Here is a 57,671-nt window from a genome sequence, read left to right as displayed (position 1 = left end):
CTGGTGCGCGGCAACCACGACAGCCGCGCCGGAGACCCGCCTCCATCGCTGCGCTTCGACGTCAACGACGAACCGTTCCGTATCGGTCCGTTTGCGGCTTGCCACCATCCCCAGGCGGTAGCGGGCGCATATGCGCTGGCAGGGCATCTCCATCCCGCCGTACAACTGCGTGGCCGCGCCCATGACCGCACGCGCCTGCCCTGTTTTTGCGAAGTGCAAGTGGGAGAGAACAGGCTGATGGTCTTGCCCGCGTTTGGAGCCTTCACAGGCACGACTCTGGACTTGCCGCCCGGGACACTTCGCTGCTATGCGGTGGGGGGCGGTCGGGTCACGGCGTTGCCTTGATTCTGCAGGGTCGGGTTCACCGGCAACGTCCAAAACCAGACCTACAGCTATACCCGCTTGTTGTCCATTCCCCACCTCACCCCTCCCGCGCATCGCAAAAACTGAACTGGTTGCGCCCTGCCTGCTTCGCCAAATACATGGCCGAATCTGCACTTTTGATCAAATCTCCTACCGTCTGGCCGTCCTGCGGGTACAAGGCCACGCCTATGCTGCCGGACACCAGGGGTGCTGTGTGGGCGATGTCGAAGGGGCGGGCCAGTTCGCGCTGGATCACGGTGGCCACGGTTTTGGCGTGTTCTAGGCTACCCAGGTCGGGCAGGATGACGGTGAATTCGTCGCCGCCCAGGCGCGCTACCGTGTCTTCTTTGCGTACGCACGACTGGATGCGCTGGGCGGCCTGGCGCAGCAATGCATCGCCTGCGTCGTGCCCCAGGCTGTCGTTGATGTCTTTAAAGTGGTCCAGGTCGATAAACAGCAATGCCAACAGGCATTGGGATCGGGCCGCATGCCGAAGCTGGATATCCAGACGGTCCATGAACAGCCGCCGGTTGGGTAGTCCGGTCAGGCTGTCGTAATTGGCGCTGCGCCAGTTGTGCTCTTCGGTGGCTTTGCGTTCGGTGACGTTGCGGGCCGTGCCTACCACCGCTTCGACTTCGCCCGCCACGTCCACCACGGGCGCAAAAATATAGTCGTACACATCGGTGACCACGTCGTCCGCGGTGTAGCGCATCTCGCCGCGCACCGGCTTTTTGGAATGGATGACGGCGGTGATGCTGTGTTGCAGCGCGGCGGCCCCCGGCAGGCCCACATCGGCGCACAGCTTGCCGGTGATGTCGCCCATGCCCCGGCCCAGCAGCGCCGTCATGGCCTGGTTGGCGTAGGCGAAACGCCCGTCCAGGTCAAAGGTGAAGCTCAGGTCGGGCGACGACGACAAAATGGTGTCAAACACCCGGGTGAGTTGTTCCTTTTCAAACGCATAGCTGGTTACCGATTCAGTGATGGCCTGGTCAATCGCCTCGTTGAACCGGATCAGGTCTCTAACAGCGGTGGCGGGAATGGTTTCATCCTTCAGCGACTTCTGCCACAGGCGGGTGACGCTGGCGCGCAGGGCGCGGTACTCTGCCACTGCCGCATCCAGGCCAAAACCAAAGGCCAGGCGCTCCTTACCGTGCTCGGTGGCGGCGGTGTCTTCTGGCTCCGGTTCGCTCAGGCCTTTTGACTTGTCGATGGCATCGCGCTCGGTCTGGGGCTGGTCCAGATCGGCGGCCACCGTCTCCAACACCAGTTTGATGTGGTCGCGCAGCGCCACCTTGTTCATGGTTTGTCCTGGGGGTACCAGGGTGGCGGCGAAGTCTTGCCATTCCTGCAGGATGGCTTCCATGTTCGAGAGGATGAAAGCTGAGAGGCGCATTGCCGTTTATAGGGTGAATCCACCGCCGCGTATAGGCGCTAGGACACATAGCGAAATTCCGTCCCTATTCCGCATGGTGCGGTGCCATGGGGTCCGATGGAGCGCTTTGGCTCTAACATGGCTGCCTTGCACAACCAAAGGCTAATCCATGATTTTTGTGACCGGTGGCGCTGGCTACATTGGCTCCCATACCTGCGTTGAACTGCTGAATGCAGGCCTGGACGTAACGGTGTTCGACAACTTTTGCAACAGCCAGCCCGAGTCGCTGGCGCGGGTGGAGCGCATCACAGGCAAAAAGCTCCGGTTGATCGAAGGCGACATCCGCGATGTGGCGGCCCTGGCGGCGGCGCTGCAGTCCAGCGGGGCCACGGCGGTGATCCACTGCGCGGGGCTCAAGGCGGTGGGCGAATCGGTGGAGCAGCCGCTGCGCTACTACGACAACAACGTGGTGGGCACGCTGCGCCTGCTGGAGGCCATGGGCGCTTGCGGCGTGAAGACGCTGGTGTTCAGCTCGTCGGCCACGGTGTACGGCGATCCGCAGCGCCTGCCGCTTTCTGAGGACCACCCGCTCTCCGCCACCAACCCCTATGGCCGCAGCAAGCTGATGGTGGAAGACCTGCTGCGCGACCTGCACCGCAGCGACGCGTCGTGGCGCATTGGCATCCTGCGCTACTTCAACCCGGTGGGCGCACACGAAAGCGGACTGATTGGCGAAGACCCGCGCGGCACGCCCAACAACCTGCTGCCGTTTGTGGCCCAGGTGGCCGTGGGGCAGCGCGCATTTTTGAATGTGTGGGGCGACGACTACGCCACTGCCGACGGCACCGGCGTGCGCGACTACATCCACGTGGTCGATCTGGCCGTGGGCCACCTCAAGGCGCTGGAGCGCCTGCAGGCCGTACCCGACTTTTTGACCGTCAACCTGGGCACCGGCATTGGCTACAGCGTGCTGGACATGGTGCACGCATTTGAAAAAGCCAGTGGCCGGCCCGTTCCCTACCAGGTCGCCCCCCGGCGGCCCGGCGACATTGCCGCCTGCTATGCCGAACCCACTGCCGCCCTGGAACTGCTGGGCTGGCGCGCCGAGCGCGGGCTGGATGCGATGTGTGCCGATGCCTGGCGCTGGCAGAGTGCCAATCCGACCGGATTCAGCGCTGTCGGTTAACCAAGGTATGCGTATTTGGGATATCTACTCGGTATCTCTGTGAGCATATTTTAGGCTTCTTGCGTAAATTTAATCTGCGCAGGCAGCTATCAATTTGATATGGATATCTGCTTAAAGATGTGAATTTTTCGCATGTGCTCTAAACCACCCGCCCGATTTCTGGCCAGCGGTGGTGCAGCCACATCCAGGCCAGCAAACCCACGCTGAGCATTGCCATGGAGGCCAACGCCAACGCGATGGTCGAATGCATCACCAGCGGGGCCAGCACCCCGGCCACCAGCCCGTTGGCGGTCGACCCCAAACAGGCCTGCAGGCTGGATGCCATGCCGCGCCGCTCGGGGTAGAGGTCTAGCACCAGCAAGGTCACTGCGGGCACCATCATGGCCCAGCCAAATGCGAAGATGGCCACCGGAAACAGTGCCCAGCTGACGTGCGCGGGGAACAACAGGTTGGCCAGCACATTCACCACCGACACCACCACCATGGTCACAAAGCCGTGGCGGATCTGCGTTTTGGCCGGTACTTTGCCCGCCATGCGGCCGCTGAACCAGGCCCCGGACATGATGCCGCTGATGGTCAGCACAAAGAACCAAAAAAACTGCGTCGGCCCCAGCCCCAGCAGGTGGCCCAGAAACTCGGGGGCCGACAGCACGTACAAAAACATGCCGTTGAAGGGCACGCCGCTGGCCAGCGCCAGCAGTACAAAGCGCGGGTTCGAGCACAGTTGCCAATAGCCGCGCAGCAGGTGCCGGGCGTTCAAGGGTTGGCGCTGGTCCCTATGCAGGGTTTCGGGCAAAAACCGAAAGTTGGCCACCCACAGCAGCACGCCCACACCAGTCAAGAACCAAAAGATGCTGTGCCAGTTGAGGTGCACAAACAGCCAGCCGCCGATGATGGGCGCAATCGCCGGGGCTACGCCGAAGTAGATGGTGATCTGGCTCATCACCTTTTGCGCATCGGCCGGAGGGAACATATCGCGCACCACCGCCCGCGACACCACGATGCCTGCGCCGGTTGACAGGCCCTGCAGCGCTCTAAAGAACACCAGTTGCCCAATGCTCTGCGACAGTGCACAGCCCGCGCTGGCCAGGGTAAAAATCGCTAAGCCTGTCAGCACCACCGGGCGGCGGCCAAAGCTGTCCGACAGCGCACCGTGGAACAGGTTCATGAACGCAAAGCCAAACAGGTAGGCCGATAGCGTTTGCTGCATCTGCGCCGGGGTAGCACCCGTTGACGCGGCAATCCCCGCAAACGCAGGGATGAAGGTGTCGATGGAGAACGGCCCCAGCATGCCAAGCAGGGCCAAGAGAATCGCGAGAGCCCAGCGTGGTGCTGGCCACAACTGGGCGGCGTTTGGGTTCACAGGCACACCCCCAGGCTGCAGTGCAGCGCATCTTTCGCCAACCCCTTTGCAGGGGGCGATGCCAGTGGCCCGGCAAAGCCGGTTCCACGGCATCCTTGGATGGCGTGCGTCATGTCTGTAACCATGGTGTGCTTCGTCACATCTGGCTTAACCTTTCAGGCCCGCAGCCGCGCGCAGGATCTGCGCCTTGTCCGTGCGCTCCCACGTAAATTCAGGCTCTTCACGGCCAAAGTGGCCGTAGGCCGCGGTCTTTTCGTAGATCGGTCGCAGCAGGTCCAGCATCTGGATGATGCCCTTGGGGCGCAGGTCGAAGTGGGCTTTGACCAGCTCGGCGATCTGCTCGTCGGGGATCACGCCCGTGCCTTCGGTGTAGATGGTCACGTTCATCGGGTGCGCCACGCCAATCGCGTAGGCCACCTGGATCTGGCACTGGCGCGCTAAGCCGGCGGCTACGATGTTCTTGGCCACGTAGCGGGCGGCGTAAGCGGCCGAGCGGTCCACCTTTGTCGGGTCTTTGCCGCTGAATGCGCCGCCACCGTGTGGGCAGGCACCGCCGTAGGTGTCCACAATGATCTTGCGGCCGGTCAAACCGCAGTCGCCTTGCGGGCCGCCAATGACGAAGCGGCCCGTGGGGTTGATCAAATACTTGGTGTCTTGCAGCCACTCTTTGGGCAGCACCGGCTTGATGATTTCTTCGATCACTGCTTCGATGAAGGATGCCTTCATCTTGGTGGGCGTTTCCGACTGGTCGGGGTGGTGCTGGGTGGACAGCACCACGGTGTCGATGCTGTGCGGCTTGCCGTCCACATAGCGCATGGTCACCTGGCTCTTGGCATCGGGGCGCAGGAACGGCAGGCGGCCATCTTTGCGCAGCTGGGCTTGGCGCTCGACCAGGCGGTGGGCGTAGTAGATGGGCGCGGGCATCAGCTCGGGCGTTTCATTGCAGGCGTAACCGAACATCAGGCCCTGGTCGCCCGCACCGGTGTTCAGGTGGTCGTCACTGGCGTGGTCTACGCCCTGGGCGATGTCGTTGCTCTGCTTGTCATAGCAGACCATGACCGCGCAGCCCTTGTGGTCAATGCCGTATTCGGTGTTGTCGTAGCCGATGCGCTTGATGGTGTCGCGCGCCACCTGGATGTAGTCCACATGCGCGTTGGTGGTGATTTCACCGGCCAGCACGACCAGGCCGGTGTTGGTTAGCGTCTCGGCGGCCACACGGCTCAGCGGGTCTTGCTGGAAGATGGCGTCCAGAATCGCGTCCGAAATCTGGTCGGCCACCTTGTCGGGGTGGCCCTCAGACACGGATTCGGAGGTGAAAAGAAAGTCGTTCGCCATTTTGTAAACTCCTGTGTTGGTGATGGCGCGTTGCCAGCCTGGGAAGCTTTGGCGAACGCTTTAGCAGATGTGTTTAACGTCGCCCTGCAAGTAGTTCATTTAACTCAGCGACCCTGTCATTTTACCGCCACAAATTATGTCCCTGCTGTTCCGATGGTCCGCCCACCTGCCGCTGGCGGTGCTGCACATGCTGGGTGCGCTACTGGGCTGGCTGGCTTACCTGGCATCGCCCACCTACCGCAAGCGTTTCAACGCGAACGTGGCCCAGGCCGGCATTGCCCCGCGCCAGGCCCGCCGCGCCATTGCCGAAGCGGGCAAGCTGGCCACTGAATTGCCCTGGCTGTGGCTGCGCCCGCGTGCCCAGAAGCTGCCCAAAATCCAATGGCAGGGCGTGGAGCACCTGGAGGCCGCGCTGGCCCTGGGCAAGGGCGTGGTCTTCATGACCCCGCACGTGGGCAGCTTCGAGGTGGTGCCCCAGGCCCACGCCGCCCGCTTCAGCGAAAAGTATGGCGCGATGACCATCCTCTACAAGCCGTCCAAGTTCGCCTGGCTCGATGACTTGCTCAAGGCCGCCCGCTCCGCGCCGGGGCTAGAGGCCGCGCCCACCACCACCGGCGGCGTGCGCATGATCCTCAAGTCGCTCAAGCAGGGCCGGGTGGTGGGCATGCTGCCCGACCAGGTACCGGGCGAAGGGCAGGGCGTGTGGGCTCCGTTTTTTGGCCGACCGGCCTACACCATGACCCTGGCCTTGCGCCTGGCCCGGCAAAGCGGTGCGCCGATGCTGGTAGCCTTGGGCGACCGTCTGCCCTGGGGGCGCGGCTACGTTATCCATGTGCACCCCCTGCATTTGCCGCTGGACCAGGGCGATGCGGTGGCCGCTGCGGCGCTGAACGCAGCCATGGAAGACCTGATCCGCCAACGCCCCGGCATGTACCTCTGGAGCTACGCGCGCTACAAGCAGCCGCGGCCAGAAGCGCGCCCCTGATTCCCGTTTTTGATTTGGATTTTTGATGCTGTCCCAAGGATTGATTGTGTTCATGCGCCTGCTGGCGCGCCTGCCGCTGGCCTGGGTGCGCGGCATGGGCTGGGTCCTGGGGATGCTGTTGTACGCGCTGCTTGGCGGTCGGCGGGCCATCGCCACCACCAACCTCACACTCTGCTTTCCAGAGCAGTCTGCGCAGGAACGGCGGGCGCTGGTGCGGCAAATCTTTGTGTATTTCACCCAGGCCTGGCTGGACCGGGGCTGGCTGTGGCACGGCGCGCCGGAGCGCACTTTGCAACGGCTCAAAATTGTGGGCGAGGTGGCGCAACTCAGCGGCGATGCGCCCACCGTGCTGTTTGTGCCGCACTTTGTGGGGCTGGACGCGGGGGCTACCGCCTTGTCGCAGCAGATTCCGCGCGACTTCAACACTATCTTTACCCCCCAAAGCAACCAGGTGATGGACGCGTGGATCGCCCAGGGCCGCCAGCGTTTTGGCAACGCCCGCCTGTTTGACCGCCGCCAAGGCGTGAAGGACATTGTCGCCTCGCTGCGCCAGGGCCAGCCGCTGTACCTGCTGCCCGACATGGACTTCGGGGCCAAGGACGCGTTTTTTGTGCTGTTTTACGGTGTGGCGGCCGCCACCGTGCCGTCCTTGTCGCGCTTCGCCCGGCTGGGCCGCGCCAAGGTGGTGCCGGTGCTGACCCGCATGACCGACTGGGGCTATGAAGTCGAAGTGCTGCCCGCCTGGGAAGACTTCCCCAGCGCGGATGCCGAAGCCGACACCGCCCTGATGAACCGCCGCCTGCAGGACTACATCGCCACCATGCCCGCGCAGTACTTCTGGGTCCATAAGCGATTCAAAACCCGGCCACCGGGCGCGCCCGAGGTGTATTGAGGTTTACTATGCTTTTAGGAGCATATGGCGCAGGTGGAATATGCGCTAGAGGCCTAAAAGGCCATTAATTTTCGTCGAGGTTCTCGGGCCCATCCAGATTCTCGGGCTCGTCGACCACCGGTGCGGTGTGCCTGGGAGCGGGGGCATCGGCGCCTTCGGGGTGCGCCCACTGCCACAGCAGCTGGCTGGCTTCGTCGATACCCTGCTTCTTTAACGCCGAGAACAGTTTGACCTCGCCGCCACCGGCCTGCAGGCGCGCGATTGACAAGGCCTTGGTGGCTTCTTCGCGGTTCAACTTGTCGGACTTGGTGAGCAAGATCAAAAACTTCAGGCCTTCGGCGACGCGGGGGCGCACGATGTCCAGCAAGATTTCGTCCAGCTCGGTCAGGCCGTGGCGCGGGTCGCACATCATCACGATGCCGACCAGGTTCTCGCGGGTTACCAAATAGTTGGCCATCACGCGCTGCCAGCGGATTTTGTCGGCCTTGGGCACGGCCGCGTAACCGTAGCCGGGCAAGTCGGCCAGCACTGCGTCGGTCACGCCCTGTTTGCCCAGGCTGAACAGGTTGATGTTCTGCGTGCGGCCGGGTTTTTTGGAGGCGTAGGCGAGCTGCTTTTGCTGCGTCAGGGTGTTGATGCAGGTGGATTTGCCCGCGTTGGAGCGGCCCACAAAGGCAATTTCAGGCACGGTCAGCGGGGGCAGATGGTGCAGTTGCGGCGCGGTGGTCAGGAACTTGGCCGTGTGCATCCAGCCCGAGGCGATGACCGCCGGGCTTTTGGCGGGCGGCAAGGACGTTCGGGGAAGCAAGGGCGCGCCGTCGGCTGCCGGGGGAGAGGTAGGAATCATGGAATCTTCGGAGGACAAAGCCCAGTGACTTGCTTCAGGGTCTGTAGCCCTGAGTGCAGGTGCTGCGCTCGTTGTGTTCAAGGGGTTCTCGTAAAGAGAACCGGGCCTGCATTGTAGAATCAACGGCTTGCGCGCCCCAGAATAGCCCCCAAAGTGCCCTAGAAGCGCCCCCGAAAAAGACAAATCGATAGGCCCCCTCGAATATGAAGCTACTTGTCTCTCTGTTGACCGCCGCCGCGCTGGTGAGCCCCTTTGTGTCGACTTTTGCCGCCGAGGAAAAGCCCGCTGCGCCTATGGCCGCCAAGCCCGATCTGGTCAAAGGCGAGGCCAGCTTTACCGCGGTGTGCGCAGCCTGCCACGGTGCCGACGGCAATTCGGGCATTGCCGCCAACCCCAAGTTGTCGCAGCAGCACCCCCAGTATTTGGTGAAGCAGCTGCAGGAATTCAAGTCCGGCAAGCGCAACAACGCCATCATGAAGGGTTTCGCCACCACCCTGAGCGATGACGACATGCGCAACATCGCCTACTGGGTCACGTCCAAGCCGATCAAACCCGGTTTTGCCAAAGACAAAGAGTTGGTGGCCTTGGGTGAACGCATTTACCGCGGTGGCATTGCCGACCGCCAAATCGCTGCCTGCGCAGGCTGCCACAGCCCCAACGGTGCTGGCATTCCGGCCCAGTACCCCCGCCTTGGCGGCCAGCATGCCGACTATGTGGCCGCGCAATTGACCACCTTCCGTGACGGTGGCCGTAAGAACAGCGTGCAAATGACCATGGTGGCTGCCAAGCTGAACGACCGCGAAATCAAGGCGGTGGCCGATTACATCGCTGGCCTGCATTGATCGCGGCCCGGCGCAGCGGTTTCTAGGGAACCAAGCGCCCTGTTGACACCCTAAAAAGGGCGGGCCATCCAGGATGGCCCGCCCTTTTTGATTCTTGTTATTGAAGTAGTGACTCCCCCATGTCTGTTAGCACCCACGGCGTTCGCGTCAAAACCCGCTCCCATGCCCTGCGCGCTGCAGTGGAGCTGTTTTCGTCGATGCGGTTTTCGATCTCGCTGCTGACCGTCATCTGCATCGCCTCGGTCATTGGCACGGTGCTCAAGCAGCAGGAGCCGCTGGTCAACTACGTCAACCAGTTCGGGCCGTTCTGGGCCCAGGTGTTTGCGGCGGCCAGTCTGACCACGGTGTACAGCGCCTGGTGGTTCATGCTGATTCTGGCGTTTTTGGTGCTCAGCACCTCGCTGTGCATTGCGCGCAGCACGCCCAAGATCTTGGCTGACTTCAAAATTTTTAAGGAAAACATCCGCGCCCAGAGCCTGAAAGCCTTTGCCCACCACGCCCAGGCCACGTTGGCCGAAGCACCCGAGGTGGCGGCCCGGCGCATCGGCCAGACCCTGGTCAGCGGCGGTTGGAAGGTCAAGCTGCAGCAGCGTGAAGGATCACAAGGTACGGGTTGGATGGTGGCCGCCAAGGCCGGTGCCGCCAACAAGCTCGGCTATATCGCCGCCCACAGCGCCATCGTGCTGATCTGCCTGGGCGGCCTGTTCGACGGCGACCTGGTGGTCAAGGCGCAGATGCTTCTCAACGGCAAGTCGGTCTACAAGGGCGGCGGGCTGATTGCCGATGTGCCCGCCGAATACCGCCTGGGCCCCAACAACCCGACCTTTCGCGGCAACATTTTGGTGGCCGAGGGGTCGCAGTCCAGCACCGCCATCCTGAACCAGGCCGAAGGCGTGGTGCTGCAAGACCTGCCGTTTGCCATCGAGCTGAAGAAATTCATCGTCGAGTACTACTCCACCGGCATGCCCAAGCTGTTTGCCAGCGAAATCGTCATCCACGACAAGGAAACCGGGGCTGCCATTCCGGCCCGGGTCGAGGTCAACCACCCTGCCAACTACAAGGGCGTGGAGATTTACCAGTCCAGTTTTGACGACGGCGGCTCCAAGGTGTCGTTACGGTCCATGCCCATGGGCGCGGCCACCAAACCGTTCGAGATCGAAGGCACCATTGGTGGCACGTCCCAGCTCACCCAGGGTGCCGGTGGCGACAAGCTCGCGTTGGAGTACACCGCCCTGCGTGTCATCAACGTAGAGAACTTCGGCTCCGACCCCACCGCCTCGGGCGCCGACGTGCGCGGTGTCGATCTGCGCCACGCCATCGACTCGCGCCTGGGCGCGGCCAACAAGACACAAACCCAGAAAGTGCTGCGCAACGTCGGCCCCAGCATCACCTACAAGCTGCGCGATGCCGCAGGTCAGGCCCGCGAATTCCACAATTACATGCTGCCGGTGGACACCGGAGACGGCGTGCCGGTCTACCTGCTGGGCATGCGCGAGAACCCGGCCGACACTTTCCGCTACCTGCGCATTCCCGTGGATGGCGAGGGCAGTATGGACAGCTTCACCCGCCTGCGCACCGCGCTGCTGGACCCGGCCCTGCGTGCCCAGGCGGTGCAGCGCTACGCCACCAAGGCGGTAGACCCGGCGCGGCCCGAGCTGGCGCAGCAACTCAGCGTGTCTGCCAACCGCGCCCTGACCCTGTTTGCCGGTGGCGAGCCTGGCAATAAGAGTGCCAAGGGCGGCTTGCAGGCGATTGCCGACTTCATCGAAGCCAATGTGCCCGAGGCCGAACGGGAAAAAGCCGGTTCGGTGCTGGTGCGCATCTTGAACGGCGTGCTGTTCGAGCTATTGCAAACCACCCAAACCCAGGCCGGGCTGCCGCCCCTGGAGCCTTCAGAAAAAACCCAGGGCTACATGACCCAGGCCGTGCTGGCCCTGAGCGATGTGCAGTTCTACCCCGCGCCCATGGCCTTTGGGCTGACCCATTTCACCCAGGTGCAGGCCAGCGTATTCCAGGTGGCCCGCGCACCCGGTAAGAAGGTGGTGTATCTTGGCTGTGCGTTCCTGATCCTGGGCGTGTTTGCGATGCTGTACATCCGCGAACGCCGTGTCTGGATCTGGCTCAGCCAGGGAAGTGGCGAGGGACAGGGCGGTACCGAAGCCAGCATGGCCTTGTCCACCAACCGCAAGACCATGGACGGCGACCGCGAATTTGACCACCTCAAAGACAAGTTGATTGGGGCGAAAGACTGATATGACCACCACTACCGTATCCACAAGTACCGCCACCACCATCCAGCTCAACGAGGCCTATTGGGGCCGCCGCAGCCCCTTCGACTGGCTGTTTGCCGCCCTGGTGGCGGCCGGCGGCCTGTTTGTGTTCAGCCGCTATATGGCCTACATGGACGTGTACGAAAAAGGCATCTTGGTGGCTGCTATGCCTGCAGCCATCTGGATCGGCTGGTTCTGGCGGCCTTTGCGGGTGCTGATGCTCACCGTGGCAGCGCTGTCGCTCTTGGCCATATGGTCCTACCAAAGCTACCAATGGGACGGCCAGGGCAGCCTGCCACGCTCGGAAACCGTGTTCTGGCTGAAGTACTTCTTGTCCAGCCAGTCGGCTATTTTGTGGATGAGTGTGCTGTTCTTCATGGCTACCATTTTTTACTGGCTGGGCATGGCCGCATCCGGCAGCAACAGCGCCAGCATGGAGTCCATCGGCTCGCGCATCACCTGGGCGGCAGTGACCATGGCCCTGGTGGGAACCATGGTGCGCTGGTACGAGAGCTACTTGATCGGGGCCGACGTAGGCCACATCCCGGTGAGCAATCTGTACGAAGTATTTGTGCTGTTTTGCTGGCTTACCTCTACCTTCTACCTGTATTTCGAAGCCCAGTACCGTACCCGTTCCATGGGCGCGATGGTGATGCTGGTGGTCAGCGCGGCGGTGGGCTTTTTGCTTTGGTACACCGTGGTGCGCGAGGCGCATGAAATTCAGCCGTTGGTACCGGCACTGAAGAGCTGGTGGATGAAGCTGCACGTGCCCGCCAACTTCATCGGCTACGGCACCTTTTCGCTGGCCGCCATGCTGGCCTTTGCCTACCTCATCAAGCAACAGGCCGCCGAGACCCGCTGGCACAAGCTCACCCCGCTGTGGCTGCTGGGCGTGGTGCTGTGTTTTATTCCGTTGGTGTTCCGTAAAACCACCTCGGACGCGGGCGGCAGCTACTGGGCCGGATACCTGCTGGTGTCAACCGCCATCATGGGCAGCATCCTGTGGGGCCGCAAGCGCATTGCCTCGCGCCTGCCGAGCCTGGAGGTGCTGGACGACGTGATGTACAAATCCATCGCCGTGGGCTTTGCTTTTTTCACCATCGCCACCGTGCTGGGTGCCCTGTGGGCGGCCGAGGCCTGGGGCGGCTACTGGAGCTGGGACCCGAAGGAAACCTGGGCGCTGATCGTTTGGCTGAACTACGCCGCCTGGTTGCACATGCGCCTGATGAAGGGCCTGCGCGGCACGGTAGCCGCCTGGTGGGCTCTGGCCGGGCTGGGCGTGACCAGCTTTGCCTTCCTCGGCGTGAACATGTTCCTGAGCGGCCTGCACAGCTACGGAACCTTGTAAGACTTTTGCTTCTCGGACGACTCATAGCTAAACCACAAGGATTTGCCCCATGTTGATCAAGACCCACTCCGACGGATTTCTCCACCCCATCCCTAGCGAGATCACGCCGCAGCGCGTGTACGCCGGGCGGCGCGATATGGTCAAGCTGATGGCCAGTGGCGTGGCCGGGGCGGCATTGGCCACCTGGGCGGGGCGCGAGGCGATGGCCGAAGGCTCTGGCAAGCTGGCCCCACTGGTGGGGGCCAAGTCGGCGGTGGCGGGGGCTACAGTGACGGAAAAAATCACGCCGTACAAAGATGCCAGCACCTACAACAATTTCTACGAATTTGGCACGGACAAGGCCGACCCGGCGCAAAACGCCCACACCCTGAAAACCACGCCATGGACGGTGGAGATCGAGGGCCTGGTCAAAAAGCCCGCCAAATACTCACTGGAAGACCTGCTCAAGCTCGCACCCATGGAAGAGCGCATCTACCGCCTGCGCTGCGTGGAGGGCTGGTCCATGGTGATTCCGTGGGTAGGCTATTCGCTCAGCGCGCTGATCAAGGCGGTGGAGCCCACCAGTGCGGCCAAGTTTGTCGAATTCGTCACCCTGGCCGACCCCAAGACCATGCCCTTTGTAGGCTCCCGCGTGCTGCAGTGGCCTTACGTGGAAGGCCTGCGCATGGACGAAGCCATGCACCCGCTGGCGCTGCTGACCTTCGGCATGTACGGCGAAGTGCTGCCCAACCAGAGCGGCGCGCCGGTGCGCATGGTGTTGCCCTGGAAGTACGGCTTCAAAAGCGGCAAGAGCATTGTCAAGATCCGCTTCACCGACAAGCAGCCCGCCACCGCCTGGAACAAGGCTGCCGCCAATGAGTACGGCTTTTATTCCAACGTCAACCCCGACGTGGACCACCCGCGCTGGAGCCAGGCCACCGAGCGCCGCATTGGCGAAGACGGCCTGTTCGCCAAGAAGCGTAAAACCCTGATGTTCAACGGCTACGAAGCCCAGGTCGGTCAGCTCTACGCCGGGCTGGACCTGCAGAAAAACTTCTAAAACGCTTGCGGGACAGACCGTAGCGAAGCGAAGCTCTGTCCCCAACCAATAAAAAGCCATGAAAAAGCTCTTGCTCCACCCCGCCGCCAAGCCGGTGGTCTTTCTGTTGTGCCTGCTGCCTTTTTTGTGGCTGGCTTGGAACGTCTTCCAGGCGCAGTTGGGCCATGCCAACACACTGGGGGCCAACCCCGCCGAGCACCTGATCCGCGCCACCGGCGACTGGACACTGCGCTTCATCTGCATCGTGCTGGCCGTCACGCCGCTGCGCACCATCACCAACACCCCCGGCCTGGCGCGCTTTCGGCGCATGTTTGGGCTGTACGTGTACTTCTACGTGGTGGTCCACCTGCTGAGTTACAGCGGCTTTGACATGGGTTTTGACGTGGGCGACATTGCCCACGACATCGCCAAGCGGCCCTTCATTCTGGTGGGTTTCCTGGCCTTTGTGCTGCTCACCCCACTGGCTGCCACCTCGTTCAACCGCGCCATCAAGGCCATGGGCGCCAAGCGCTGGCAGACCCTGCACAAGCTGGTGTACGGCATTGCCGGGCTGGGCATCCTGCACTTTTTCTGGATGCGGGCGGGCAAGAACAACTTCGCCGAGGTGGCGGTGTACGCCGCCGTCATCGCCGTGTTGCTGGGCTGGCGCGTCGCCCAGTATTTAAAGAAAAAAGGGCTGCAGCGCTCACCCACTCAGCGCATACAGCTATAAAAATCAGAGTGTGGGGGTGCCCCGCCGCACAAACCGCCCCGCCCGCACCCCGGTGGCCCGGTCCTGGGCGGTGTAGCTGAGGACCCCGTTCACCCACACCTGCTCAATCCCGGCGCTGTACTGCACGGGGTTTTCAAAGGTGGCCAGGTCGCGTACGGCTTGCGGATCGAACACCACCAGATCGGCGAAATGCCCCACTTGCAATGTTCCTCGCTCGGCCAGCCGGAACTGCCGCGCCGACAGGCCGGTCATCTTGTGGACCGCCTGCTCCAGTTCCAATACGCCTTTTTCCCGCCAGTAGCGGGCCAGCACGCGGGGAAAAGCGCCCCACAGCCGGGGGTGCGGGCGCTCATCGTGCGGCAGGCCGTCGGAGCCGATCATGGACAACGGGTGGGCAATGACCCGCTCCACATCGTCTTCGCGCATTTGAAAGTAGCAGGCCCCGCCCGGTTTTAGGCGAATGCAGGCTTCCTGCTGCGACACGCCCCAGTGTTGGGCGATGGCGGCCAGGTAGCGCCCGGCCATCTCGGGGTGTGGCTGGCTGCCGGTAATGAGGATGTCGATTACGCCGTCCACGAGGTCTTCGCGCAGCACGGTGGAGCCCGCGGTATAGGGGTACACGTCCATGGCAATCTCTTGTGCCTCGGCCAGCTGGGCGATCAGCGGCAGGGTCTCCCGCGTGCGGCCCCAGTTGGCCGGGCCGGCGCATTTGTGGTGCGACAGCACCAGCGGCAAACCGGCCTGACGCGCCGTCAGCGCGGCCTCTTGCAGAGCCGGCAAGATGCCCGCCAGCTCGTCGCGGATGTGGGTGGCGTAAATGCCGCCTGCACGTGCCGCCACGCTGGCCAAGGCGATCAGCTCGGCGGTATCGGCCGCAAAAGCCTCGCGGTAGAACACGCCGCTGGAGAGGCCCAGGCCGCCTGCGTCCATGGCCTCTTGCATGTCCTGCGCCATGGCGGCCAGCTCCTGCGGCAGGGCGGGGCGGTCGAGTTGCACCATGTGGCGCATGCGCAAGGCAGTGTGGCCCAGCAGCGCTGCCACGTTGACACCGGGCTGAGCGGCATCCACCGCAGCGGCGTAGGCCGCCATGCTGCCAAAACGAAACTGGTGCCGGCCCAGTAGCGACAAGGGCGCTTCGGGGGCCTGGGACACCACCGGCACCAGCGAGATGCCGCAGTTGCCGGTCACTACGGTGGTGATGCCTTGCGACAGCTTGCTCAGCATGTCCGGGTGGTCGAGGGCGGCGGCATCGTCGTGGGTGTGTACGTCGATAAAGCCCGGGGCGATGACTTTGCCGCTGCAATCTACCGCGACCGCGCCGACAGCATCCAGCGTGCCTGGTGGCCCCATGGCGGCGATGCGCTCGCCTTGCAGCAGCACGTCGCCGCGCCAGCCGGGAGTGTTGCGGCCATCGACGACCAGGCCGTTCTGGAGCAGGGTGGCGTGCATCTCAAAGCCCTTCTTCGGATGCGGCAGAGTCGGTGAAACCGGCGTATTCGGCGCTGTCAAAGCCATGTTTGTGCAGCAATTGCTTGAACTGTTGCAAGCCGTGGGCCACCTGGGGCCCGAGTTGCTGGGCCAGCCGCACCATCACGATTTCAATCAGCAGCAGGTGCGCCAGATAGGCCTCGGTGCCGACGCGCATCACCGCATCGGGTGGCACGGAGACGGCCAGCACCAGGTCAGCGATCTTCGCCAGGGGCGTGTCCGGCTGGGTCAGGGCCACCACCGTGGCCCCCTGGGCGCGGGCGAACTTGGCGGCTTCTAGCGTGTAGGGCATGCGGCCGACGTGCGAGATCACAAACGCCACGCCGTCCGGCCCCAGCGTGCTGGCGGATACCAGTTGCTGGTGGGCATCAAAAATTGCATTCGCCGTGCGGCCCAGGCGGAACAAACGGCTTTGCAGCTCGCTGGCCATGAAGCTGGATGCGGCCCCGACGGCATAGCAGTCGATGCGCCGGGCCTGGGCCAGGCGTGTGGCCACCCGCTCCACCATGTCGGTGTCCATGCGGCGGCCCAGGTCGGTCAGCGATGCCACGGCGGCCTGGATGATCTTGGCCGACACCTGCTGGGCCGAGTCGCCGGTCAGCACGCTGCGGTGCAGTGGCGAGCCCGACACCGCAAGGTCTTGCGCCAGGGCCAGCATGAATTCGCGCACCGTCTCAAAGCCAAAGCTGCGGCAGGTGCGCACCACCGTGGGCATGGACACCTGTGCGGTCTGCGCCAGCAGCTCGACGGTGGCTCCGGCAGCGCTACCCGGGTCTTGCAACATACATTCCACCACCTTGCGCTGGGCGGTGGCCAGACTGGGCAGGCGCTCACGTAGTTGCAGCAGCAGGCCTTGGGACAGGGCCTTGGTGGCGGTACCGTTGGGTAAGGATTCGTTCATAGGCGGGACTTCAAAACTGGGTGTGAATGGCACCGCTGACGGCACCGTCGTCTTCCACCACGGCCAGCCAGCGCCATTTGTCGAAGGTGGTGCAGGGGTGGGAAATACCCAGCACCACGCGGTCGCCCACCTGGGGCACCACACCGGCTGGATAAAAGCGCAGGTAGGCGTGCTGGTCGTTCAGTGCGCTGACGTGCCAATCCGCGGGGGTTACTATGGTTTTCGTAGCGCCTCGTGCAGCGTACATATGCGGTAGCGGCATTTCCAGGTCATAAGAAATGTCGCGGCGGCCGCAGGTTAGCAGGGCCAGGCCGGGTTCGGGCACGGACTGCACCAGCGTCCACACCGACAATGCGGCGCGCAAGGAGCTGTCCAGCCCCTCACGCTGCTCCAGCTGCTTCAAAAATCGGGCGTAGTTGCCGTGGTCGTGGGTGATGTAGCAGCCCGAGCGCAGCACGCCTTGCAGCGGACGTGACAGGCCTTGCGTGCGCAGCAGCGGCAGCACCAAGTCAAACACGGCCGAGCCCCCGGCGGTGACCAGCAGCTCGTCGCCTGCCAACAGGTTGTCGGCATCCACGGCCCGCACCACCTCGGTAACGCGACGCAATAGGGCCGTCACTTCCCGGGCATCGTGCGCGCTGTCGCAGCGGGCCACGCCGCCTTCGTAGCATTCGATGCCGCCCAGGCGCACCGCCGGGGACGCGGCCAGCGCCCGGGCCAGGGCCATCGCTTCCATCAGCGTGCGGCAGCCGGTGCGCTGGCCGGGAATGCCCATTTCCAGCAGCACATCGAAGGGTATGGTGGCGGTGCGCTTGTGCGCCCAGTCTTCGATCAATCCCAGCTGCGCCAGCGAATCCACCAGAAACCAGACTTTGAGATCCGCGTGCCGGGCCAACAATGCGGCCAGCGCATCAAAGTCGGCATCGCACACCACCTGGTTGCAGAGGATGATGCGGCGCGCTCCGGCGGCCACCCCTACGCGGGCCTGGTAGACCGTGGCGAAGCTCAGGCCCCAGGCACCAGCCGCCAGTTGCTGGGTAAACAGCTCGGGCGACATGGTGGTCTTGCCGTGCGGGGCCAGCGCCACGCCTTTGCGTTCGGCGTAGGCCTGCATCCAGGCGATGTTGTGCGCCAGCGCGGAGCGGTTGACCACGGCCAGCGGAAACGCCAAGTCGTTGGCGAACAGGTTCCATCCCTGCCGGGCCAGGGTATCACTCTGCAAAGGCGCAGCGGTGGGCGGGAAGCTCTTAAAGCTGCAGTCGAGGGTGAAGGTCATAGGGTGGATACAGGGGTTAGGTCGGTGCGCCAGCAGGCCGTCCAGTGGTCGGGTTGCACCTCGCGCAGCGGGGTGTCGTGGCTGGTGCAGGCCTCGATCGCCTGCGGGCAGCGGGTACGGAACACGCAGCCCGAGGGCGGGTTGGCCGGGCTGGGCAGGTCACCGGTTAGCAGCGGAATGGTACGGCGTTGGGTCGGGTCGGGAACCGGGGCGGCGGCTAGCAGGGCCTGGGTGTAGGGGTGCTGGGCGTTGGCGTACAGCGCGTGGGTGGGGGCGATTTCCATCACCCGGCCCAGGTAGAGCACCACCACGCGGTCGCACAGGTACTCCACCACGTCCAGATCGTGCGAGATGAACAGCAAGGTCAGGCCCAGTTGCGCTTTCAATTCGCCCAGCAGGTTCACCACCTGGGCCTGGATGGACACGTCCAGCGCCGACAGCGGCTCGTCGGCCACGACGAAGCGCGGCTCTACCGCCAGTGCGCGGGCAATGCCGATGCGCTGGCGCTGGCCACCTGAGAATTCGTGCGGAAAGCGCTCGGCGTGCTCAGGCCGCAGCCCCACCTGTTCCAGCAGGGCGTGGATGCGTGGCAGGTGTGCCGCGCCCTGGGCCAGGCCGTGCGTGTCCAGCGCCTCGGCCAGCACCTGGCGGATACGCATGCGCGGGTTCAGGCTGGCGTAGGGGTCCTGGAAAATGATCTGGATCTGGGAACGCAAGGGCCGGTATTGGGCTTGCGACAGACGGGCCAGATCGACGGGCTGGCTGCCATTTGCTGCATGGCCGCTGTACAGCATCTGGCCCGCCGTAGGTTCGACCAGGCGCGTCAGCAGGCGGCCAATGGTGCTTTTGCCCGAGCCGGATTCGCCCACCAGCCCGAGGGTTTCGCCTCGGCGGATGGCAAAGCTCACGCCGTCCACGGCCTTGACCGGGTGGCTGCCGCTGCCGAAATATTTGCTCAGGCCGGTGATTTCGACCAGGTTGTCGGCGGATGTCATGCGGCCTCCTGGAGGGGGGCGGTCACTGCGATGCAGCGCACCCTGCGGCGTTCACCGTGGGCTGTTAACGCGGGCATCTGGCTGTCACACCCGGCCATGCGCTGGGCGCAGCGGGGTGCAAACGCGCAGCCGGGCGGGGGCGCCAAGGGGCTTGACACCTGGCCCGGAATAGCGACCAGTTTGGGACGCTGCCCTGCCACCATGCCCCCGGCCCGCTGCCGCGCCACACCGGGCAGGCAGGCCAGCAGGCCCCGAGTGTAGGGGTGCTCGGGTTGCGCAAACAAGGCGTGGACGCTGGCGGCTTCGACGATGCGGCCCGCGTACATCACGGCCACGGTATCGGCGTACTGCGCCACCACGCCCAGGTTGTGGGTGATGAACAAAATGCTCATACCCGTCTCTTTTTGCAGCCGGCCCATCAGCGCCAGAATTTGCGCCTGGATGGTCACGTCCAGCGCGGTGGTGGGCTCGTCGGCGATCAGCAGCGTGGGGCTGCAGGCCATGGCCAGGGCGATCATCACGCGTTGGCGCATGCCGCCCGACAGCTGGTGCGGGTATTCAAACAGGCGGCGGGCGGCGGCGGGTATTTCCACCAGCTCCAGCATGCGCAGTGCGTGGGCCAGGGCCGCACGGCGGTCCAGCTGCAGGTGCAGGCGGGCCGATTCGGCGATCTGCTCGCCCACGGTCAGCACCGGGTTCAGGCTGGTCATGGGCTCCTGGAACACCATCGCCATCTCGTTGCCGCGCAGGGCGCGTTTGCCATCCTCGTCCAGCGCCAGCAGGTTGACGCGATGGCCGTCGCGGCGCACAAACCAAGCTTCGCCCTCCATGCGGGCTTGTGAAGTTTTGGCGTGCAAGCCCATCAGCGACAGGCTGGTGACCGATTTGCCGGAGCCGGATTCGCCCACCAGGGCCAGGGTTTCGCCGGGGGCGATGGTGAAAGAGACGTCGGCCACGCTTTGGATGCGCCCGGCATCGGTGGCAAACGAGGTGGACAGGCCTTTGACTTCGAGACGCGGCGCGAGCGCTGTCGCCGCGCCGGGCCGCGCAGTACCTGCGTTATCGGCTGCCGCCGATCCCGGGGCAGTGACAAGCGTGGGGGCGATATTCATCATGTTGTTTTCTTTAACTTCGGGTCGAGCAAATCCCGCACGCCATCGCCCAGCATTTGCAGCGAGAGAGCCGTCAACACAATCGCCAGGCCGGGGCACAGAATGGTCCAGAACGCGCGGTCGGCATGCTCCAGGCTACCCGCAATCATCGTGCCCCAGGTGGGGATGTCAGGCGGCACGCCCACGCCCAGAAAGGACAAGCCGGCCTCCGCCAGAATCGCATAGGCGAAGATGAAGGTGACCTGCACCAGGATGGGCGACATCAGATTGGGCAGGATGTGCGACCACAGAATGCGCGGCGTGCGCACGCCCAGGGCGCGGGCGGCATCCACGAACAGCAGCTCGCGCAGTACCAGGGTGGCGGCGCGCACCACCCGGGCCACCCGCGGGGTGTAGACGATGACTAGCGCCAGCATCACGTTCCACAGCGACACGCCCAGGATCGACACCAGGGCAATGCCCAGCAAGATGTCGGGGAAGGACATCATGGCGTCCACTAGGCGCATCAGCGGCGCGTCCAGCCGCTGGAAGAAGCCCGCCAGAATGCCCATCAACGTGCCCAGCGCCACCGCCCCGAAGGCGGTGACAAAACCAATCAGCAATGAGTAGCGTGCGCCATGGACGATGCGCAACAGCACGTCGCGGCCCAGCTCGTCAGTGCCCGCCCAATGCGCGCCACTCGGAGCCAGCAAGCGCTCGGTTACCGTAATCGCGTTCGGATCGGCATCCGACACCCAGGGGAAGACGGTGGCGATGAGCACGATAGCTGCCAGGGCAAGCGCCGCCAGCAACACCACTTTACGGGCAAAAAGACGGTGTAGCGTAGGCTGCATCTTCGTAAGTAGCTCTGAAAAAAATAGCATTAAGCGGCTCCCAAACGGATGCGGGGATCGACCAGGGTGTAGAGCAGGTCGATCACCAGATTGATCACCACATAAATGCCCGCAATCACCAGCAGCGTGCCCTGGATGACGGGATAATCGCGCCGCAACACCGCGCGCACCACCAGGTTGCCCACGCCGGGCAGGTTGAATACCGTCTCGGTGACGACCGTGCCGCCAATCATCAGCGCCACCGTCAGGCCCAGCACGGTGATGATGGGCACTAGCGCGTTGCGCAGCACGTGCTTGACCATGATGACCCGCTCGGGCAGGCCTTTGGCACGGGCGGTGCGTACAAAGTCTTCGCCCAGAATATCCAGCATCGAGGCGCGGGTGAAGCGGATGATGAGCGCCGAATTCAGCAGCCCCAGTACCATGGCGGGCAGTACCAGGTGGTACAGCCGCTGGGCTAGCGGCATGCCGGGGTCGCCATAGCCCGAGGCCGGAAACCAACCCAGGTGCACGGCAAAGAACTGGATCAGGATCAGCCCCATCCAGAAGCTGGGCACGCTGGCCCCCAGCATGGCGATGCCGCTCAAACCCTGGTCGGCCGCGCTACCGCGCCAGATGGCCGCCGCCATGCCGCAGGGCACGCCGATCAGCGCCGCAATGGCCACCGCAAACAGGGCCAGAAACAGCGTGGGCTCGGCCCGCTCCAGCAGCGCCTGCGCCACCGGCCGCTGCAAAAACAGCGACTGGCCGAGGTTGCCGTGCAGCAGCTCGCCCACCCACAGTACAAACTGCGTGGGCAGGGGCTTATCCAGCCCGTACTGGACCCGCGCCTGAGCGATGTCTTCCACCGTGGCCTGGTCGCCTAGCAGCAGTGCCACCGGGTCGCCCGAGGCCAGGCGGGTCAGCAGGAACACCAGTACGGCGACGATGGCCAGCACCACCATGGCACCGGCGAGACGTTGGAGCAAAAAGCGCATTATTTAAATCCTTTTACCCTGGTTGACTGGCGTGGACCATGTCTTCCCCGAGGCTAGCGCAGCGAAGCCCTTTCGCGAACACCGCAGAACCGGCTTTGCCGGGCTGCTGGTGTTGCCCCCTGCAAGGGGGTGGGCGCTGCCACACAAAGTGGGCAAGCCTGGGGGTGTTCATTTCGCCAGACCGGTGTTCCAGAAGAACGGCCAGATGGCGGGGGTGTAGCCCTCGAGCTTGGCCGACCTTGCCGACAGCGCATTGAACTTGCCGACCTCGATGAACGGCACTTCGTCGTATATGGTTTGCTGCACTACGCCCCACAGTGGGCCGCGCTTGGCGGGGTTGTTTTCCTGGTTGAAGGCCGAGAGCGTAGTCTTCTTGGCCGCGCTGTCCCACCAGCCGGGCGCGCCGTCACCCAGCTGCGGCGGCGACAGCATGGGTTCGGGGAACAGGCCGGAGTGGGTGAAGTACACGTCCCACAGCTTGCTGTCGCTGCGGCGCTGTACCAGCGTGGCCCAGTCCACCACTTGCAGGTCGGTTTTGAACCCGGCTTTTTTCAGCTGCTCGGACATCACCAGCGCCATGTTGTAGTGGAACTCGTACTGGCGGCTGGCCATGATGCGGATCGGCTGGCCGTTGTAGCCCGCTTTGGCGGCCTGGTCCTTGGCGGCCTGGGGATTGCGCTCGTTGTAGAGCTTGTCCCCGGCGGTGGAGAAGTAGGGCGTGCCCTTGGGGAAGAAGTTGGGCTCGACCACGAAGAAGCGGTTGTCGCCAAAGCCTGCTGCCAGCATTTCGCCTTCACCCACGGCGGTTTGCACGGCACGGCGCAGCGGCTGCGCGGCCAGCACGCCTTCCTTAGTATTGAACACGATGTAGGGGAAGCCGAAGTTTTTGGTGACGATGGGCACCACCACGTTGGCACCGGCCTTTTCAACCCGGCTGATGGCTTCGACCGGTAGCAGATCGGCGTACTGGAACTGGCCGGATAAAGCCCCTTCGACCCGGGTGTTGGCGTTCGGCACGGGCACAAAGCGCAACTCGTCCAGCAAGGCCTCGCGGCGACCCGCATAGCCGCTGGGGGCTTCTTTGCGGGCGGCGTAAGCGTCAAAGCGCGTCAGTACGGTGTACTGGTCGGGGCGGCGTTCCTTGAACTTGTAGGGGCCGGTGCCGATGAAGTCCTTAATCTGCGGCGCAATGCTTTCCTTGGCCATGATGGCCGCCATGCCGCTGGGCAGGGCCAGCTGGGCCAGCAGGGGGGCATAGGGGTTTTTCAGCTTCAGTTCTATGCTGTTGGGGTCTTTGGCTAGCAGCGACGCCACTTCCTTGCCGACCGATTTGCCGCGCGGCGACACGGCCATCCAGCGCTCCAGCGAGGCGATCACATCGTCGGCGGTCATGTCGCGCCCGTTGTGGAACTTGACGCCTTTGCGCAGCGCGATGGTGTAGGTCAGCCCGTCCTTGGACACGCTGGGCAGGCTCTCGGCCAGCATAGGTGCAATGGCCCAGTTGGCGTCAAAGGTGTAGAGCGGCTCGTACACGTGTTGCATGATGGTGCCCACCAGGTCGGCGGTGCTGGTCATCGGGTCCAGGCCCTGCGGTTCCCCCACCATGGCCAGGTTGGCTGCGCCACCTTTGGCGGGGGCTGCCAGAGCTTCGGCCATCGGCAACCCCCCCAGGCCGACGAGTGAACCGGTGACGGCCAGTGCGCTGAGCCAGCGTCGGCGGGAGGGTACAGCGACCGCTGAGGCCGATGGGACGGGGGAGGAAGGCGCAAGAGTCGTGGGTTGCATAGTGGCTCCGTAAGTAATAACATTACATTTTTTAATCGTAAAGTAATGATTTTTAAAAGTCAAACGGTATTATTCATTCTTTTTTGTAAATTAATTACATTTTTGGAGTTGCCATGTCTCAGGTAGAAATGTTGGGTCAACCCTTGCTAGCGTCGGACCGCCAGGTACGCCCGCTGTCCCCAGCAACGCGCTGTGGTGACTTTGTATTTGTCTCGGGCCAGGTGCCCACCGACGAGCAGGGCCAGGTCATCGTGGGGGGCATCGAGGCGCAAACCCGCCGGGTATTCCAGCGGCTGGAAGAGGCCTTGGCCTTGGCCGGTTGCACCCTGGCCGATGTGGCCAAGGTCAGCGTGTGGCTGGAGGATGCGCGCGATTTCGGCAGCTTTAACCGGGTCTATATGGAGTGTTTTGGCGCCCACCGCCCGGCCCGCTCCACCGTGGAGTCGCGCCTGATGATCGACGCGAAAGTCGAGATGGATGTCACGGCTTACAAACCTCGCTAGCCACCGCGATGACCCCTTTCGCCATGCAGCACCTGCCCCGATCTTTCGACGTGGTCGCCCTGGGCGAGGCCATGGTGGAGTTCAACCAGACCCAGCCCGGCCAGCCGCAGTACCTGCAAGGCTTTGGTGGCGACACCAGCAATGCCGCCATTGCCGCCGCACGGGCAGGGGCGCGCACCAGCTACCTCACCCGGCTGGGGTTGGACCTGTTTGGCGATGCACTGCTGGACCTGTGGCAACGCGAAGGTGTGGACGCCGCCGCGGTGGAGCGCGATGCCCAGGCCCTTACCGGTGTGTACTTTGTGAGCCACGGCGCGCGCGGCCACCAGTTCAGCTACCTGCGCGCCGGGTCGGCCGCCAGCCGCATGGGGCTGGACTGGGTGCAGAGCCCGTTGGTGCGCGAGCGGATTGCGCAGAGCCATATCTTGCATGTGTCGGGCATCTCGTTGGCCATCTCCACCACCGCTTGCGCGGCAGCGCTGGACGCCATGCGCTGGGCACGCGAGGCAGGCACCACCGTCTCATTCGACTCCAACCTGCGTCTGAGGCTGTGGCCGCTGGAGCGTGCCCGTGTGGCGATTGCGCAGGCCGTGGCGCTGTGTGATGTGTTCTTGCCCAGCCTGGAAGACGTGACGCAATTGACCGGCTTGACCGACCCGCAGGCCATCGTGGACTGGGGTCACAGCCTGGGTGCGCGATCGGTGGTGCTTAAGCTGGGGGCTAAGGGCGCGCTGGTCAGTGACGGCCAGCGGCGCGAAGCGGTGCAGGGCCGCCTTGTTGAAGCCGTGGATGCCACGGGCGCGGGTGACTGCTTTTGCGGCAACCTGCTGGCCCGGTTGGCCCTGGGCGACGGCGTGTTTGCCGCCACCCGCTATGCCAATGTGGCGGCTTCATTGGCGGTGCAGGGTTTTGGTGCGGTTGCGCCCTTGCCGACCCAGGCACAGGTGCGGGTGGCAATGGGCTAGCGTTGGATTTTGATGCCGAATTCAGGCATGAAAATGGCAGATAGTGCAAGTCCTATAAGCACAAGGTGCTATATAAAAAGGAGTTTTTAGCGAACCAGATTTTCAAAGCGCATCTGGTCCGCAATCGACTCGCGCGTGCGGATGAGATGGGCTGCGCTGCCATCCACCAGCACTTCGGCGGCGCGGCCCCGGCTGTTGTAGTTGCTGGACATGCTCATGCAGTAGGCACCTGCCGACAGTACCGCCAGCAGGTCGCCGGGCTGCACCGCCAGCGCGCGGTCGCGGCCAATCCAGTCGCCGCTTTCGCACACCGGGCCGACTACGTCCATCACCGTGGTGGCCTCCGCGCGCGGGGCCAGCGGTACGATGTGGTGGAAGGCCTGGTACATCGCTGGGCGGGGCAGGTCGTTCATGGCCGCGTCGATGATGGCGAAGTTCTTTTGCTCGCCGGGCTTGAGGTACAGCACCTCGGTGATGCACACGCCCGCGTTGCCCACCAGCGAGCGGCCGGGCTCGACCATCAGCTGGCGCTGGCCGTAGCCGCGTGCGTCCAGCTTGGTCAGCAGTTTGTGCCACAGCACGTCGGCTGCGGGCGGGGTGTCGTCCTGGTAGTGGATGCCCAGGCCGCCGCCAAAGTCGATGTGGTGCAGGGTGATGCCGGTGGCTTCGATGGCATCCACCAGGTCCAGCACGCGGTCCATCGCGTCCAGGTAGGGTGTTTCCTCGGTGATTTGTGAGCCGATGTGGCAGTCGATGCCCACCACGCGCAGACCGGGCAGGCTGGCAGCACGCTGGTAGGTGGCCAGGGTTTCTTCGTGCGCAATGCCGAACTTGTTGCCCTTGAGCCCAGTGGAGATGTAGGGGTGTGTTTTGGGGTCGACGTTCGGGTTTACGCGGATGCTGATGGGCGCGCGCAGGCCCATGGAGCCGGCGACTTCGTTCAATACCTCCAGCTCGGCGGTGCTCTCTACGTTGAAGCAGCCGATGCCCACGCCCAGCGCATGGCGCATTTCGGCCCGGGTTTTGCCCACACCAGAAAAAATCACTTTGGAGGCGACGGCACCGGCAGCCAGCACCCGCGCCAGTTCGCCGCTGGAGACAATGTCAAAGCCGCAACCGGCTTGGGCAAAGACCTGTAGCACGCCGAGCGACGAGTTGGCTTTCATGGCGTAGCAAATTTGCGCCTTGCGGCCCGCAAAGCCGCGCTGGTAGGCGGCCAGGGCATCCAGCATGGAGGCTTTGGAGTAGACGAACAGCGGCGTGCCGTGGGCCTGGGCCAGGGCGGCGAGCGGCTGGCCTTCGATGCACAGGGCGCTTCCCGATGCGTGGTGTTGGTAGGCGATGTGGGGATGGCCGGGCAGGGGGGATGTCATGGGTGTGAAAGGCAAAAAAGTTTGCGCAATGGTAGTGCGGTGGCCCGCGCCTATCCATAGCAAATACATGGTGCTTGCTGCGAATGGCCGGGGTTTTGCAGGGTTCCGGGAGGCACCACCTGCAAATTATTGAAATTAAGGCGCGGAGGCTGGGGATGCTGGTTTCAGCACCTCCGGCGTGAGGGTTTCGGGCAGCGTGGCGCGGTGTGTACTGGCCGGTTCCGTGGGGTGGTAGAGCACGCCTTTTTGGCCGCAGCCCCCCAAAATGGCAAGGCTTGCGACCATGGCGGCGGCAAGGACGGGGCGGCTGACTAGAATTTGGCTTATCTTCAACATGGCGAAATTGTATGACCGACCCCGAATTCATGGACCGCGCGGAAATTTTGCTCAAAGCCGTGGAGGCCTGCTGCGACCGTATCAACGACAGCACCGATGCCGATATTGACAACCAGCGCACTGGCGGTATGGTCACTTTGACCTTTCCCAACCGCAGCCAGATCATCATCAATCTGCAAAAGCCACTGCAAGAGGTCTGGTTGGCCGCCAAGTCGGGCGGCTACCACTATAAGTTTGATAGCGCCCAGTGGATGGACACCAAGGGCCAGGGCGAGTTTTTTGCCAGTTTGACCCGCGATGCCAGCGCCCAGTCCGGGCTGCCGCTGGAATTCAAGCCCGCTAATTTTTAAACAAATCCAGGATGCGGTTGCGCTCCTCGTTGGGGGGCGGGGGCGGTGTAGCGGCACCATTGCCTGCGCCACCAGGTGCCGCTGTTCCGTCGTCTACCCCCAAGCTGGTCACGCCGGTGCTGCGACCGTACTCGGTATAGAACCAGTCGCCACCGGCATTGGTGACGCCTTCCGGGGGCACGGGCACTACCACGGGTACGCCGCTCAAGGCGGTTTCCATGAAGTTGATCCACACCGGCAGGGCCAGGCCGCCACCGGTTTCACGCGCGCCCAGGTTGCGCGGGGTATCAAAGCCGATCCAGGTGATGGCGGTCAGGGTGGGCTGGTAGCCTGCAAACCAGGCATCAATAGAGTCGTTGGTGGTACCGGTTTTGCCGTACACGTCAGGGCGTTTGAGGATGCGCTGGGCTGCCGCTGCCGTGCCGCGCAGGGTCACCTCGCCCAGCAGATTGGTCATCATGAAGGCGTTGCGCGGGCTGATGGTGCGTACCGATTCGTCGAGGACGGGAGCTTTGGTTTCCACCAGCACTTTGCCTTTTTGGTCGGTGACTTTGGCCACCAGCCAGGGGTTGACCCGGTAGCCACCGTTGGCAAACACCGCGTAGGCTGAGGCCATTTGCATGGGCGTGACCGAACCTGCGCCCAGCGCCATGGTCAGGTAGGCAGGGTGCTTTTCGGGGTCAAAGCCGAAGTGGGTGATCCATTCCTGCTCTTTCTTGGGGCCGATGGCTTGCAGCAGGCGGATGGAGACCATGTTCTTCGACTTGGCCAGCGCGGTGCGCAGCGTCATCTGGCCTTCAAACTTGCCGTCGTAGTTTTTGGGTTCCCAGGGCTGGCCGCCGGTGACACCTGCGTCAAAGAACAGCGGTGCGTCGTTGACGATGGTGGCGGGGGTGAAGCCATTTTCCAGGGCGGCTGAATAGATAAAGGGCTTGAAGCTGGAGCCTGGTTGCCGCCAAGCCTGGGTCACATGGTTGAATTTGTTCTTTTGAAAGTCGAAGCCGCCCACCAGGGCCTTGATGGAGCCATCGCGCGGGTCCAGCGCCACGAACGCACCTTCCACTTCGGGCAGCTGGGTAATTTCCCAGGTGCCTTTGGTTGTTTTCATCACGCGGATGATGGCGCCGCGCCGGATCTTGATGTTGGGCGGGGCTTTGTCGGCCAGACCGGATTGCGCGGGTTTCAGGCCGTCGCCGGTGATGTCTACCGCATCGCCGTTCTGGCGCACGGCCGTAATTTTTTTAGGGTTTGCGTCCAGCACCATGGCCGACATCACGTCGCCGTTGTCGGGGTGGTCCACCAGGGCTTCGTCGATCGCGTCGTCCAGCTCGGCCGGGTCGGTAGGCAGGGTGGCGAATTTTTCCGGGCCGCGGTAGATCTGGCGACGCTCAAAGTCCATCAGGCCCCGGCGCAGGGCTTTGTAAGCAGCATCCTGGTCGCTGGCCTTGAGCGTGGTGTAAACGTTCAGGCCGCGGGTGTAGGTTTCTTCGCCGTACTGCGCAAACATCAGTTGTCGCACGGTCTCAGTCACGTATTCGGCGTGGATGCGGTCGCTGCCGTTGCCCGAGCGCACGTGCAGCTCTTCTTTGCGGGCAGCGATGGCCTGGTCTTCGGTAATGAAGCCGTTTTCTTCCATGCGGGTAATGATGTGCTGCTGCCTTATTTTGGCGCGGGTGGGATTGGAGATCGGGTTGTAGGCCGAGGGGGCTTTGGGCAGGCCTGCGAGCATGGCGGCTTCGGCGATGCTGAGGTTCTTCAGGGGTTTGCCGAAGTAGGTTTCCGCTGCCGAGGCAAAGCCATAGGCGTGGTTGCCCAGGAAGATCTGGTTCATGTAGATTTCCAGAATCTGGTCCTTGGTCAGCGCGTGTTCAAGCTTGAAGGTCAGCAAGATTTCGTAAATCTTGCGGGTGTAGCTTTTTTCGGCCGATAAATACACGTTGCGCGCTACCTGCATGGTGATGGTGGAAGCACCCTGGCTCTTCATGCGGCCCATATTGGCCACGGCGGCACGCACCATGCCTTTGTAGTCTACGCCGCCATGCTGGTAAAAGCGCGCATCTTCAATCGCCAGCACGGCATCTTTCATCACCTGCGGGATGTCCCTGATGGGGGTCAGGCTGCGGCGTTCTTCGCCAAACTCGGCCAGCAAAGTGCCTTCGACCGAGAAAACCCGCAAAGGCAACTTCGGGCGGTAGTCCGATAGTTCTGAAATATCGGGCAAATTGGGGTACGCCACTGCCAGTGCCACGCCGATAACCATAGCAAGTGCCACTGCGCCAGCCAGTGCCAGGCCCAGTCCCCAACCCAGCAGGCGCAGTGACCAGACCAGAATCCGGGAGCGTGGAGCCGCATTGGAAGTATTAGACGGAGGTTTTGAAGGCATAGGTCACAGCGAGCAGAAAAGAAAAAAGGAGGGCCAGTACAGGCAAGCCGCCCCCATTTTGCCCTTACCCTCGGGGCTATCCGCCAAGAGCGTGCGTGTACTTTTGGCAACGCTCTGTAGATTTACGTTTGGAAATATGCTTTGCTGGGGGTTAGTCTTACTGATAGCATCCCTGTCAAATGTTAATTTTTGTAGCATTTTGCTCAGTACCGGGAGAAAGATTTGATCTCATTGGGATCGTTGTTCAGTCGCAAACCCCAGCCATTGCTGGGCCTTGACATCAGTTCGTCCAGTCTCAAGCTGGTCGAGCTGGACCATGATGCGGTCGGGAACCTGGTGCTTAAACGCTGTGCTATTGAGCCTTTGGAACGCGGCTGGATCACGGACGGCAATATCGAAAAGTTTGACGAAGTGGCTGAAGCGATGCGCCGGCTGGTCAAGAAAAGCGGCACCCGCACCAAAAATGTAGCTATGGCTTTGCCGCCGTCTGCAGTGATTACCAAACGTATTGTTTTACCGGGTGGCTTGTCGGACATGGAGCTGGAAGTACAAGTCGAGTCAGAAGCCAACCAGTACATCCCTTTTTCGCTCGATGAGGTCAGTCTTGACTTTTGCGTAGTGGGGCCTAGTGCCAGTTCCATCGGCGATGTTGATGTGTTGATTGCGGCATCGCGTAAAGAAAAGGTGCAAGACCGCCAAGGCCTGGCCGAAGCCGCAGGCCTCAATCCTGTGATTCTCGACATTGAGTCCTATTCGGCGCGGCTTGCGACCTCCAGGTTGATAGAGCGCATGGCCAACAAAGGCACGGACGCTTTGGTCGCTTTGTTTGAAGTGGGCGCTTTGGCCACCAGCATGCAGGTCATTTGCAACGATGAAGTCCTGTACGAACGCGACCAGGCTTTTGGCGGTGCCCAACTCACCCAGCTGATCGTGCGGCAGTACGGATTTTCGCAAGAAGAGGCCGAGACTAAAAAGCGCAGCGGCGACTTGCCGGAAGATTACGGCAGCGTGGTGCTGGAGCCGTTTGTAGAAAGCCTGGCCCAGGAAATTGGCCGGGCATTGCAGTTCTTCTTTACCAGTACTCCGCATAATAAAGTGGACCATGTCTTGTTGGCGGGTGGCTCGGCTGCTTTGCCCGGACTGACGGAGGCCGTTACACAGCATGCTTCGTTTGCCTGCAGTCTGGTCAATCCTTTTGAGGGGATGGAAATGGGCAACGACGTCCGGCTGAAAAAAGTGCTGCGTGAAGCGCCCTCCTACCTCACCTCGTGTGGGCTGGCCATGCGGAGGTTCCTGCAGTGATCCTGATTAATTTATTGCCGCACCGAGAGGCGGCACGGGCGCGTCGGCGCGAAACCTTCCAGGTGATGCTGGCGATTTCCGCTTTACTCGGTGCCATGCTGATCGGTGCCGGGTTTTTGTGGTTCGAGGCCCAGATATCGGGCCAGCAAGAGCGCAATGTGATATTGACCAAAGAAATCACGGTGCTGGACGGTCAAATCAAAGAAATTGCCAACATCGAATCGGAAATCAAAGCACTGACTGAGCGCCAAAAAGCCGTAGAAGACCTGCAAGCAGACCGTAATCTACCGGTTCATTTGCTCAATGAACTGGTGAAACAGCTGCCAGATGGAACTTACATCACCAGCCTGAAGCAAGAGAATCAGAGTGTCACCATCCAGGGAGTAGCCCAGTCCAATGAACGCGTATCAGAGTTGTTGCGTAATTTGGCTAGCAACACACCATGGCTGTCGAAACCTGACTTGGTGGAAATTGTGGCCAGCACCGTGACTTTGACTCCGCGTGACCAGCGGCGGGTGGCTAAATTCAATTTACGGGTACGTTTGATGCGTTCCAGTGAAGTGCAAAAAACCGTTGAATCGGCGGCATCTGCTGCGGTCGTCAGCCCCTAGCAAAAGTGTCATGGCTACAAAAAAACCTCTATCGAATATCGACTTCAAGGACTTGCAGGAACGTTTGCAAAGGCAGTTCCGCGACCTGAATCCGAACGACCCCTCGGTATGGCCTGCGGTGCCACGCTATTTGCTATTTCTTGTGGTGGTACTGGCCGTGGTTGCGGGCCTTTGGTATGCCTGGCTGAGCAGTTACGAAGATGAGTTGATCGTCGAACAAACCAAAGAAGTTCAGTTACGCGAAACCTATACCGCCCGGTTGGGCAAGGCCGTGAACTTGGAGGCGCTTAAAAAGCAGCGCGAACAAGTTCAACAATATGTCACCCAGCTTGAGAAGCAGTTGCCCAGTAAAGCCGAAATGGCCGCTTTGCTATCTGATGTGAACCAAGCTGGTTTGGGCAGAAGTTTGCAGTTTGAGCTGTTTCGTCCCGGCCAAGTGGTTGTGAAAGATTACTACGCTGAGCTTCCTATTTCTGTGAGGGTTACGGGCAAATACCACGACATGGGGGCTTTTGCCTCAGATGTTGCTAACTTGTCCCGCATTGTGACCTTGAACAACTTATCGATTAACCCTGTGAATGCAACCCAAGATGGCATGCTGTCCATGGAAGTCACGGCCAGAACTTTCCGCTACCTAGATGCAGACGAAATTGCAGCACAAAAGCCAGGGGCCAAAAAATGAAAATGGCACCTCTATTTTTGGTGGCTGTTTTGGGGGGGGTATTGACGGGGTGCAGCATGTCTGGCGAAGACGAGTTACGCCAGTGGATGAGCGACCAGCGCAACCAGGTTCACCCCAAAGTGATGCCCCTGGTGGAGCCTAAAAAATTCATCCCCCAGGCCTATACTCAAGAGGGATCCGTAGATCCGTTTAGCCTGCAAAAGTTGACGCAGGCGCTCAAACGGGACTCTACCCAGAGCGTAGCCAATACTGCGCTGATTGCGCCCGAGTTGGCGCGCCGCAAAGAGGCTTTGGAAGCCTATCCGGTCGATTCCATGTCCATGGTCGGAAGCTTGAAAAAGGCTGGTCAACCCGTGGCGTTGGTCAAAATTGACAACCTTCTTTACCAAGTGCGCGTGGGCAACTATCTGGGCTTGAACTACGGACGGGTTATGAAGATTGACGAGTCGGAAATTACGTTACGAGAAGTTGTGCAGGATTCGACTGGAGATTGGGTCGAGCGGTCCGCTAGTTTGGTGCTACAAGAGGGAGCGAAATGAATAAGCAGAATCGAATGGGGTGGCACATGCTAGACCGATTGGCCGCAGCGCTGGTATTGGCGCTAACCTCGGTGGCAGCGCAGGCGCAAGCCACTATTGAGTCCGTCACGGGCTCCATCCAAGGAGGTGCCGAGGTCATTCGTATTGACCTCAGCGAGCCATTGGCGGCATTGCCATCCGGTGTGTCCATCCAATCACCGGCCCGTATTGCACTCGATTTTCCGGGCGTGTCTAACGGTATTGGCCGGTCTTCAGTCGATGTCAACCAAGGCAACCTGCGTTCGATCAACGTGGTCCAGGTAGGCGACCGTTCGCGTATCGTGCTTAACTTGAAGCAGGCCACCTCCTACAAAGCCGAACTCAAAGGTAAATCGATTCTGGTGGTGTTGGATGCTGTTGCAGTAGCAGCACCCTTGGCCAGCGCTACCCCCACTTTTGCTGACAGTGGCAGCCGAGACAAAGCTCCGCTCAAAGATATCGACTTTCGCCGTGGGGAAGATAATGCGGGCCGCATTATTGTGGCTTTGAGGAATAGCCAAGTAGGCGTGGATGTGCGCCAACAAGGGCAAAACCTGGTCGTTGAGTTTTTAAACTCCACCTTGCCCGAGGGGTTGCGTCGCCGTCTCGACGTGGCCGACTTTGGTACGCCGGTGCAAAACATCACCACCACCCAGACAGGTGACCGGGTGCGCATGGTCATCGAGCCCAAGGGCGCATGGGACCATAGTGCTTACCAAAGTGACGGCCAGTTTGTCGTTGAAATTCGGCAACAAAAAACGGACCCCACCAAGTTGGTTCAAGGTCCTGGCTATGCTGGCGAGACGCTGTCGCTTAATTTTCAAAACATCGAAGTACGCGCGTTGCTGCAGGTCATTGCCGACTTCACCAACTTCAACGTCGTCACCTCTGACTCCGTTACCGGGTCGGTCACCCTGCGCCTGAAAGATGTGCCGTGGGACCAGGCACTGCAAATCATCATGGACTCCAAAGGCTTGGGTATGCGCAAGTCGGGTACGGTACTGTGGATTGCTCCTAAGGACGAGATTGATGCACGTACCAAGAAGGATCTGGAGTCCGCAGCGTCCATGCAAGCTTTGGAACCACTGCAAACCCAGTCATTCCAGCTCAATTACGCAAAGGCCGCCGACATCGTCGCCCAACTGGGAGGCAGTGGTGCCGCCACGGGCGGTGGTCCGCGCTTTCTAAGTGCCCGTGGTACGGTTATTTCAGAGCCCCGCACCAACCAAATTTTTGTAAACGACATCCCGAGTCGGCTCACCGCAGTGCAAGACCTCATCAAAAAGCTCGATATCGCGGTACGCCAGGTTTTGATCGAAGCCCGCATCGTGGAGGCCTCCGACACCTTTGGTAAATCCTTGGGTATCAAGCTTGGTACCACCGCAGGCAGCTCTACCACCGCAGGCACGGCCGCTGGCAGCTACGGACTTTCTGGCAATACCCGTTTTACGGTAGGCACCAGTTACAGCAACGTCACCGCTAGCAATGGCTCCAGTGGCTCGGCTGTGGACACCAGTAGCAACTTCGTGAATATGCCTGCCGTGGGGCAGGGTGGATATGACGCAGCCGCTTTTGCTTTGTCCATTTTTAGTAGCGCTGCCAACCGGTTTTTGAACCTGGAAATCTCAGCCCTGGAAAACGATGGCAAGGGCAAGCTGGTGTCCAGCCCGCGTATCGTGACCGCCGATCAGACCAAGGCGCTGATTGAACAGGGTACGGAGTTCCCTTACCAGCAAGCCACCTCCAGCGGTGCCACTTCAGTAGCCTTCCGCAAAGCGAACTTGAAACTGGAAGTGACCCCCCAGATCACCCCTGAAGGCAACATCATTCTCGATCTGGACATCAACAAAGACAGCCGCGGTGAAACCACCTCGGCGGGTATCGCGATTGACACAAAACATATTAAGACGCAGGTTTTGGTAGAAAACGGCGGTACAGTGGTAATTGGCGGTATTTTTACATTGGATGAGACAGACAGCATTACCAAGGTGCCTGTGCTGGGTGATATTCCTTATCTGGGCAACCTATTCAAGTCCAAATCGCAAGCCAGTACCAAAAAGGAAATGCTGGTATTCATCACGCCGAAAATGATTGTTGAACGCTCAGCGTCGCGGTAAAAGAAATTAAAAATGGAGCTGGGAAAAATGATTCGTTATTTAAAAGCTTGGGTGTTGGCGATGTTTGCGTTATTGTTGGTAGCCTGTGGGGGGGGTGGGGATCCAGGAACTGCGAGTGGAGGGAGTGGTAGCGGATCGGGTACCACGAGCGCAGCAATTGTCGTAACTTTGGTCAACAGCGCTGGCACTGCGTTGACGGTCAATGCTATTAACAAGAGCGCAACTTTTTATGCTAAGGCCGTGGTGACGAGCGCGAGCGGTGTGGCGTTGGCTAACCAACTTGTGACTTTCTCCACCGACTACACCCTGGCTACCTTGGCCGGCAATGGCGCCGCTGCGACCGCTCTGACAGACAGTGCAGGCGTGGCCACCGTGTTGATCAGCCCTCTGACGCTGACCACCACCGGTGCGGCTGTGTTAACAGCCAGCGCTACAGTAAGCAGCGCTGCGGTAACGTCCAGTCTCAATTTCAGCACCAGTGCCTCAAACGTATCATTAACTGCTCTCACAACAGCGCCTTCGACTATCGGCGCGCTTGGAACCTCGGCCGTGACCGTGGTAGGGGCGGTGAATGGCGTTGCCGCTTCAGGAATTGGCGTGACATTTTCCGTGACCTGCGGCACGTTCAGTCCAAGTACGGTCACAACTAAAACCGAAAACGGCGTTTCCGGTGTTGCCAGCGCTACCTACCAATCCGTTTCGGGTTGTGGTGCAAGCGCGGTGACCTTGACTGCTTCTGCCACCGGGGCAACGCCGCTTAGCGGCGTGATCAACGTCACGGCCGCCAGGGCTGCGAATATTGTGTTTAGTTCCGCAACACCTACATTAATGTACGCCTCCAGTGCAGCCAGTGGCAGCAAGACCTCTGTGGTCAAATTTCAGGTCTTGGACAGTTCTTCGACAGGACTGGCTTCGCAAAGCGTTGTGTTGGCTTTGTCCAATGCTGCGATTTCTTCAGGTGTCAAGTTTTCGCAGAGTGGCGTGACCAGTACGGCTGCGCAGACGGTTACAACCGACAGCAGTGGTTTCGCCAGTATCGCTGTGGCATCCGGGACGTTGCCAACCACGGTCACGGTCACGGCGACTTTGGCATCTGACAGTACCATTTCTGCGTCATCTTTGGGGTTGGTCGTTACCACTGGTGCGGCGACTCAGAATTCTGCCTCCTTGAGCGCGACCAAGCTCAGTATCGAAGCATGGAATACCGACGGCATCACGACCGTCCTGACAATGCGTGTGGCAGACCGGCTTGGTAATCCTGTACCAAATGGGACCTCGGTGAATTTTGTAGCAACGGCAGGCTTGGTAACTGGTAGTTGCACGACTGTTGCTTCGGCTTGCTCTGTCACGTACACCAGTCAGGGAACCCGCCCCGCCAATGGCCGGGTTGCGATTCTGGCTTATCTTGACGGTGAGGAAAGTTTTGTCGATCTGAACGGCGATAACATCTGGCAGTCTGGTGAAACCTTCTACGGTGCTGGCAAAGCCTACATTGACGAGAACGAAGACGGGGCTTGGGCTAGCGGCGAGCAAATCATTGACATAAGCACAAACAATGCTACCTGCGTGAATGCGACGAACACCTATCCTGCAATTGTTAGCACCTGTGGTAGCAGCACCACTTGGAGCAGCGCGATCCGCGTGCGTAAGCAGACGGTCATCACCCTTGCCACTTCCAATGCCACGATTGCATGCGTGACGAGGAATATCGGCCAACCAGGTGGTTACGTCACCTCGTCTAATTGCGCCACATCACCTGGTCGCAGCACATCGGGTTTTACCGTGTTTGTCCATGACATAAATTTCAACGGCAACAACCGTGGTAATCAGTTCGGCGCGTCAGCGTTGTACAACGCCATGCCTACCGGAACGACGGTTTCTGCGGCCATAACCACTACTGGCGCAACCTGCACAGTGACAGCGGTAAGCCCGAATGTTGTGTTGAACTCATCCAACGGCGACTTGCATGACATCGTGTTGAGCGGTGCGGCTGACTGTGCCACCGTCAATATAGCCGTGTCGGTTACCTCGCCTAGTGGAATCACAACTACGCAACCCTATCCTTGATCAGTTTAGTCGGCCTCCCCGGCTCCGGTAAGTCCACTGTAGGCCGCCAACTCGCCCGGCGGTTACAAGTCCCCTTCATCGACTCCGACCACGTGATCGAGCAGCGCATAGGTTGCTCGATCCGTGAGTTCTTCGAACGCGAGGGGGAATCGCGTTTCCGCGATGTCGAGGCAGAAGTGATTGACGTGCTGACCCTTAACGGTCCTGGCGTTTTGGCTACCGGCGGCGGCACGGTGTTGCGGCCTGCGAACCGCGAGGCCTTGCATGCGCGGGGCCAGGTGGTCTATCTGCGTTCCACCCCTGAAGAGGTTTTTCGCCGGTTGCGCCACGATGTGAACCGGCCTTTGCTGCAGGTGGTCGATCCTTTGAACCGGCTGCGCGACCTGTTTGCCACCCGCGACCCGCTGTACCGCGAAACCTCGCACTTTGTGATCGAGACTGGGCGGCCGTCTGTCTCCACGCTGGTTAACATGATCATCATGCAGCTGGAACTTGGCGGCAGCGCTCCACCATCTTGAGTATGCAGGGCAGGCAATAGCGCGGGCTTCGCCTTAAACTGTGTGGCTATGTCCGACTTTATTCAGCCCTCTCAGTCTCTACAGCCTTTACAGGCCATCAAGCACCATACCGTCCACATCGCCCTGGGCGACCGCAGCTACCCCATCGCCATCGGCACCGGCTTGCTGGACAACCCGGCCACCTGGGCCGACTTGCCGCGTGCGGCCACGGCTCTGATCGTTACCAACACCACCGTTAGCCCGCTGTACGCCCAGCGCCTGCAGGCTGCGCTGTACAGCCATTACCCCACCATCCACACTGTGGTGCTGCCGGATGGAGAGGCGTATAAAACCTGGGAAACTTTGAACCTGATTTTTGATGCACTGCTGGGCCATGGTTGCGACCGCAAAACTGTGCTGTTCGCCCTGGGCGGCGGCGTGGTGGGCGACATGACTGGCTTTGCTGCGGCCAGCTACATGCGCGGGGTGCCTTTTGTGCAGGTGCCGACCACGCTGCTGGCGCAAGTGGACTCCAGCGTGGGCGGCAAAACCGCCATCAACCATCCACTGGGCAAGAATATGGTGGGAGCGTTCTACCAGCCCTGCAAAGTGGTCTGCGACCTGGATACGCTGGCCACACTGCCGCCGCGGGAACTCAGCGCCGGGTTGGCCGAAATCATCAAATACGGGCCCATCGCCGATATGGCTTTGCTGGACTGGCTGGATGCGCATATGGATGCCCTGCGCGCGGGCGATATGGCCGCTCTGACCCATGCGGTGCGGCGAAGTTGCGAGATCAAAGCCACCGTGGTGGGCCAGGACGAGCGCGAAGCCGGTCTGCGCGCCATTTTGAACTTTGGCCACACCTTTGGCCACGCCATCGAGGCCGGCATGGGCTACGGCGCCTGGCTGCACGGCGAGGGCGTGGGCAGCGGCATGGTGATGGCGGCACACCTGTCGCAGAGGCTAGGCCTGATCGACATGGCTCTGGTGCAGCGCCTGACACAGCTTATCCAGCGTGCGGGCTTGCCCACGGTGGGTGCGGTGCTGGACGCCACCGACAACGCCGGCCGCTACCTGCAACTGATGCGGGTGGACAAAAAAGCCGAGGCCGGCGAAATCAAGTTCGTGCTGATAGGCCCACCCGGCAGCGCCACCGTACGCGGTGCGCCCGATGCCCTGGTGCGTGCGGTGGTCGATGCCTGTTGCCCCTAAGCCATTTTTATGCTTGCTATTGAAATAATAGCTGCTGGCGTAGGTTTTATATGCGCTAGAGGCCTCTTTTTTATACATCAATGCCATTAGCCACCTACGCTTGCGACCCGGCGCAAACCCGGGGCCGCCGCTTCTTTGAGGCCGCTGCGCCCACCCGCACAGAGTTCCAGCGCGACCGCGACCGCATCGTCCATTCCACCGCGTTCCGCCGCCTGGTCTATAAAACCCAGGTGTTCCTGAACCACGAGGGTGATCTGTTCCGCACCCGGCTCACCCATTCGCTGGAGGTGGCCCAACTGGGCCGCTCCATCGCCCGCGCGCTGGACCTGAACGAAGACCTGGTCGAGGCGATTGCCCTGGCCCACGACCTGGGTCACACCCCCTTTGGCCACGCCGGGCAAGATGCGCTGAACACCTGCATGGCCGAGTTTGGGGGCTTCGAGCACAACCTGCAAAGCCTGCGCGTCGTGGATGCGCTGGAAGAGCGTTACCCGCTGTTTGACGGCCTGAACCTCACCTTTGAAACCCGTGAGGGCATCCTCAAGCACTGCTCCCGCACCAATGCGGAAAATCTGGGCGATGTGGGCCAGCGTTTTCTGGACCGCACCCAGCCCAGCCTGGAAGCCCAGCTTTGCAACCTGGCCGACGAAATCGCCTATAACGCCCACGACATCGACGACGGTGTGCGCTCTGGCCTGATCACCCTCGCGCAGTTGCAAGACGTGCCGCTGGTCGCGCATTTCCACCAGCAAACCCTGGCAGAGCACCCGCATTTGCAAGGCCGCCGTGTGCTGTACGAGTCTATCCGCCGCATGCTCAGCGCCCAGGTCTACGATGTGATCGCCGCCACCCAGGCCGCCTTGCAGGCTGCCCAGCCGACCCGTGTGGATGCTGCCCGCCAATGCGCGCCCTTGGTGTGCTTCAGCCCGGCCATGCGGGCGCAGTCGCTGGAACTAAAGCGCTTTTTGATGAAAAACCTGTACCGCCACCCGCAGGTGATGGCCATGACCACGCAAGCGCAAACCATGGTGCAAGACCTCTTTAAAGCCTACCTGGCCGCGCCGCAGGAAATGGCCCCTGCGTATACCGAAAGAGCCGCTTTGGCCGCTGCCAATACCCCGCGTGTCGTGGCCGACTATCTGGCCGGCATGACCGACCGCTTTGCCGCCCGCGAGCACGAGCGGTTGACCGGGCAAAAACTGCTTGGCTAAAAATAACAAAGAGATATTCTGTGAGCTTTCTGAACCAACTCAAAACCCAGGCCCACGCGCTGCGCAACCAGCAAGATGCTGTGCAGCTATCCATGGAAGCCCGTGTGGCGCAAACGGAAACCGCCTGCCACACCGTGTCGGTGTATTTGGCCGACCTGGCGCAGCAGCTCAACGTCATCACCCCGGCCGCGTGCGCCTTCACGCTGGACGGTAAAACCCCCTGGCCCGCGATGAAGATGGCCGACTTCCGCTGCGACGTGCGGCAAAAGCGCCTGCACCATATGGGTGGGGTGGACGTGACCGACTACATCGGCATGGGCTGGCGCGTGCTGCCCCAGGCCGGGCCGCCGGTGAAGGCGGCGGTGAGCGTCAACTTCCCGCCCGAGCTGGAGCGCGTCGAATCCCGGCTGGCGCTGGGCCACCTGAAGCACGAGCGCCTGGAGCAGCGCCACCCTGACACCAACAAGCTGCTGGCCATCCGTTTTGAGTACACCACCGAGCTGCTGGGCAGCGTGCGCATCACCCCCGACCACGATCAGTCGCGCGTTGCATTCCGCATCAGCAACGCCACCGGCTTCGAGGTGCACACCACCGAGCTGGCCGCTGCCGACATCAACCCCGCTGTGCTGGACGAACTGGCCCGCCTGCTGGTGGCCCAGCCCAGCCGTTTTCTGCGCTAAGCCATGGTTAGCGACGCTACCGTGGTAGCCGACATACGCCGCTGGCTGGAGCGCGCGGTGATCGGCCTAAACCTGTGCCCCTTCGCCAAAGCCGTGCACACCAAGGGCCAGATCCACTACGCCGTGAGCGCAGCCACCGACACCGAAACTTTGCGCCAAGACTTGATTTATGAGCTAAATAGCCTTCTAGCCCAAGATCCGTCTGCACGAGATACTACGCTTTTGATAGCGCCCCATGTGCTGGCCGATTTTCTGGATTACAACGATTTTTTGGGCGTTGCCGACCGTGTATTGCGCAAGATGAAGCTGGAAGGCACGGTGCAGATCGCCAGCTTCCACCCCGACTTCCAGTTTGGCGGTACGGATGCCGACGACATCACCAACGCCACCAACCGCGCCCCCTACCCCTGCCTGCACCTCCTGCGCGAGGCCAGCATCGACCGTGCTGTGGCCGCCTTTCCCGAAGCCGAAACCATTTTCGAGCGCAACAAGGCGACGATGGAGGCGCTGGGCCCAAGCGGCTGGGACGCGCTGGGCGTGGGAAAATCACCCGATGAAGACCCCCAAAAGTAAGCCTCTCGCCGCTCCCGGGCTGCCGCCCGAAATCGACCCCGCCCAGTCTGTCGAGCTGCTCAAAGAGCTGCATATCCTGACCCGTGATGGCAAGCTCAACCAGGATTCGCGGCGCAAGCTCAAGCAGGTCTACCACCTGTTCCAGTTCATCGAAAAATTGCTGGGCGAGCTACCTGCCAGCAATACGGGTTTGACTTTGGCCGACCACGGTGCGGGTAAGTCTTACCTGGGCTTCATCGTCTACGACCTGTACTTCAAAGCCTTGTGCGCGGGCCATATCTATGGCATCGAAACACGGGCCGAGCTGGTCACCAAGTCGCAAGAACTCGCCGCGCGCCTGGGTTTTGAGCGCATGTCTTTTCTCAATCTGAGCGTGGCCGAATCCACCCAGTCGGCGCTGCTGCCCGAGCGCATCGATGTGGTCACTGCCCTGCACGCCTGCGACACCGCCACCGACGACGCAATTGCCTTCGGCCTGCAAAAGAACGCCCGCGCCATGGTGCTGGTGCCCTGTTGCCAGGCCGAGGTAGCGGCCTGCCTGCGCCAGAACAAAGCCTTAAACGGCAGCAAAACACCGTTGTCCGAACTCTGGCGGCACCCATTGCACACCCGCGAAATGGGCAGCCAGATCACCAATGTGCTGCGCTGCTTGTACCTGGAGGCCTGGGGCTACCAAGTCACTGTGACCGAGCTGGTCGGCTGGGAGCACAGCATGAAAAACGAGCTGATCATCGCCAAACACACTGGTCATAAGAAGCGCGCTGCGGCCGAACGCCTGGCGGCGCTGTTGGCCGAGTTCGGCCTGTCGGCCCTGCTGGCCACACGCTTCAAGTTGCCCGACACACCAGGAGTCTGAACATGTCTTCCCTCCCACTTGGCGCTTTTTTACCCCAGGCCAGCCCGCTGGTGCTGGGCTGCATGGGTCTAGGCGGCGGCTGGGATACGCAGCCCCTGTCTGCATCTGACGTGGACAACGCCCAGGCCGCTACCGAGGCCGCCTTGGCGGCGGGCATCACCCTGTTTGACCATGCCAACATCTACACGCTGGGCAAGGCCGAAGAGAGTTTTGGCCGCCTGTTCCAGCGCCAGCCCTCGCTACGGCAAAGCCTGTTGCTGCAGTCCAAATGCGGTATCCGTTTTGCCGATGCGCATGGCCCCAAGCGCTACGACCTGTCGGCGCAGCACATCGTGGAAAGTGTGGACGCAATTTTGCGCAGGCTGCAGACCGATTATCTGGATGTGCTGATCCTGCACCGTCCCGATCCGCTCATGCAGCCCGCCGAGGTGGCCCAGGCTTGGCAGCAGATCAAGGCCGCAGGCAAGGCGCGCTTCCTGGGCGTATCGAACATGCACGCCGCGCAGATGGGCTGGTTGCAGCAGGCGCTTGGGGAGCCGCTGGTGGTGAACCAACTGGAGATGAGCCTGCTCAAGCGCGACTGGCTGGAGGTGGCCACCGGCTTTAATGACGCGCAAGGCGCATCCTATCTGGCGTGGGACGGCACCTTGGAATATGCGCAGCAGCACGGCATGCAGCTACAGGCTTGGGGGGCCTTGGCACGCGGCTGGTTGAGCGGCGCGGCGCCTGTCGATGCATCTCCCTCTGTGCGCGGAGCGGCAGATTGCGTACAGCAACTGGCACAGGCCCATGGCGTGGCTGCCGAGGCCATCGTGCTGGCTTGGTTGATGCAGCACCCTGCGCGCATCCAGCCCGTGGTGGGCACTACCGACCCCCAGCGCATCCGTGCCTGCGCGCAGGCCACGCAAGTGGCGCTGAGCCGCGGCGAGTGGTACCGGCTCTATGAGGCCGCCCGAGGCCGTGAACTTCCCTGAACGCGTTTTTAGCGGCGCTGCGCCCAAAAGCCGCCGCGCAACTGCCAGCCGTTGCCGCTCGGCACCCATTTGTGGGGTGTCCATTGGTAGCCAGGGCGATGCGCTTCCCAGTGGCCTGGATGCCAGACATGCCGTCCGCCTTCCCAGAACCAGGCACCTGACAGCCAGAAATAGCCTGCTGGTGCCACGCCAATCACTTCTTGCTGCGGTGGCGGTGGTGCCACATCGGCGTAAATAATTTCGGTTTGCACCTGCGGTGCCGGTGCAGTGCGGTACACCACCTGCTGGCGGGGTGGTGCCACCACGCAGCCGGACAGCGCAACACCGCCTAAAAGGGCTGCCAGTGCGCCAGTAGTAAGGCGAAAAGCCATGGATATCTCCCAAGTGGAATGGTGAAAAGGTCTCCTATCCACAACCCGCTGCGGGCTCCACGGAGTGACATCGCCCCCGTAACGTTGCGTAAAGAAAAATAGGGGTCAGAACCCGATTAACATCGCGCATCCACTCATTGCTGCGCACATGGCCCGTCTTCCCCGACTCACCGTTCCTGGCTACCCCCACCACATCATCCAGCGCGGCAACAACCGCCAAGCCATTTTTGTCCACCCGGGTGATTACGGCCTGCTGCTGGGCCTGCTGACCGAAAACGCCAAAAAGTTTAGTGTGCAGGTTCATGCCTATGTGCTGATGACCAACCACTTTCATCTGCTGGCAACGCCCACCACGGCCGAGGGTCTGCCGCAAATGATGCAGGCGGTGGGCCGCAGCTATGTGCGCTATTTCAACGACGCGCAGGGCCGCAGTGGCACCCTGTGGGAGGGGCGCTACAAATCGACTTTGGTACAAACCGACCGCTACCTGCTGGCCTGCATGGCCTACATCGACCTGAATCCGGTGCGGGCCGGCATGGTGGCCGACCCGCGTGACTACGCTTGGTCCAGCTACGGCCACCACATTGGCCAGCGGGCTGACAAACTGGTCACGCCGCACCCGCTGTGGTGGGCGCTGGGCAACACGCCGTTTGCACGCGAGGTGGCTTATGCCAAATTGGTGCATGCAGGTATCACCGCAGAGCAACAGCAGCAGCTGACCCAGTCGGTACTGCGTGGATGGGCTCTGGGCGACGCAGGTTTTGTGGCGGATTTACAAAAAAGAACCGAACGCCGTGTGACCAAGGCGGTAGCGGGTAGGCCTTTTCTGCCAAAAAACCCTGAATAAAAAGTGCTTTCAGCGCTTATTTGATAAGCACAATGCGCTATTATTTTTAATATGTCCCTATTTTATTTATTGATAGATTGATTGGCGGTTAATTGGAATCTGACCCCTATTGTTCTGCTTGGCATTGTTGTTGCTGTGGTTTATGCTTCGATTCCCCGCGAAATACCCGGGACTTGCGTAGGGCTCTTTGGGCGAAGCGTAAGTCCTAACAAATATAGGAGAGCGCCATGACAACGGCTGCCGAGATCCAGTATCTCAAAGACCACGGTTTGTATTCCTCCAGCAACGAGCACGATGCTTGCGGCCTGGGTTTTGTAGCCCATATCAAGGGTGAAAAGCGCCACGATATCGTCACCCAGGCGCTGAAGATCCTGGAAAATATCGACCACCGGGGTGCCGTGGGTGCCGACCCGCTGATGGGCGATGGCGCGGGTATTCTGATCCAGATCCCCGACGCGCTGTACCGCGAAGAAATGGCCCGGGCTGGAACGGCCCCTGACGGCTCCGTAGGTGTGACCCTGCCTCCCGCCGGTGAGTACGGTGTGGGCATGATCTTCCTGCCCAAAGAGCACGCCTCCCGCCAGGCCTGCGAACAAGAGATGGAGCGCGCCATCAAGGCCGAAGGCCAGGTATTTCTGGGCTGGCGCGATGTGCCGGTGGACAAGGACATGCCCATGTCGCCCACGGTGCGCAAGACCGAGCCGCTCTTGAAGCAGGTGTTCATTGGCCGCGGCGACGACGTGATCGTGCAAGACGCGCTGGAGCGCAAGCTGTACGTGATCCGCAAGACCGCCAGCGCCAACATCCAGAACCTCAAGCTCAAGCACAGCAAAGAGTATTACGTGCCCAGCATGTCCAGCCGCACGGTCATCTACAAGGGCCTGCTGCTGGCCGACCAGGTGGGCGTGTACTACAAGGATTTGTCCGACGAGCGCTGCGTCTCAGCCATCGGCCTGGTGCACCAGCGCTTCTCCACCAACACCTTCCCCGAGTGGCCGCTGGCCCACCCGTACCGCTATGTGGCGCACAACGGTGAGATCAACACCGTCAAGGGCAACTACAACTGGATGAAGGCCCGCGAAGGCGTGATGGCCAGTCCGGTGCTGGCCGCCGACCTGGGCAAGCTGTACCCTATCAGCTTCCCCGGCCAGTCGGATACCGCCACCTTCGACAACTGCCTGGAACTGCTGACCATGGCCGGCTACCCCATCAGCCAGGCTGTGATGATGATGATTCCCGAGCCCTGGGAACAGCACACGCAGATGGACGAGCGCCGCCGCGCCTTCTATGAATACCACGCAGCGATGATGGAACCCTGGGACGGCCCGGCCTCCATCGTGTTCACCGATGGCCGCCAGATCGGTGCCACGCTGGACCGCAACGGCCTGCGCCCCTCGCGCTACTGCGTCACCGACGATGACCTGGTCATCATGGCCTCCGAGTCAGGCGTGCTGCCCGTGCCCGAGAACAAGATCGTCCGCAAATGGCGTCTCCAGCCCGGCAAGATGTTCCTGATCGACCTGGAACAGGGCCGCATGATCGACGACGACGAGCTCAAGGCCAACATCGTCAACACCAAGCCCTACAAGCAGTGGATCGACAACCTGCGCATCAAGCTCGACAGCGTGCCTGCCGACTCGGCTGCCGCCACCGTCAGCCCCACCGCGCTGCTGGACCGCCAGCAGGCCTTTGGCTACACGCAAGAAGACATCAAGTTCCTGCTCTCCCCCATGGCCCAGGCCGGGGAAGAGGGCATTGGCTCCATGGGCAACGACAGCCCCCTGGCCGTGCTCAGCGACAAGAACAAGCCGCTGTACAACTACTTCCGCCAGATGTTCGCCCAGGTGACGAACCCGCCGATCGACCCGATCCGCGAAGCCATCGTCATGTCGCTGGTGTCCTTCATCGGCCCCAAGCCCAACCTGTTGGACATCAACCAGGTCAATCCGCCGATGCGCCTGGAAGTGGCCCAGCCCATCCTCGACTTTGCCGACATGGCTAAGCTGCGCGACATCGAGCGCCACACCCACGGCAAGTTCCGCAGCCACACGCTGGACATCACCTACCCCGCCGCCTGGGGCCGCGAGGGCGTGGAAGCCAAGCTGGCCTCGCTGTGCGCCGAAGCGGTGGATGCGATCAAGGGCGGTAAAAACATCCTGATCGTCAGCGACCGCAACGTCAGCGCCACTCAAATCGCCATTCCCGCCCTGCTGGCCAGCAGCGCCCTGCACCAGCACTTGGTGACCCTGGGCCTGCGCACCACCACCGGCCTGGTGGTGGAAACCGGCACCGCCCGCGAAGTGCACCATTTCGGCGTGCTGGCAGGCTACGGTGCCGAAGCCATCCACCCCTACCTGGCGATGGAAACCCTGGCCGACCTGCACAAGGACCTGTCCGGTGCGTTGTCGCCCGATAAAGCCATTTACAACTACGTCAAAGCCATCGGCAAGGGCTTGTCCAAGATCATGTCCAAGATGGGCGTGAGCACCTACATGAGCTACTGCGGTGCGCAGCTGTTCGAGGTGATTGGCCTGAACCAGGAGACCGTGTCCAAGTACTTCACCGGCACCTCCAGCCGCGTGGAAGGCATTGGCGTGTTCGAGATTGCCGAAGAAGCCCTGCGCATGCACAAGGCTGCCTTTGGCGACGACCCGGTGCTGGCCAACATGCTGGACGCAGGCGGTGAATACGCCTGGCGCGTGCGCGGCGAAGAGCACATGTGGACCCCCGATGCCATCGCCAAGCTGCAACACAGCACCCGCGCCAACAACTGGAACACCTACAAGGAATACGCCCAGCTCATCAACGACCAAAGCCGTCGCCACATGACCCTGCGCGGCCTGTTCGAGTTCAAGATCGACCCGGCCAAGGCGATTCCGGTGGAAGAAGTTGAGTCGGCGAAAGAAATTGTCAAGCGCTTCGCCACCGGTGCCATGTCTATGGGCTCGATCTCCACCGAAGCCCACACCACCCTGGCCGTGGCCATGAACCGCATTGGCGGTAAGAGCAACACCGGCGAAGGCGGCGAGGACTCCAACCGCTACCGCCAGGAGCTCAAGGGCATTCCGATCAAGCAAGGCCAAACCCTGCGCGAAATCATCGGCCCTGAAGTGGTGGAAACCGTGAACTACCCGCTGCAAGACGGCGACTCGTTGCGCAGCCGCATCAAGCAGGTGGCTTCGGGCCGCTTCGGTGTCACCGCCGAATACCTGGTGTCTTCCGACCAGATCCAGATCAAGATGGCCCAGGGTGCCAAGCCGGGCGAGGGCGGTCAGCTGCCCGGCGGCAAGGTGTCCGAGTACATCGGCAAGCTGCGCCACTCGGTGCCAGGCGTGGGCCTGATTTCGCCCCCGCCGCACCACGACATCTATTCGATCGAAGACTTGGCCCAGCTGATCCACGACCTGAAGAACGTGGCACCGCACGCGTCCATCAGCACCAAGCTGGTGAGTGAAGTGGGCGTGGGCACCATCGCCGCAGGCGTGACCAAGTGCAAGAGCGACCACATCGTGATCGCCGGGCACGACGGTGGCACCGGCGCATCGCCCTGGTCGTCCATCAAGCATGCCGGTGGCCCCTGGGAAATCGGCCTGGCCGAAACCCAGCAGACCCTGGTGCTGAACCGCCTGCGTGGCCGCGTGCGGGTGCAGGCCGACGGCCAGATGAAGACCGGCCGCGATGTCGCCATCGGCGCGCTGCTGGGTGCAGATGAATTCGGCTTTGCCACCGCCCCGCTGGTGGTGGAGGGCTGCATCATGATGCGCAAGTGCCACCTGAACACCTGCCCCGTGGGGGTGGCCACGCAAGACCCGGTTTTGCGCAAGAAATTCCAGGGCAAGCCCGAGCACGTGGTGAACTTCTTCTTCTTCATCGCCGAAGAAGTGCGCCAGATCATGGCCCAGCTGGGCATCCGCAAGTTTGACGACCTGATTGGCCGTGCCGACCTGCTGGACACCCGCAAAGGCATTGCCCACTGGAAGGCCAGCGGCCTGGACTTCAACCGCCTGTTCGCCCAACCCAATGTGCCGGCCGACGTGCCGCGCTACCACGTGCAAAATCAGGAGCACGGCCTGGAGAAATCGCTGGACAACGTGCTGATCGAGAAATCGCAGCCCGCCATCCTGCGCGGCGAAAAGGTCAAGTTCATGGAAGTGGCGCGCAACGTCAACCGCTCGCTGGGGGCCATGCTCTCGGGTGCGCTGACCAAGGTGCGCCCCGAAGGCCTGCCGGACGACACCATCCGCATCCAGCTCGAAGGCACGGGCGGCCAGTCGTTTGGTGCCTTCCTGGCCAACGGCATCACGCTGTACCTGATTGGCGATGCCAACGACTACACCGGCAAGGGCCTGAGCGGCGGCCGTATCGTGGTGCGCCCCAGCATCGACTTCCGTGGTGCGGCCACGCAGAACACCATCGTCGGCAACACGGTGATGTACGGCGCGACCAGCGGCGAATCCTTCTTCAGCGGCGTGGCCGGGGAGCGCTTTGCGGTGCGCCTGTCGGGTGCCACCACGGTGGTCGAAGGCACGGGCGACCACGGTTGCGAGTACATGACCGGCGGCACGGCGCTGATCCTGGGCAAGACCGGGCGCAATTTTGCCGCCGGTATGAGCGGCGGCATCGCCTACGTTTTTGATGAAGACGGCCAGTTCGCCAAGCGCTGCAACATGTCCATGGTGTCGTTGGAGCGCGTGCTGCCCTCGGGCGAGCAACAGGGCCTGGGTGTGGCCGACCAATGGCACAACGGCCAGACCGACGAGGCCCAGCTCAAGAAGCTGCTGGAAGACCACAACCGCTGGACCGGCAGCAAGCGCGCCCGTGACCTGCTCGACACCTGGGCCGAGGCCCGTGGCAAGTTCGTCAAGGTGTTCCCGCTGGAGTACCAACGTGCCTTGGGTGAAATGCATGCACGAAAAGTAGCTCTAGCGCAGGCAAAATCTGCACCAGTAGCTATTAAAAATGAAGCAGTGCCTGCCAAGTAAGCGCACCGTCTCCACGTAAATACAGGATTCAATCATGGGTAAAGTCACAGGCTTCATGGAATACGGGCGGCTGGAAGAGGGTTACAAGCCCGCCGCCGAGCGCGTCAAGCACTACAAAGAATTCGTCGTCAGCCTCGACGAATCGCAAGCCAAGATCCAGGGCGCGCGCTGCATGGACTGCGGCATTCCGTTTTGCAACAACGGTTGCCCGGTCAACAACATCATTCCGGACTTCAACGATCTGGTGTACCGCGGCGACTGGCAGAACGCGATTGCGGTGCTGCACAGCACCAACAACTTCCCCGAGTTCACCGGCCGCATTTGCCCCGCGCCCTGCGAGGCGGCCTGCACGCTGAATGTGAATGACCTGCCGGTGGGCATCAAGTCCATCGAGCACGCCATCATCAACCGCGCTTGGGATGAGGGCTGGGTCCAGCCCCGCGTAGCCAAACACAAGACTGGCAAAAAAGTGGCGGTGGTTGGCTCTGGCCCCGCAGGCTTGGCGGCGGCCCAGCAACTGGCGCGCGTGGGCCATGACGTGACGCTGTTCGAAAAGAACGACCGCGTTGGCGGCCTGCTGCGCTATGGCATCCCCGACTTCAAGATGGAAAAGACCCATATTGACCGCCGCGTGGCGCAGATGCAGGCCGAGGGTGTGACTTTCCGCACCGGCGTGATGGTGGGCGCGGCTAAAGATCCACTGGGCAAGGGCTCCAAGGTCACCAACTGGGCCAAGGAAACCATCACCCCTGAGCAGCTGCAAAAAGACTTTGACGCGGTGGTCCTCACTGGCGGTGCCGAGCAATCGCGCGACCTGCCCGTGCCCGGCCGCGAGCTGGACGGCATCCATTTCGCGATGGAATTCTTGCCCCAGCAAAACAAGGTCAACGCGGGCGACAAGGTCAAGGCGCAACTGCGCGCCGATGGCAAGAGCGTCATTGTGATTGGCGGCGGCGACACTGGCAGCGACTGCGTGGGCACCAGCAACCGCCACGGCGCGGTCAGCGTGACCCAGTTCGAGGTGATGCCCCAGCCACCCATCGAGGAAAACCGCCCCATGACCTGGCCTTACTGGCCGATCAAGCTGCGCACCAGCTCCAGCCACGTCGAAGGCTGCGAGCGCGAGTTCGCCATTTCCACCAAGGAATTCATCGGTGAAAAAGGCAAGGTCACGGGCCTGAAGACCGTGCGCGTCGAGTTCAAAGACGGCAAGCTGGTGGAAATCCCCGGTACCGAAGTCGTCATGAAGGCCGATCTGGTGCTGCTGGCCATGGGCTTTGTCAGCCCCGTGGCCAACGTGCTGGATGCCTTTGGTATCGACAAGGATGCCCGTGGCAACGCCAAGGCGCACACCGAGTTCAGCGGCGGCTACGCCACCAACGTGCCCAAGGTGTTTGCCGCGGGCGACATCCGCCGTGGCCAGAGCCTGGTGGTGTGGGCCATCCGCGAAGGCCGCCAGGCCGCGCGGGCGGTGGATGAGTTCTTGATGGGCTTCAGTGATCTGCCTAGGTAACTGTCACATACCCCAGGCTTCAAAGCTTCGCTTCTTTCGCCAACCCCCTTGCAAGGAGGCAATACCAGTGGCCTGGCAGAGCCCGTTCTGCGGTATTTTCGGAAGCGGTGTTTGAGTGCTTGGTTGTGTGCGTCAAGATCAATGCGCGGGTATAGCATTGTTGAGTATCGCGCGGCACAGCGAGCGGCTTTCTATACCCCGACGGGGCGATTTTCAGCTAGTTGCAGTTCGGCTCGCCTCTGTCGGTATCACGACGCTGATCGATGGAGTTTTTCGCGCGCTCACGGTCTTGGGTGAGCGTAGTTTCGTGATTTGTTCTTCTCAAGCGTTGAAGCTTCCTCGACACACGTGGCGATTCGGTCGTAATACGAGGCGCACTTATTACCGTCAAGGTGCCTCGTTTAAGGTCGTGCTTTAAAGGGTCCTTGAGCCGCACCCAGGTAAGCCGCGTGTAGCAAGCCTGGGTCGGCTTCGAGTGCTTGCGGAGCGCCGCTGTAGCGTAGCCCCGCCCGGCTCATCACGCAGGCTTGATCAGCAACTTGCAACGCAAGCTGCGTGAATTGCTCGATCAGCAGGATGCCGACGCCACGGCGCGCGAGATCGGTGACTACGCCCATAAGCCGTTTAACGATGATAGGTGCTAGCCCGAGGGACATCTCGTCGATTAGCATGAAGGATGGACGCCCGATCAGCGCCTGGCCTATCGCCACCATCTGTTGCTGCCCGCCGGACATCGTGCCTGCAGCCTGACCACTCCGCTCTGCCAGCTCCGGGAATACCGCGTACACCTCCTGCAGGGAGAGAGCAAGTTCGCCCTGCGTCAGCATAGATCCGGCGGCGCGCAAGTTGTCATCGACGCTCAGCACAGTCAGTACTTGATGGCCTTCGGGTACGGTCGCCACGCCGAGCCTGCGCATCGCATCAGGCGCAGCACCGGTGACATCGACACCGTCGAGCAGTATGCTGCCGCTGCTAACCGGTAGCACGCCTGCTAGCGCCAGCACGAGGCTGCTCTTGCCCGCGCCGTTGGGGCCGAGCAGGGCTGTGACCTGGCCTGAGCGCACCGTAAGCGAGACCCGATCCACGACGCCCTTGTTGCCGCGCCGGACGCACAGGTTCTCGACCGTCAGCACGCTGCCGGGCGATGGTTTCGTTGCTAACGTCGTCATGCTATGGTCTCCCCGAGGTAGGCGCTCCTGACGCGCGGATCGGCCAGCACATGGGCGGTCGGGCCATTGGCGATCAGGCTGCCGAAGTCGAGCACCACGGTCTCGATGCACGAGGCGGCGATCAGATCGACGTCGTGGTCGATCAGCAAAGTGATCGCGCCTAGCTCGGGGTAGATGCGCCCGATCACGCCACGCAGCGTTTCGACCTCTCTACCGCTAAGCCCGCCGCCAGGTTCATCCAGGAGCACCACCTTTGGCGCGCCTGCTACTGCACGCGCCAGCTCGACCATCCGGCGTTCGAACGCATTAAGCGAAGCGGCGGGGCAGCGCGACTGATCGTGCATGCCGACGAAGTGCAGCGCACGTTGCAGTGCTTCATTACTCTCGCGCCGCGACAGGCCACTGCCGTCGAGCGTGACCTGTACATTTTCAGCGACGTTCAGTTCATCGACCACCTGCTCGGCCTGGAACGAACGCCGCAGCCCCCAGCGCGCCCGCGCTGCCGGCGACATCGCGAGCAGGTTGACACCATTGATCGCGATGCGGCTCGCCGGTGTGGGAGTAACGAAGCCGCTCAGCGCATTGAGCAGCGTTGTCTTGCCCGCACCGTTCGGGCCTATGATGCCGACTACAGCAGCGCTAAGTTCGAGGTTTACATCGTTCAGTGCTTTGACACCGCCGAACTGCACTGTGAGGTTTGCGATTTGGATCATGGCTTCACCCCGCGCCGATTTTTCAGCTCAGACAGCGCATCCTGCACCTGACCTGCGAGGCCACGCGGTGCCGTCATCAGCGCGTGCAGCAGGGCTACGCCAAAAATGACGTAAGACAGGTTGCCGTCGACACCGATAGTGTCAAGCAGAGCTGGTACTACGCGGTACAGCAGTCCACTGAAGATCTGCCCAAGGGGCGAGAATGCCCCGCCGACGACGGTGAGCGCGAAGAGTAGGACCGACTCACTGGCCGGAAACGAACGCGCATCGAGCGTGCCTAGTGTTGCTGCTAGCAGGCTACCTGCCATACCGGCGAGAAAGCCCGACAATGCAAAGGCCCAGCACTTGTAGCGCACCACATTGATGCCGACCGACATCGCGACCGCCTCGCTGCGCCGGATCAGCGCCCAGGCCCGGCCCGGCGCGCACTTTAGGTGCCAGACGATCAGACCGTAGCCGAGCAGGGCCACGCCGACGGCGTAGCGAAGCAAAGCCTCGTCGGTTTGTGCAATCCAAGGTCGCGGCATTGGTTGCGGATCGAAACCATAGCCACTAAATCCATCGCCGCCGTTCGGAAACTGCAGCGCGGTAACGGCAATCGTGAAGCCGCCCGCCGCCATCAGCGTAACCAGCGCGAGGTAGAGGCCGCGCATGCGCATCGCTGGCAGGCCGACGACGACGCTGACCATCGCGGTCGCTGCCGCACCGGCCAGCATCGCCAACTCGAACGGTGCCCCGGTGGCGTGCGCAACGCGCAGGCAGATCCAGCCGCCAACGCCAGTGAGCGCGACCTGCGCTAGCGACACCATGCCGAGCCGTGCGTACAGTAGCGCCACGCCTGAAGCCGCCAGCGTGTAGATGACGGCCGCCATCGACACCTTGACCCAGTAGGCACTGAGCAGAGCTGGCAGTACCGCTACCGCGGCCAGCGAAAATACCGCCATTGCAGCGATTAGCCAGAACACGCGGCCAGAGCGGCTTTCGCCGACGCCCCCTAACGGATTTTTCATCATCATCGTTTGCATGCCATCAGGCTTATTAATTCGTTTTAATCTTGGCCAGCGAAGGTCAGGCGACGGTTGCGCTGCAGAAATAGGATGACCACCACCGCGACCAAAAACGGTGTCGCCGAGCGAAATGGTGCCCATGGCCCGGCGAGCGTACCTAGCGCTTCGAGCACGCCGATCATCAGACCACCGATCAGCGTCCAGCCCAGCGATTGCAGACGGCCGATCACGGCCGCTGCCATTGCGGGAATCACGATGAAGGTCAGCACGCTGGCATCAAGCCGCACTAAGTTTCCCAACAGCAAGCCGCTGATCCCGCACAGCGCGCCGCTGATCAGCCAGGCGATCGCTTCGATGCGGCGCACGCGAAGGCCTAGCAGGCGCGAGAGGTCGCGGCTGTTCGCCAGCGCACGCATGTAGAGGCCGACGCGAGTCACTGTGAGGAATGCGCCAAGTCCGAGTGTCGTGAATACCGCTACCGCTAAAGCCAGCATACGGGTGCCTGTCAGGCGTACCTGTAGCCACTCGACACTGATCGCGTCGGTTGGCAGCGACAAGCGGCGCGGGTTTTGCGGCCAAAGCCAGTTGAGAAGACCTAGCACAATCAGTGCAAGCCCGAGCGTAGCGACCGCCTTGACGACCGGCTCACGGTAGGCGAGCGCCGGTGCCACGAACCAGCCGTAGGCTACCGACAGCGCCATCGCTATCAGTATTGCGGCCACCCAGCCCACCGGCGCAGGCCAGCCCCATTCGACCAGTTGCCAGGTCAGCAGTGCACCAATCGCGCCGATCGCGCCGCTGGCGAAGTTCAGCACGCCGGTGGCGCGGTAGAGCAGCACCAGGCCCACGCCAGACATCGCGTACACGGCACCGACCGCTAGGCCTGAAACGATAAACAAACCTGATTGCACGGCGCGCTCCTTGTCTCAAAGACCGACGAGTCCGTCGCGCTTCTCGGCAGCCTTGATTGGATCGAGGTAGGTCGATTCAGCGTCGAAGCAGCCGCTGACGGTCTTGAAACCGCCGTCGACTAGCTGCACCATCATGCCAGCGTGGTTGGGCATGTGGCCCGCGCCGTTGCCGACGTAGAACGGGCTGCACATGAGGTCGGTTCGGTAGTTCTTGATGCCACGCACGGCGGCTGTTACCGTGGCTCGGTCTATCTTGGCGGGGTCGAGCTTGAGCATCGTGTCAACGAAGGCCTTAGCGGAGATGAAGCCGGCCTGCGAGAAGGTGTCTCGGCGGTTGGATGCCGCCGAATCGCCCACACTGTACTTGTCGAGCACGGCGCGCCAGCGCTTGGCATCCGGCCCCTGCCCATCGAGCAGGGTAAGTTCGGTCTGCACGTACAACTTGCCATTCCAGTAGGCGCCCAGCGCTGCGGGAACTTTGGCATCGTACATAGGCGTAGCCGAGATCCACTTGTATTTGTCGCGCAGGTTCTGATCCTGTGCAGCTTTCAGCACCGCGGTACCGGCCCCGCTGGGCAGATTTGTGAGCATAGTGTCGGGGTTAGCGGCTACGGCTTCTAAAATTACCGAGGTGAAGTCGGCATTGCCCGGATCAAAAAGAACAGACTTGCCCTTCATACCCTTCGACTGCAGCCACTTGACGACCTCGGCGCACGACCAGCCGCCGTTGCTGGGGATGTTTAGCCCGATGCACACGACTGATTTCGTGCTGAGATTCTTCACCGCCCATTGCACCGCGCCCAGATTACTCGGCAGAGGGCCACCGTTAGTTGATGCGATGTTTCGGGCCTCGAAGCATTCGCGCACCGCGCAAGCCGAGGCCAAGGAGAAGACACCTTCAGCTTCGTACAGCTTGGCGTTGACGCTCATCTCGACGAAGCTGCCGCTGCCGACCAGTGCTACCACCTTGCGGTCCTTGACGAGCTTGGTCGCCGCCTGCGCCGCGCTCTCGGGGTTCCACTTGTCGTCTTCGATCAGGTACTCGATCGACCGGCCGTTGATGCCGCCGTTCTCGTTAACACACTTGAAGTAAGCGCGCGCAGCCGCAGCGCTGGAGCTAAGGTCGTCGGGGCCGGTTTTGCCAACTACGGCTCCTACGAGGATAGGCTGGCCGGTAGCCTTCTTGCCATTGTCCAAGCCGCACAGGCCATCGGCCGCTCGGGCACCGCCGGCGGCCATGATGCCCACCGCGAGGGCACCGAACAGCGTGCGGGAGAAGGAAATGTGTTTCATTGATTTGTCTCCAGTGTGTTTCTAGGTTTGGGTATCTGTCTAGGTTTGGAGCGGGTGCTCAGAAAGGGTAGTGGCGAGGCTCTGTCTGCAGGGTGATCCAGCGCAGCTCACTGAAGGCCTCTATGCCAGCACGCCCGCCGAAGCGGCCATAGCCGCTGGCCTTTATGCCGCCGAAGGGCATCTGCGCTTCATCGTGCATCGTCGGACCGTTGACGTGGCAGATACCCGATTCGATGCGTTGTGCCACGCGCCAACCGCGTGCCATGTCGCGCGTGAACACCGCAGCGGAGAGGCCGAACGGGTTGTCGTTAGCGCAGGTGATCGCGGCCTCTTCGCCATCGACGCGAACGATGCCTTTGACCGGGCCGAAGCTTTCGTCCGAGTAGAGCTTCATCGACGGTGTGACATGGTCGATCAGCGTCGCGGGCATCAGCGTGGTGTCGGCCTTGCCGCCGCACACGAGCTTGGCGCCCTTCGCTAGTGCGTCGTCGATCAGCGCGTTGCAGCGGGTCACGGTGCTCATGTCGATCACCGAGCCGAGCACGATCGGACCCTTAGATTTATCTCGCGGGTCGCCTAGTGGAAGCGACTTAACCTTGGCCGCGAGTCGCATGACGAACTCGTCGGCGATGGCTTGGTCGACAACGATGCGCTCAGTCGACATGCAGATCTGGCCCGAGTTCGCGAACGCACCGAAGGTCACGCCGTCGACCGCGGCGTCGAGGTCGGCGTCGTCGAGCACGAGCAGCGGCGCCTTGCCGCCGAGTTCTAGGATCACCGGCTTCAGGTACTTGGCACAGGTGCCCGCGATGATACGGCCGACATGCGTGGAGCCGGTGAAGTTGACGCGCCGCACGGCGGGGTGCGCGATCATCGCCTCGACCACCGCGCTCGCATCCGTCGGCGCGTTGGTGATGAAGTTCACCACGCCCTTCGGTAAGCCCGCTTCCTGCAACGCCTGGATGATTAGGCCGTGCGTGGCCGGGCACAGCTCGCTGCCCTTTAGCACCACCGTGTTGCCGCAGGCCAGTGGCACTGCGATCGCACGCACGCCGAGAATTACCGGCGCGTTCCACGGCGCGATGCCGAGCACAACGCCGGCCGGCTGGCGCACCGCCATCGCGAGGTTACCGGGCACGTCCGACGGCACGATCTCGCCGCTGATCTGCGTCGTCAGCGACGCAGCCTCGAGAAGCATGCTGGAGGCAATGTGCACGTTGAGGCCGGCCCAGCCTTCGGAGGCGCCGGTTTCGGCGGCCATCACCGTGGTGATATCGGCGGCGCGCGCCTCGAGCGCGTGGGCCGCCTTCAGCAGCAGCGTACGGCGTTCGCCGGGGCCCGTGCGCGACCAGCCGACGAAGGCCGCCGCCGCCGCGTCGACCGCCGCCACCGCGTCGTCCAGAGTGGCTGCCGGCGCAATCGTGACCACCTTGCCATCGAGCGGGTTACTGCGTGTGAAGGTGGCTCCGCCGCGGGCCTGGCAGGCCTCGCCGTTGATCAGCATGTCGATAATGTGCATGTCGGTGTCTCGAAAATTAAAATCAAATCGAAGTCAAAGCGGGAGCACGGCCTTGAGCTAGAACGCACTGCCCTGGGCGCGGTTTTCCGCGACGGTTTGTTTCTGCCACTTCAGCGTCACGAATCAGCCTTTGCCGCTGTCCCACTTGACCGGAGGCTCGGCCGCGAACGCTG

General features: G+C 61.9%; 51 protein-coding genes (2 of these 51 only partly in view). 28 read left to right on the top strand and 23 right to left on the bottom strand.

Annotation, left to right across the window (positions count from 1 at the left end; all coding sequences use genetic code 11):
* Window positions 1-345, top strand: the final stretch of a protein-coding gene (pdeM, locus tag AC097L_RS20410; protein WP_479588552.1) for a ligase-associated DNA damage response endonuclease PdeM. 357 nt of this gene lie to the left of the window's left edge; the window shows 345 of its 702 coding nt (coding positions 358-702); the start codon falls outside the window, past its left edge; its stop codon occupies window positions 343-345.
* Between the two features lie 76 nt (window positions 346-421).
* Here the strand turns inward: pdeM and AC097L_RS20405 are convergent, their stop codons facing one another.
* Window positions 422-1,756, bottom strand: a complete 1,335-nt coding sequence (locus AC097L_RS20405) for a diguanylate cyclase domain-containing protein (RefSeq protein WP_479588551.1) — start codon at window positions 1,754-1,756, stop codon at window positions 422-424.
* A 148-nt stretch (window positions 1,757-1,904) separates the two neighbouring features.
* Between AC097L_RS20405 and galE the strand changes: the two genes are divergently transcribed.
* Complete coding sequence (gene galE / locus AC097L_RS20400; protein ID WP_479588550.1) at window positions 1,905-2,921, top strand: UDP-glucose 4-epimerase GalE; 1,017 nt, start codon at window positions 1,905-1,907, stop codon at window positions 2,919-2,921.
* Between the two features lie 139 nt (window positions 2,922-3,060).
* On the opposite strand, the gene AC097L_RS20395 is transcribed toward galE, so the two are convergent.
* Both AC097L_RS20395 and metK read right to left on the bottom strand, forming a co-directional pair.
* A complete protein-coding gene (locus AC097L_RS20395) occupies window positions 3,061-4,284 on the bottom strand; it encodes a multidrug effflux MFS transporter (RefSeq protein ID WP_479588560.1) in 1,224 nt (407 codons plus the stop codon).
* Window positions 4,285-4,431: 147 nt separating this feature from the next.
* On the bottom strand, window positions 4,432-5,619 hold the full coding sequence (gene metK, locus AC097L_RS20390) for a methionine adenosyltransferase (RefSeq protein WP_479588549.1): 1,188 nt from the start codon (window positions 5,617-5,619) through the stop codon (window positions 4,432-4,434).
* 136 nt (window positions 5,620-5,755) lie between these two features.
* On the opposite strand from metK, the gene AC097L_RS20385 reads away from it, so the two are divergent.
* Both AC097L_RS20385 and AC097L_RS20380 read left to right on the top strand, forming a co-directional pair.
* Window positions 5,756-6,604, top strand: coding sequence for a lysophospholipid acyltransferase family protein (locus tag AC097L_RS20385; protein WP_479588548.1), 849 nt, complete (start codon window positions 5,756-5,758; stop codon window positions 6,602-6,604).
* A 25-nt stretch (window positions 6,605-6,629) separates the two neighbouring features.
* Entirely contained in the window at window positions 6,630-7,496 is an 867-nt protein-coding gene (locus tag AC097L_RS20380) for a lysophospholipid acyltransferase family protein (RefSeq protein ID WP_479588547.1), read from the top strand.
* Window positions 7,497-7,560: 64 nt separating this feature from the next.
* On the opposite strand, the gene yihA is transcribed toward AC097L_RS20380, so the two are convergent.
* Complete coding sequence (gene yihA / locus AC097L_RS20375; RefSeq protein ID WP_479588546.1) at window positions 7,561-8,343, bottom strand: ribosome biogenesis GTP-binding protein YihA/YsxC; 783 nt, start codon at window positions 8,341-8,343, stop codon at window positions 7,561-7,563.
* A gap of 203 nt (window positions 8,344-8,546) precedes the next feature.
* On the opposite strand from yihA, the gene AC097L_RS20370 reads away from it, so the two are divergent.
* The 5 genes from AC097L_RS20370 to AC097L_RS20350 all read left to right on the top strand — a co-directional run bounded on the left by AC097L_RS20370 (window position 8,547) and on the right by AC097L_RS20350 (window position 14,554).
* Window positions 8,547-9,185, top strand: a complete 639-nt coding sequence (locus AC097L_RS20370; protein WP_479588545.1) for a c-type cytochrome — start codon at window positions 8,547-8,549, stop codon at window positions 9,183-9,185.
* Window positions 9,186-9,304: 119 nt separating this feature from the next.
* Window positions 9,305-11,437 (top strand): cytochrome c biogenesis protein ResB, encoded by a 2,133-nt coding sequence (locus AC097L_RS20365; RefSeq protein ID WP_479588544.1) that lies wholly within the window; start codon window positions 9,305-9,307, stop codon window positions 11,435-11,437.
* A gap of 1 nt (window position 11,438) precedes the next feature.
* Window positions 11,439-12,803: a c-type cytochrome biogenesis protein CcsB gene (gene ccsB / locus AC097L_RS20360; RefSeq protein WP_479588543.1), complete on the top strand. Its 1,365-nt coding sequence runs from the start codon at window positions 11,439-11,441 to the stop codon at window positions 12,801-12,803.
* 49 nt (window positions 12,804-12,852) lie between these two features.
* Entirely contained in the window at window positions 12,853-13,842 is a 990-nt protein-coding gene (gene msrP / locus AC097L_RS20355) for a protein-methionine-sulfoxide reductase catalytic subunit MsrP (RefSeq protein ID WP_479588542.1), read from the top strand.
* Window positions 13,843-13,900: 58 nt separating this feature from the next.
* Window positions 13,901-14,554, top strand: coding sequence for a protein-methionine-sulfoxide reductase heme-binding subunit MsrQ (locus AC097L_RS20350; protein ID WP_479588541.1), 654 nt, complete (start codon window positions 13,901-13,903; stop codon window positions 14,552-14,554).
* A 3-nt stretch (window positions 14,555-14,557) separates the two neighbouring features.
* Here AC097L_RS20350 and AC097L_RS20345 read toward each other — a convergent pair whose 3' ends face one another.
* The 8 genes from AC097L_RS20345 to AC097L_RS20310 form a co-directional block, all read right to left on the bottom strand.
* Window positions 14,558-16,003 (bottom strand): N-acyl-D-amino-acid deacylase family protein, encoded by a 1,446-nt coding sequence (locus AC097L_RS20345; RefSeq protein WP_479588540.1) that lies wholly within the window; start codon window positions 16,001-16,003, stop codon window positions 14,558-14,560.
* Between the two features lies 1 nt (window position 16,004).
* Entirely contained in the window at window positions 16,005-16,943 is a 939-nt protein-coding gene (locus AC097L_RS20340) for a MurR/RpiR family transcriptional regulator (protein WP_479588539.1), read from the bottom strand.
* Between the two features lie 10 nt (window positions 16,944-16,953).
* Window positions 16,954-18,219 carry an alanine racemase gene (locus AC097L_RS20335; RefSeq protein WP_479588538.1) on the bottom strand — a complete coding sequence of 422 codons (1,266 nt, stop codon included), beginning with the start codon at window positions 18,217-18,219 and terminating at the stop codon, window positions 16,954-16,956.
* Window positions 18,216-19,214, bottom strand: a complete 999-nt coding sequence (locus AC097L_RS20330) for an ABC transporter ATP-binding protein (protein ID WP_479588537.1) — start codon at window positions 19,212-19,214, stop codon at window positions 18,216-18,218. The genes AC097L_RS20335 and AC097L_RS20330 overlap by 4 nt, the downstream gene beginning before the upstream one ends.
* The gene (locus AC097L_RS20325) at window positions 19,211-20,329 is read right to left on the bottom strand and encodes an ABC transporter ATP-binding protein (protein WP_479588536.1); all 1,119 of its coding nucleotides are present in this window, start codon (window positions 20,327-20,329) and stop codon (window positions 19,211-19,213) included. The genes AC097L_RS20330 and AC097L_RS20325 overlap by 4 nt, the downstream gene beginning before the upstream one ends.
* The gene (locus tag AC097L_RS20320) at window positions 20,326-21,159 is read right to left on the bottom strand and encodes an ABC transporter permease (RefSeq protein WP_479588535.1); all 834 of its coding nucleotides are present in this window, start codon (window positions 21,157-21,159) and stop codon (window positions 20,326-20,328) included. Before AC097L_RS20320 ends, AC097L_RS20325 begins: the two co-directional genes overlap by 4 nt.
* Window positions 21,160-21,188: 29 nt before the next feature.
* On the bottom strand, window positions 21,189-22,139 hold the full coding sequence (locus tag AC097L_RS20315; protein WP_479588559.1) for an ABC transporter permease: 951 nt from the start codon (window positions 22,137-22,139) through the stop codon (window positions 21,189-21,191).
* A gap of 165 nt (window positions 22,140-22,304) precedes the next feature.
* Window positions 22,305-23,921, bottom strand: a complete 1,617-nt coding sequence (locus AC097L_RS20310; protein ID WP_479588534.1) for an ABC transporter substrate-binding protein — start codon at window positions 23,919-23,921, stop codon at window positions 22,305-22,307.
* Between the two features lie 113 nt (window positions 23,922-24,034).
* On the opposite strand from AC097L_RS20310, the gene AC097L_RS20305 reads away from it, so the two are divergent.
* Together AC097L_RS20305 and AC097L_RS20300 are read left to right on the top strand one after the other, a co-directional pair.
* Entirely contained in the window at window positions 24,035-24,424 is a 390-nt protein-coding gene (locus AC097L_RS20305) for a RidA family protein (RefSeq protein ID WP_479588533.1), read from the top strand.
* A gap of 8 nt (window positions 24,425-24,432) precedes the next feature.
* Window positions 24,433-25,389, top strand: a complete 957-nt coding sequence (locus tag AC097L_RS20300; protein WP_479588532.1) for a sugar kinase — start codon at window positions 24,433-24,435, stop codon at window positions 25,387-25,389.
* 86 nt (window positions 25,390-25,475) lie between these two features.
* Here AC097L_RS20300 and lysA read toward each other — a convergent pair whose 3' ends face one another.
* Both lysA and lptM read right to left on the bottom strand, forming a co-directional pair.
* Window positions 25,476-26,762, bottom strand: coding sequence for a diaminopimelate decarboxylase (gene lysA / locus AC097L_RS20295; protein WP_479588531.1), 1,287 nt, complete (start codon window positions 26,760-26,762; stop codon window positions 25,476-25,478).
* A gap of 135 nt (window positions 26,763-26,897) precedes the next feature.
* A complete protein-coding gene (gene lptM / locus AC097L_RS20290; protein ID WP_479588530.1) occupies window positions 26,898-27,098 on the bottom strand; it encodes an LPS translocon maturation chaperone LptM in 201 nt (66 codons plus the stop codon).
* An 11-nt stretch (window positions 27,099-27,109) separates the two neighbouring features.
* On the opposite strand from lptM, the gene cyaY reads away from it, so the two are divergent.
* Window positions 27,110-27,448, top strand: a complete 339-nt coding sequence (gene cyaY, locus AC097L_RS20285) for an iron donor protein CyaY (protein WP_479588529.1) — start codon at window positions 27,110-27,112, stop codon at window positions 27,446-27,448.
* Here cyaY and AC097L_RS20280 read toward each other — a convergent pair.
* Window positions 27,438-29,831 (bottom strand): penicillin-binding protein 1A, encoded by a 2,394-nt coding sequence (locus AC097L_RS20280; protein ID WP_479588528.1) that lies wholly within the window; start codon window positions 29,829-29,831, stop codon window positions 27,438-27,440. The two genes, cyaY and AC097L_RS20280, sit on opposite strands and share 11 nt — an antisense overlap.
* Before the next feature lie 222 nt (window positions 29,832-30,053).
* Between AC097L_RS20280 and AC097L_RS20275 the strand changes: the two genes are divergently transcribed.
* From AC097L_RS20275 to AC097L_RS20215, 13 genes are all read left to right on the top strand, one after another.
* Complete coding sequence (locus tag AC097L_RS20275; protein ID WP_479588527.1) at window positions 30,054-31,133, top strand: pilus assembly protein PilM; 1,080 nt, start codon at window positions 30,054-30,056, stop codon at window positions 31,131-31,133.
* Complete coding sequence (locus AC097L_RS20270) at window positions 31,130-31,744, top strand: PilN domain-containing protein (protein WP_479588526.1); 615 nt, start codon at window positions 31,130-31,132, stop codon at window positions 31,742-31,744. The genes AC097L_RS20275 and AC097L_RS20270 overlap by 4 nt, the downstream gene beginning before the upstream one ends.
* Window positions 31,745-31,754: 10 nt before the next feature.
* Window positions 31,755-32,426, top strand: coding sequence for a type IV pilus inner membrane component PilO (locus tag AC097L_RS20265; RefSeq protein ID WP_479588525.1), 672 nt, complete (start codon window positions 31,755-31,757; stop codon window positions 32,424-32,426).
* Entirely contained in the window at window positions 32,423-32,965 is a 543-nt protein-coding gene (locus AC097L_RS20260) for a pilus assembly protein PilP (protein ID WP_479588524.1), read from the top strand. Before AC097L_RS20265 ends, AC097L_RS20260 begins: the two co-directional genes overlap by 4 nt.
* On the top strand, window positions 32,962-35,100 hold the full coding sequence (locus AC097L_RS20255; protein ID WP_479588523.1) for a type IV pilus secretin PilQ: 2,139 nt from the start codon (window positions 32,962-32,964) through the stop codon (window positions 35,098-35,100). Before AC097L_RS20260 ends, AC097L_RS20255 begins: the two co-directional genes overlap by 4 nt.
* A gap of 12 nt (window positions 35,101-35,112) precedes the next feature.
* Entirely contained in the window at window positions 35,113-37,167 is a 2,055-nt protein-coding gene (locus AC097L_RS20250; protein ID WP_479588522.1) for a beta strand repeat-containing protein, read from the top strand.
* On the top strand, window positions 37,164-37,685 hold the full coding sequence (locus AC097L_RS20245) for a shikimate kinase (protein ID WP_479588521.1): 522 nt from the start codon (window positions 37,164-37,166) through the stop codon (window positions 37,683-37,685). The genes AC097L_RS20250 and AC097L_RS20245 overlap by 4 nt, the downstream gene beginning before the upstream one ends.
* Window positions 37,686-37,733: 48 nt before the next feature.
* A complete protein-coding gene (aroB, locus tag AC097L_RS20240) occupies window positions 37,734-38,879 on the top strand; it encodes a 3-dehydroquinate synthase (RefSeq protein WP_479588520.1) in 1,146 nt (381 codons plus the stop codon).
* A gap of 80 nt (window positions 38,880-38,959) precedes the next feature.
* Window positions 38,960-40,090 carry a deoxyguanosinetriphosphate triphosphohydrolase gene (locus AC097L_RS20235; RefSeq protein ID WP_479588519.1) on the top strand — a complete coding sequence of 377 codons (1,131 nt, stop codon included), beginning with the start codon at window positions 38,960-38,962 and terminating at the stop codon, window positions 40,088-40,090.
* 20 nt (window positions 40,091-40,110) lie between these two features.
* Window positions 40,111-40,770, top strand: a complete 660-nt coding sequence (locus AC097L_RS20230) for a hypothetical protein (protein ID WP_479588518.1) — start codon at window positions 40,111-40,113, stop codon at window positions 40,768-40,770.
* Window positions 40,771-40,773: 3 nt separating this feature from the next.
* A complete protein-coding gene (locus AC097L_RS20225) occupies window positions 40,774-41,343 on the top strand; it encodes a DUF1415 domain-containing protein (protein ID WP_479588517.1) in 570 nt (189 codons plus the stop codon).
* Window positions 41,324-42,199, top strand: coding sequence for a class I SAM-dependent methyltransferase (locus AC097L_RS20220; RefSeq protein ID WP_479588516.1), 876 nt, complete (start codon window positions 41,324-41,326; stop codon window positions 42,197-42,199). Before AC097L_RS20225 ends, AC097L_RS20220 begins: the two co-directional genes overlap by 20 nt.
* Before the next feature lie 2 nt (window positions 42,200-42,201).
* A complete protein-coding gene (locus tag AC097L_RS20215; protein WP_479588515.1) occupies window positions 42,202-43,173 on the top strand; it encodes an aldo/keto reductase in 972 nt (323 codons plus the stop codon).
* An 8-nt stretch (window positions 43,174-43,181) separates the two neighbouring features.
* On the opposite strand, the gene AC097L_RS20210 is transcribed toward AC097L_RS20215, so the two are convergent.
* Complete coding sequence (locus tag AC097L_RS20210; protein ID WP_479588514.1) at window positions 43,182-43,544, bottom strand: hypothetical protein; 363 nt, start codon at window positions 43,542-43,544, stop codon at window positions 43,182-43,184.
* A gap of 148 nt (window positions 43,545-43,692) precedes the next feature.
* On the opposite strand from AC097L_RS20210, the gene AC097L_RS20205 reads away from it, so the two are divergent.
* The 3 genes from AC097L_RS20205 (at window position 43,693) to AC097L_RS20195 (ending at window position 50,886) form a co-directional block, all read left to right on the top strand.
* Window positions 43,693-44,391 (top strand): transposase, encoded by a 699-nt coding sequence (locus AC097L_RS20205; protein WP_479588513.1) that lies wholly within the window; start codon window positions 43,693-43,695, stop codon window positions 44,389-44,391.
* Window positions 44,392-44,618: 227 nt separating this feature from the next.
* Complete coding sequence (locus AC097L_RS20200; RefSeq protein WP_479588512.1) at window positions 44,619-49,373, top strand: glutamate synthase-related protein; 4,755 nt, start codon at window positions 44,619-44,621, stop codon at window positions 49,371-49,373.
* Window positions 49,374-49,407: 34 nt separating this feature from the next.
* Window positions 49,408-50,886: a glutamate synthase subunit beta gene (locus AC097L_RS20195; RefSeq protein WP_479588511.1), complete on the top strand. Its 1,479-nt coding sequence runs from the start codon at window positions 49,408-49,410 to the stop codon at window positions 50,884-50,886.
* Between the two features lie 401 nt (window positions 50,887-51,287).
* Here the strand turns inward: AC097L_RS20195 and AC097L_RS20190 are convergent, their stop codons facing one another.
* The 7 genes from AC097L_RS20190 to AC097L_RS20160 all read right to left on the bottom strand — a co-directional run.
* Window positions 51,288-52,055 carry an ABC transporter ATP-binding protein gene (locus AC097L_RS20190; protein ID WP_479588510.1) on the bottom strand — a complete coding sequence of 256 codons (768 nt, stop codon included), beginning with the start codon at window positions 52,053-52,055 and terminating at the stop codon, window positions 51,288-51,290.
* Window positions 52,052-52,768 (bottom strand): ABC transporter ATP-binding protein, encoded by a 717-nt coding sequence (locus tag AC097L_RS20185; RefSeq protein ID WP_479588509.1) that lies wholly within the window; start codon window positions 52,766-52,768, stop codon window positions 52,052-52,054. Before AC097L_RS20185 ends, AC097L_RS20190 begins: the two co-directional genes overlap by 4 nt.
* Window positions 52,765-53,793, bottom strand: a complete 1,029-nt coding sequence (locus AC097L_RS20180) for a branched-chain amino acid ABC transporter permease (protein WP_479588508.1) — start codon at window positions 53,791-53,793, stop codon at window positions 52,765-52,767. The genes AC097L_RS20185 and AC097L_RS20180 overlap by 4 nt, the downstream gene beginning before the upstream one ends.
* 23 nt (window positions 53,794-53,816) lie before the next feature.
* Window positions 53,817-54,686: a branched-chain amino acid ABC transporter permease gene (locus tag AC097L_RS20175; protein ID WP_479588507.1), complete on the bottom strand. Its 870-nt coding sequence runs from the start codon at window positions 54,684-54,686 to the stop codon at window positions 53,817-53,819.
* A gap of 15 nt (window positions 54,687-54,701) precedes the next feature.
* Window positions 54,702-55,979, bottom strand: a complete 1,278-nt coding sequence (locus tag AC097L_RS20170) for an ABC transporter substrate-binding protein (protein WP_479588506.1) — start codon at window positions 55,977-55,979, stop codon at window positions 54,702-54,704.
* A gap of 58 nt (window positions 55,980-56,037) precedes the next feature.
* A complete protein-coding gene (locus AC097L_RS20165; RefSeq protein WP_479588505.1) occupies window positions 56,038-57,498 on the bottom strand; it encodes an aldehyde dehydrogenase in 1,461 nt (486 codons plus the stop codon).
* Between the two features lie 123 nt (window positions 57,499-57,621).
* Window positions 57,622-57,671 carry the 3' end of a SphA family protein gene (locus AC097L_RS20160; protein WP_479588504.1) on the bottom strand. 517 nt of this gene lie beyond the right edge of the window, so only the last 50 of its 567 coding nucleotides appear in the window; the start codon falls outside the window, past its right edge — the gene reads right to left on this strand; it ends in the stop codon at window positions 57,622-57,624.

This window comes from Rhodoferax sp. RT5P35 (genome assembly GCF_056521385.1).
This window is presented reverse-complemented; position numbering and strand designations above follow the sequence as displayed.

Bases quoted from the DNA above. Each gene is read 5' to 3' on its own strand.
- AC097L_RS20405 (WP_479588551.1), bottom strand. From the start codon at position 1,756: ATGCGCCTCTCAGCTTTCATCCTCTCGAACATGGAAGCCATCCTGCAG.
- galE (WP_479588550.1), top strand. From the start codon at position 1,905: ATGATTTTTGTGACCGGTGGCGCTGGCTACATTGGCTCCCATACCTGC.
- metK (WP_479588549.1), bottom strand. From the start codon at position 5,619: ATGGCGAACGACTTTCTTTTCACCTCCGAATCCGTGTCTGAGGGCCAC.
- AC097L_RS20385 (WP_479588548.1), top strand. From the start codon at position 5,756: ATGTCCCTGCTGTTCCGATGGTCCGCCCACCTGCCGCTGGCGGTGCTG.
- AC097L_RS20380 (WP_479588547.1), top strand. From the start codon at position 6,630: ATGCTGTCCCAAGGATTGATTGTGTTCATGCGCCTGCTGGCGCGCCTG.
- yihA (WP_479588546.1), bottom strand. From the start codon at position 8,343: ATGATTCCTACCTCTCCCCCGGCAGCCGACGGCGCGCCCTTGCTTCCC.
- AC097L_RS20370 (WP_479588545.1), top strand. From the start codon at position 8,547: ATGAAGCTACTTGTCTCTCTGTTGACCGCCGCCGCGCTGGTGAGCCCC.
- AC097L_RS20365 (WP_479588544.1), top strand. From the start codon at position 9,305: ATGTCTGTTAGCACCCACGGCGTTCGCGTCAAAACCCGCTCCCATGCC.
- ccsB (WP_479588543.1), top strand. From the start codon at position 11,439: ATGACCACCACTACCGTATCCACAAGTACCGCCACCACCATCCAGCTC.
- msrP (WP_479588542.1), top strand. From the start codon at position 12,853: ATGTTGATCAAGACCCACTCCGACGGATTTCTCCACCCCATCCCTAGC.
- AC097L_RS20350 (WP_479588541.1), top strand. From the start codon at position 13,901: ATGAAAAAGCTCTTGCTCCACCCCGCCGCCAAGCCGGTGGTCTTTCTG.
- AC097L_RS20345 (WP_479588540.1), bottom strand. From the start codon at position 16,003: ATGCACGCCACCCTGCTCCAGAACGGCCTGGTCGTCGATGGCCGCAAC.
- AC097L_RS20340 (WP_479588539.1), bottom strand. From the start codon at position 16,943: ATGAACGAATCCTTACCCAACGGTACCGCCACCAAGGCCCTGTCCCAA.
- AC097L_RS20335 (WP_479588538.1), bottom strand. From the start codon at position 18,219: ATGACCTTCACCCTCGACTGCAGCTTTAAGAGCTTCCCGCCCACCGCT.
- AC097L_RS20330 (WP_479588537.1), bottom strand. From the start codon at position 19,214: ATGACATCCGCCGACAACCTGGTCGAAATCACCGGCCTGAGCAAATAT.
- AC097L_RS20325 (WP_479588536.1), bottom strand. From the start codon at position 20,329: ATGATGAATATCGCCCCCACGCTTGTCACTGCCCCGGGATCGGCGGCA.
- AC097L_RS20320 (WP_479588535.1), bottom strand. From the start codon at position 21,159: ATGCAGCCTACGCTACACCGTCTTTTTGCCCGTAAAGTGGTGTTGCTG.
- AC097L_RS20310 (WP_479588534.1), bottom strand. From the start codon at position 23,921: ATGCAACCCACGACTCTTGCGCCTTCCTCCCCCGTCCCATCGGCCTCA.
- AC097L_RS20305 (WP_479588533.1), top strand. From the start codon at position 24,035: ATGTCTCAGGTAGAAATGTTGGGTCAACCCTTGCTAGCGTCGGACCGC.
- AC097L_RS20300 (WP_479588532.1), top strand. From the start codon at position 24,433: ATGACCCCTTTCGCCATGCAGCACCTGCCCCGATCTTTCGACGTGGTC.
- lysA (WP_479588531.1), bottom strand. From the start codon at position 26,762: ATGACATCCCCCCTGCCCGGCCATCCCCACATCGCCTACCAACACCAC.
- lptM (WP_479588530.1), bottom strand. From the start codon at position 27,098: ATGTTGAAGATAAGCCAAATTCTAGTCAGCCGCCCCGTCCTTGCCGCC.
- cyaY (WP_479588529.1), top strand. From the start codon at position 27,110: ATGACCGACCCCGAATTCATGGACCGCGCGGAAATTTTGCTCAAAGCC.
- AC097L_RS20280 (WP_479588528.1), bottom strand. From the start codon at position 29,831: ATGCCTTCAAAACCTCCGTCTAATACTTCCAATGCGGCTCCACGCTCC.
- AC097L_RS20265 (WP_479588525.1), top strand. From the start codon at position 31,755: ATGGCTACAAAAAAACCTCTATCGAATATCGACTTCAAGGACTTGCAG.
- AC097L_RS20260 (WP_479588524.1), top strand. From the start codon at position 32,423: ATGAAAATGGCACCTCTATTTTTGGTGGCTGTTTTGGGGGGGGTATTG.
- AC097L_RS20255 (WP_479588523.1), top strand. From the start codon at position 32,962: ATGAATAAGCAGAATCGAATGGGGTGGCACATGCTAGACCGATTGGCC.
- AC097L_RS20250 (WP_479588522.1), top strand. From the start codon at position 35,113: ATGGAGCTGGGAAAAATGATTCGTTATTTAAAAGCTTGGGTGTTGGCG.
- aroB (WP_479588520.1), top strand. From the start codon at position 37,734: ATGTCCGACTTTATTCAGCCCTCTCAGTCTCTACAGCCTTTACAGGCC.
- AC097L_RS20235 (WP_479588519.1), top strand. From the start codon at position 38,960: ATGCCATTAGCCACCTACGCTTGCGACCCGGCGCAAACCCGGGGCCGC.
- AC097L_RS20225 (WP_479588517.1), top strand. From the start codon at position 40,774: ATGGTTAGCGACGCTACCGTGGTAGCCGACATACGCCGCTGGCTGGAG.
- AC097L_RS20220 (WP_479588516.1), top strand. From the start codon at position 41,324: ATGAAGACCCCCAAAAGTAAGCCTCTCGCCGCTCCCGGGCTGCCGCCC.
- AC097L_RS20215 (WP_479588515.1), top strand. From the start codon at position 42,202: ATGTCTTCCCTCCCACTTGGCGCTTTTTTACCCCAGGCCAGCCCGCTG.
- AC097L_RS20210 (WP_479588514.1), bottom strand. From the start codon at position 43,544: ATGGCTTTTCGCCTTACTACTGGCGCACTGGCAGCCCTTTTAGGCGGT.
- AC097L_RS20205 (WP_479588513.1), top strand. From the start codon at position 43,693: ATGGCCCGTCTTCCCCGACTCACCGTTCCTGGCTACCCCCACCACATC.
- AC097L_RS20200 (WP_479588512.1), top strand. From the start codon at position 44,619: ATGACAACGGCTGCCGAGATCCAGTATCTCAAAGACCACGGTTTGTAT.
- AC097L_RS20195 (WP_479588511.1), top strand. From the start codon at position 49,408: ATGGGTAAAGTCACAGGCTTCATGGAATACGGGCGGCTGGAAGAGGGT.
- AC097L_RS20190 (WP_479588510.1), bottom strand. From the start codon at position 52,055: ATGACGACGTTAGCAACGAAACCATCGCCCGGCAGCGTGCTGACGGTC.
- AC097L_RS20185 (WP_479588509.1), bottom strand. From the start codon at position 52,768: ATGATCCAAATCGCAAACCTCACAGTGCAGTTCGGCGGTGTCAAAGCA.
- AC097L_RS20180 (WP_479588508.1), bottom strand. From the start codon at position 53,793: ATGCAAACGATGATGATGAAAAATCCGTTAGGGGGCGTCGGCGAAAGC.
- AC097L_RS20170 (WP_479588506.1), bottom strand. From the start codon at position 55,979: ATGAAACACATTTCCTTCTCCCGCACGCTGTTCGGTGCCCTCGCGGTG.
- AC097L_RS20165 (WP_479588505.1), bottom strand. From the start codon at position 57,498: ATGCACATTATCGACATGCTGATCAACGGCGAGGCCTGCCAGGCCCGC.